The organism is Paenarthrobacter ilicis, assembly GCF_016907545.1.
Lineage (GTDB): Bacteria > Actinomycetota > Actinomycetes > Actinomycetales > Micrococcaceae > Arthrobacter > Arthrobacter ilicis.
The window spans coordinates 913,090-970,437 of record NZ_JAFBCD010000001.1 but is presented as its reverse complement, the minus strand read 5'-3'; the positions used below and the strand labels follow the sequence as shown (position 1 = coordinate 970,437).

The following is a 57,348-nucleotide window of genomic DNA, read 5'->3' as shown; positions in this document are numbered from 1 at the left end:
GGCTTCGCTGGTGGAATCCAGGGCGGCGGTGGCCTCATCCAGGATCACCACCCGCGGCTGCTTGATGAGCAACCGGGCAATGGTGAGCCGCTGGCGTTCACCACCTGAGAGCCGGTAGCCGCGCTCGCCCACCACGGTTTCCAGGCCGTCCGGCAAGGACCTGATCATTGGTTCCAGCCGTGCACGCCGGAGCACGTCCCACATGTCCTCTTCGGTGGCGTCCGGCCGGGCCAGGCGCAGGTTGGAGGAGATGGTCTCGTGGAACAGGTGCCCGTCCTGGGTGACCATGCCCAGGGTGTCCCGGAGGGAGTCGAACGTGATGTCACGGACGTCCACTCCGGCACCGGAGTGGTCGCCGCCCAGCCGGACCGCGCCGGAATCGACGTCATAAAGGCGGGACAGCAACTGGGCCACAGTGGACTTGCCCGCACCGGAGGAGCCCACCAGGGCCACCGTCTGGCCGGGCTCCACGCGGAAGCTGACGCCGTGCAGGACTTCTTCGCCGCCGCGGGTGTCCAACGTGGCCACCTCCTCAAGGGACGCCAGTGACACCTTGTCCGCCGAGGGGTAGGAGAAGCGGACGTCCTTGAACTCCACCGCAACCGGCCCGGAGGGGACTTCCACGGCGTCGGGCTTCTGGGTGATCAACGGCTTCAGGTCAAGGATTTCGAAGACCCGCTCAAAGCTCACAAGGGCGCTCATCACCTCCACCCGTGCGTTGGACAGCGCCGTCAACGGAGCATAGAGCCGCGTCAACAGGAGCGCCAGGACAACAACATCACCGGGCGCGAGCTGGCCGCCCAGTGCCAACCAGCCACCCAGCCCGTACACCAGGGCCAGTGCCAGGGCGGACACCAGGGTCAGTGCCGTCACGAAGGTGAACTGCAGCATGGCGGTGCGGATGCCAATATCGCGGACGCGTCCTGCCCTGGCGGCGAACTCACGCGATTCCTCGTCCGGCCGGCCGAAGAGCTTCACCAGGGTTGCGCCCGGAGCGGAGAAACGCTCGGTCATCTGGGTGCCCATGGCGGCGTTGTGGGCGGCGGCCTCGCGGCGGAGGTCAGCCAGCCTGGATCCCATGCGCCGTGCCGGGATGAGGAAGATCGGCAGCAACACCATGGCCAGCACCGTCACCAGCCATGAGGTGTTGAGCATCACGGCCAGGGTCAGGACCAGCGCCACCACGTTGCTGACAACACCGGACAATGTTCCCGCAAAGGCAGACTGTGCCCCAATGACGTCGTTGTTCAGGCGGCTCACCAACGCGCCGGTCCTGGTCCGGGTAAAGAAGGCAATGGGCATGCGCTGAACGTGGTCGAACACCCTGGTGCGCAGGTCCACAATGACGCCCTCACCGATGGTGGAGGACAACCACCTGGTCAGAAGCCCCACGCCCGCTTCGCCCACGGCCACCACTGCGATCAGGATGGCCAACCGGATCACGGTGTCCACCCCGGTGTTGGCGATGATCGCATCAACGACCTGCCCGGCCAGCACCGGCGTGGCCACGGCCAGGAAGGCACCTGCAATGGACGCGATCACAAAGGCGATGAGTTTGCCCTTATGGGGTGCGGCGAAGGCCAGGACGCGCTTCAGCGTTTCCTTGGAGAACGGCTTGGAGCCGCTCTTGGCGGTGGTGATGTTGTACAGCGAGCTCCAGGCCACGCGGTCCATGCTCATGCGTTACTTCTCCTGGTTTGGGGTGTGGTGCAGTTCCTGGACCTGGCCGTTGTCCAGGTGCCAGCGTGAATCGAGGCGGACGTTTTCCAGCAGCCTTCGGTCGTGAGTGACCAGAAGGAGCGCGCCGTCGTAGCTTTCCAGCGCTTCTTCCAACTGCTCAATGGCAGGGAGGTCCAAGTGGTTGGTGGGTTCGTCCAGCACCAGCAGGTTCACTCCGCGCGCCTGCAGCAGTGCCAGTGCAGCACGGGTCCGCTCGCCCGGGGACAGGGAGTCCACCGGACGCGAGGTATGGTCCGCCTTCAGCCCAAACTTCGCCAAAAGCGTCCGGACATCCGCCGCTGTCCAGTCCGCCAACACGGCCTCGACAGCATCGCCGAGGTTCCGGACGCCGTCGAGCAGTCCACGCGCCTGGTCAATTTCGCCGATGGCCACGGAGGCACCCATGGAGGCCTCGCCGTCGTCGGGTGCCTGCGTACCCAGCAGGAGCCGCAACAGCGTGGACTTGCCGGCCCCGTTGGGGCCCGTGATGCCGATGCGTTCCCCGCCGTTGAGCTGCAAGCTGACCGGTCCCAGCGTGAAGTCGCCCTGGCGGGCCACCACGTTCCGCAAGGTGGCGACGACGGCACTCGAGCGGGGCGCCTGGCCAATGCTGAACTGGAGCTGCCACTCCTTGCGCGGCTCCTCCACCTCGGTAAGCCGTGCGATGCGCGACTCCATCTGCCGGACCTTCTGCGCCTGCTTTTCCGAAGACTCGGCACTGGCGGCACGGCGGATCTTGTCATTGTCCGGGTTCTTCTTCATCGCATTCCTCACGCCCTGGGAGCTCCACTCCCGCTGGGTCCGGGCACGCGAGACCAGGTCCGCCTTGCTGTTGGCGTATTCCTCGTACCGTTCGCGGGCGTGGCGTTTGGCCACCGAGCGTTCCTCCAGGAAGGACTCGTAACCGCCGTCGTACACGGCCACGGAGTTCTGGGCCAGATCCAGTTCCACCACGGTGGTGACACAGCGGGCCAGGAATTCACGGTCGTGCGAAACCAGCACCACTCCCCCGCGCAGGCCCTGCACGAACGCTTCCAAGCGGGCCAGTCCGTCAAGATCCAGGTCATTGGTGGGCTCGTCCAGCAGGACAACGTCGAACCGGCTCAGCAGCAACGCCCCCAAAGCAACCCGGGCCGCCTGGCCGCCGGAGAGCCCGGTCATCAGGGCATCCGTACCCAGTTCCAGGCCGAGGTCCGCCAGCACAGCCGGAATGCGGTCCTCAAGATCCGCAGCGCCGGACGCCATCCAACGATCGAAGGCCAGCGAATAGGCGTCATCTGCGCCGGGAGCACCCGAGCCCAGTGCCTCAGCCGTGGTTTCCATCTCCAGGGTGGCTTTGGCGCACCCGGTGCGCCGAGCAATGTAGGCGGCTATGGTTTCGCCGTCCACGCGCTCGTGTTCTTGCGGAAGCCATCCCACAAAAGCGTCGGACGGCGCCAGGCTGACGTTGCCTTCCTGCGGCTGGTCCACACCGCCAAGCAGGCGCAGCAACGTGGACTTGCCGGCGCCGTTGGCGCCCACAACACCCACCACATCGCCGGGGGCCACGGTCAGGGACAACTTTGAGAAAAGGGTGCGGTGGCCATGACCACCGGCAAGATCCTTGGCTACCAAGGTTGCAGTCATTGTTAATCCTCCAGCAAGGAAACGCGGGAATTCTGGCTGCGATTCCCGCAGGCATGGAAAAACCCGTTGGTCCGGACTTGGGGGGTGTACGGACCAACGGGTTCAGTCATCAAGCATAATTCAAGAGGGCGTCTGCGTAAAATCGTTGGGTACTCCCACTTCCGGCGTCCGGCTCAGCGCAGCCCGGACCACCATGCAACAAGCACTGAAAGTCCCACATGCCCTTACCGTCCAAGGCGTTCCAGCGCTGGCTTCATGGCGTTGCGCCCCACGCCAGTACTGCAGACGTTTGCAGGATTGCCGGGATCAAACGGACAACCCTGGCCCAACAGCTGGTGCGCGGCAAGGTGGCTGAATCCACGCTGGTTGCCATCAGCCGCGGATTCGCCGTCAATCCACTGCATGCCCTGGCCTCCTTTGACCTCTATGCCGGGCTGCGTGGCGATCCTGTCCCGCCCACGCCCTGCGAACTGGTGAGCCAGGTGGCCACCATTGATTTGTTGCGGGCTGTGGTGGAGCGCAGCGAACCGGGCTCCTCCCATCCCCTGCCCCTCTCCGAACCACCCCACCCCACCTCGGTGCGGAACTGGGTGGACGCAATCGACGACGGCGAGTTGCGGCACCGGGTCAGCGACGCCACCGGGATCGCTCCCCAGAACTTCTCTGCCCATCTCACCGCCAACAGGCTCCCGCCGGAACTGGCCATCGCGACATCGCGGGCGGCAGGGGTGGGACCGGCGGGTGGCTTGGTGGCCGGGGGGCTGCTCACCGAAGCCGAGGCCGGCTGGCCACCAGAGGCGCGCCGCAAGGCACTTGACGCCATGACGCAGAGCTCATTGGTCACCCTGGCCGGCGAGCGGTTGCTGGCCCTCGGTAAGACCCTGCGCCGGCAGGAACAAGACCACGAACGTACTGAACGAATTTGGGAGAACCTCGGATGACCGCTGCCCTGCCCTGGATCACCCTGGCTGTGTGTGTCGCAGTCACCTTGGCCCGGATCCCCAGTGCACTGCGTGGACAGAACCGCTCCGTGTTCTACATTTTCCTCCTGATCTCCCTGAGCATCTTCATCAGCATTGAAGCTCCCTACTTGGTGATCGACGGCTGGCTGGGCGGCATCAATGTCTGCAACCTGGTACTCCGGTTCCTGCTCTACGCCACGTTCTTCCTGATGGGAGTCAAGGTCGCCACGGCCTTTGGCTCGGACTCGGCCGTCCGTGCCATCAGGGGACCCTGGGGCCTGGCGGTGGCCGCGTTGGTGGCGATTCTGACCATCGTGTTCTTTGTCATCACGGAAACCGAGGGCTCCTCTGCGGGCATGTCCGGCCTCACCTGGGGCCCGTCGCTGGAGGCCTACGCCTTCCTTGGACGCTTCTATCCGGGATTCGTGGCGGCGTGCTTGGTTCCGGCCATTTGGCGGACAGTCACCAGCTCCGCACCGGTACCACTCCGGACTGCGTCAGCGTTGTTGTTGCTGGGCCTGTCCCTGCTGCTCCTGTCACAACTCTTCCCGCTGGTTCCGCACTCCGCAGCCTGGCTCATGGTCCTGATCAACTACTCGGCGGCCCTCTTAACATGCATTGGGCTCACGGGCATCTGGTTTTCCAAGGCTTACGCCAAGAGAAAACAAAGACGCATGGCGTAAGACTTTCACAAAACCATTAGATCGTGGCACAATCATGAATGTGTGAACATGGTTGCAGCCTGACGTCGGAATCAGAGAACGGGTTTCCGGTGGATGTGGCGCCCAAGTGAACACAATTGGGGGGATGAGTGGTGGCGGGCTGTTGGGGACCGCCCCCACTCAGCCTTTTTAACGGCCCCTGTTACTTCCGGCAAAGCTGCGCCCACACAGCGCCCCGCCGGTGGCTAAGATGACTCCATGACAAGCCTCCGCACCCGCCGCTCCGTCCTTGCAGCTACCTTGGCCTCGGCCGCCCTGGCACTCTCCGCCTGCAGCGGCGGCACGGCTCCTGCCCAGTCCGGCGCCGATACGTCGCTTTCCGACGTCAAGTCCAAGGGCGAGCTGGTCATTGCCACCGAGGGCACGTACCGTCCGTTCAGCTTCCACGCCGACGGCGCCGGCGCGCTGACGGGCTTTGACGTGGAGATCGCCCAGGCCGTGGCAGACAAGCTGGGCGTCAAGGCCACGTTCCAGGAAACGCAGTTCGATGGCATCTTCGCCGGCCTCGAAGCCAAGCGTTTCGACACCATCGCCAACCAGATCTCCATCAACGATGAACGCAAGGCCAAGTACGAGTTCTCCTCCCCGTACACCGTGTCCACAGGCGTGGTAGTCACCAAGTCGGACAACAGCAGCATCAACAGCTTTGCCGATCTCAAGGGCAAGACCACCGCGCAGTCCCTCACCAGCAACTTCTACAAGTTGGCAGTTGAGGTCGGCGCCAACGTCCAGTCCGTCGAGGGATGGGCCCAATCCGCCACGCTGGTCCAGCAGGGACGCGTGGACGCCACCGTCAACGACAAGCTCACCTACCTGGACTACGCCAAGACCACTCCTGATTCCGGTTTGAAAGTGGCAGCAGAGGCTCCGGACAAGACCGAGAGCGCGTTGGTCTTCCGGAAGGGCTCAACCGAGCTCACCTCGGCCGTGGACAAAGCGCTCACGGATCTCCGTGCTGATGGCACCCTGGCCAAGATCTCCGAGAAGTACTTCGGCGCGGACGTCACCAAATAAATGAACTGGGACCTCATCTGGAGCTCCTTCGGCCCCATCATCACCGGCGCCGTGACGGGAACCATTCCGCTCACGTTGGCCTCGTTCGCCTTTGGCCTGGTCCTTGCGCTCGTGGTGGCCCTGCTTCGGTTGAGCCCCAATATTTTCCTATCGGGCATTGGCCGGTTCTACGTCTCGGTCATCCGCGGAACCCCGTTGCTGGTGCAGCTCTTCGTGATCTTTTATGGGCTGCCCAGCATCGGAGTGAAGCTGGACCCCTGGCCCAGCGCCATCATCGCCTTCTCCCTGAACGTTGGCGGCTACGCGGCTGAGATCATCCGCGCCGCCATCCTCTCCGTGCCCAAGGGCCAGTGGGAAGCCGGCCACACCATCGGCATGTCGCGGCCGCAGACCCTTCTGCGCATCATCCTCCCGCAGGCGGCCCGGGTGTCTGTGCCTCCGTTGTCCAACACCTTCATCTCGCTGGTGAAGGACACCTCCCTGGCCTCACTGATCCTGGTCACCGAGTTGTTCCGCAACGCCCAGCAAATCGCTGCCTTCAGCCAGGAGTTCATGGCCCTGTACCTTCAGGCTGCCTTGGTCTACTGGGTCATTTGCCTGGTCCTTTCCACCGCGCAGTCTGCCGTGGAGAGGAGATTGGACCGCTATGTCGCCCACTAACAGCCCTGACGCATCCAGCCCTGACGCATCGCCGGAACCGCAGGCGCCTGCCGTCCTGACCGCGCGGAACCTGGCCAAGGCCTTCGGCAGCAACAAGGTACTGCGGGACATCGACATCGATATTCGCCGGGGCCAGGTGGTGGCACTGATCGGCCCTTCCGGTTCGGGCAAAACCACGGTGCTCCGTTCCCTGAACGGTCTTGAAATTCCCGACGCCGGTACCGTTACCTTTGGTTCCAGCGCCGCCAACGGAACCCCGCCGGGGGACCTGTCCCTGGACTTCGGCGCCAAGGTGGGAAAGAAGGACATCGCTGCACTCCGTGACCGCAGCGCCATGGTCTTCCAGCACTACAACCTCTTCCCGCACATGACGGTCCTGAAAAATATCACCGAGGGCCCCGTCCAGGTCCAGAAACGCCCCAAAGCCGAGGCTGTTGCCGATGCAGAGCGACTGCTGGAGCGGGTGGGCCTCGCGGACAAGCGGGATGCCTACCCCTTCGAACTCTCGGGCGGCCAGCAGCAACGTGTGGGTATTGTCCGTGCGCTGGCATTGAAGCCCCAACTGCTGCTCTTTGATGAGCCCACCTCCGCACTGGACCCGGAACTCGTGGGCGATGTCCTGGGCGTCATCAAGGAACTGGCGGAAGAAGGATGGACCATGGTGATCGTCACCCACGAGCTGGCATTTGCCAAGCAGGTAGCGGACGAGGTCATCTTCATGGACGGTGGCGTGGTGGTGGAACGTGGCCCGGCTGCCGAAGTCCTGAGCGCGCCCACCCAGGAGCGCACCAAGCTCTTTGTCAAACGGCTACAGCACGATCTCTGATTGCGCGTACTCTAAGAGACACATCATTTGGGGGAAACATTGGCAGAGACACTCAGCGAGCCCGCCCGTCAACGCTCCGGCCGTACCGCACTCATCATTGTGATTGTGGTCCTGGCCCTGGTTGGTGCAGGAGTCGGCGTCTGGCTGACCACGTCCCGCTCCTCCGGCCCCAACAAAGCCGATGTTGTGCGGTTGGACAAGGAACGCACCATCGTGGACACCTCCATGAATTTGTACGATCCCCTGGTCCAGCAATTCACGGCACGCTACACCAATGCGGTGTCCGAGGACGCCGAAAAGCCTGAAATCGAGCAGGTCCTCAGCAAGGAAGGCGAGGTCCTGCAACGTGAGTCCAGGGCCAACCTGGACAGGCTGGAGCACATGACCACATCGCCGGCGCTGCAGGCCAAGGACGTCGCTGATGCCTTCGGAGCCTTCAAAGAGCACTACGGCGCAGTCATCGCCTACCAGGACCAGCAAGTCATCAACACCGTGAACATCACCCGGTCCGTGGGTGGACCCTGCGCTCCCCTGCACACCGAGCTCAACGTTGCCAGTGAGACGTATCCCGAGGACTACGTCAAAACCGCCGATGCCTGCCTGGCTGCCCTGGCCGGCGCCAAGGACAAAGCCGACGCCGAGACGGTTCAACTCCTCACTGACATCGAAAAGGTCATCAAGGAACAACGGGACAAGCAACAAAAAGCTGTGGAAGCCAAGAGCGAGTTTGAGCGGTTGGCACTGAAGACAACAGCCGCGGTGGGCCTCCTGGACATCAACCAGGCCTTCGCCAAGGCCCGGACCACCTACGAAACAACGGTCAAGGCGAAGCAAACCAAGCTCGTGGAAGATGCCAACAACTCCAACAAGGCACTTGAAACTGCCCTGAAGAAAAGCCTGGAAAGCTACAGCGCAGCCTCCGGAGGCGGGAACTAGGCCATGACCACCGAACATATCGACGCCCAGCCAGCACCGGCACCTGCACCTGCACCGAAGAAGCGGCGCTCCCTGTTGGTGGTTGCCATCATCGCCGTGGTGGTGTTGGCCATCGGAACCACTGCAGCATTCGCCGTCAACCACTTCTCAGCCCAACAGCGCAAGGAAACCCTGGCTGCCATGAAGGACGATCGCCTGGCGGTGCTCAGCGACGCCAGAAGCAAGATCCAGCCCGCCGTCAACGCCTACTTGGCGGCCTACAAGAAGGCCCGGAACGCTCCGGCTTCCCGAGACGACGCGGTCAAGGCCAGCACCACGGAGCAGGAAGAGTTCCGGAAGGCACTGGAGGCCGGCCGTGCGGCGTTGGCGGACCTCGGCGCCGGCCCTGGTGCCGAACCGGATGCCGTCCCGGTGGCAACCCGCCAGCTGAAGGAATCCAATGAAGCGTACTTCACGTACATGGAGGGGCTGGTGGAGTCCTACCCGCAGTTCGAAGGCCTCTTCCGCAAGGATGACGCTGCGGGCTGCGACGGCCTCTTTGTCGGTTCCAAAGCCACCACACTGCGGGAACGCAAGACCCTGCTGACGCAGGCCGCTACGCCGTGCCGGCAAGCCGCGGGCGAGCTCAAGAAGTCCACGAATGTGGCCTACGTGGAGTTCGCGCGTACTTTCGAGAACCAAGTGGAACAGCTGGAGGCCTACGCCGAAGTCACAGCCAAGGGCGAGGAAAGCTACAACGAATTCGTCAAGCTCAAGGATGACTTCGTCCAGAAAGCGGCCGACGCCAAAACCCGGAACGCTCCTACCGAGGAAGTTCTGAAGATCGCGGACGATGCCAAGGCACTCAACACCAAGATCCGCAACAACCGGAACGATTTCGACTACGCGGCCAAACGCTACCTGGCCGGCGTGAAGGAAATGCCCGACCTCGTGGAGAAGGTCTTCGCCGAAGACGTCGCCGCCGCCATCAAACATTTTGGGTCCGTCATCCCGCTCCGGGAGCAGATACTGAAGGACAGCATCGACATGGAGCTGGCGGAGTAGCGGTCCCGCCTCCGCCGGCTCCTGTCAGCGGGTGAAACGCAACGTCACCAGCTGGAACGGCCGCAGCACCAGCCGGACCTCCTGATGATCATTCAGTGATACACCCGGCGCCTCCACCCCACGCTCCAATAAATCGGTGGCGTACGCGCCCCGTGCCTCGAAGCCGGCTGTCACCACGGCCGATGACCGTTGGCCCAAGGACTCGTAAAGCCGCACGATCACATCCCCCGAGCCATCCTCGGCAAGCTTGACGGCCTCCACCACCACAGCCGGATTGGAGACTGCCAGCAGCGGCGCCACCGGGGAAGCACCCGTGACAAAACGCGGCTTCAGGTTGGTCCGGTAGCCTTCCTCCACAGCATCCGCGATTGTCGCTGCAGGCCTGATGGACAGCTCCAGCGTGTGCTCGCCCCGGTCCGCGTCCGGATCAGGGAAACGGGCTGACCGCAGCAGCGAGGTGCGGACCGTCGTCGTCGTTCCACCATCGGTGCGGACGGCCCTGGTGACGTCGTGTCCGTAACTGGAGGAGTTGGTGACGGCCACGCCATAGCCGGGTTCGGCCACCTGGATCCAGCGGTGGGCGCAGATTTCGAACTTGGCTGTTTCCCAGGACGTGTTGGTGTGGGTGGGACGGAAGACGTGGCCGAACTGTGTTTCGGACGCCGAGTGGTTCGCACGGACGTCCAGCGGAAAGGCAATTTTCAACATCTTCTCGCGTTCCTGCCAGTCCACGCTGGTGGAAATCCCCAGCGAGGCCGCACCGGCGTCGAGGCTGATGCGCTGCACCATGGTGGACGAGCCCACCGAACGCCTGACCACCACAACCACGCCGTGATCCGTGCGCTCCAGGTGGATCGCATCCGCGTCCGTCAGGGGCGTGACGTTGCGCCGGTAAAATTCTTCGATGTCCCAGGCATCCCACTCATTGGGGGTGTCCCTGAAGAGCTCCAACAGGTTGCCGGGCTGACCCGGAGCGATTGCCTCGCGCCCGCTGCTGTAGTCCACCAGGGAGGTCAACAGGCCGCCGGCATCCAGGACCGCCCGGAGAATGCCGTTGTCCAGGACATAACCGCCCCCTGCTTCCTCCGCCTGCACCGTATTTCCCGCACTGCCGGCTTCAGCGATGGACAACGCTGCAACACCGGATCTGGCGTGGGGGGTGGCGTTCAGCAGCAGCTTCTTTTCACCTTGTCCCACCAAGGCTTGCGCCGCATTGGCGATGATCGCTTCCAGGTCCCTGCCGATGGCCTCGTAATTCCGTTCGGCATCCTGGTGCACCCAGGCAATGGAGCTGCCCGGAAGGATGTCGTGGAATTGCTGGAGCAGGACCAGTTGCCACAGTCGCTTCAACTCGGCCTGCGGGTAGGTGTAGTCCCCACCCAGGCGTACTGCCGCCGTGGAGCACCAGAGCTCGGCTTCCCGCAGGAGATGCTCACTGCGGCGGTTGCCACGCTTGGTTTTGGCCTGGCTGGTGTAGGTGCCCCGATGCATCTCCAGGTACATCTCCCCCACCCAGACAGGAAGGTTGCTGTACTCAGCCTCGGCCGCCGTGAAGAACTCCCGGGCGGATCCCATGCGGACCTTCGGCGAGCCTTCCAGATCAGCCGTGCGGTGCGCTGCAGCTACCATTTCACGGGTGGGACCGCCACCGCCGTCGCCGTATCCGAACGGCACCAGGGACATGGTGCCCCGGCCGTGGTCGCGGTAATTCCGCTCAGCGTGCGCCAGCTCGCGTCCGTGCAGTTCGGCATTGTAGGTATCAACCGGCGGGAAGTGCGTGAACAAGCGGGTCCCGTCGATGCCCTCCCATGTGAAGGTGTGGTGGGGCATCCGGTTGACCTTGTTCCAGGAAATCTTCTGGGTAAGGAACCAGCGTGAACCTGCCGCTTTGACGATCTGCGGGATGGCGCCCGAGTAGCCAAACGAATCAGGCAGCCACGCTTCCTGGCATTCGACGTCGAATTCCTTCAGGAAGAAGCTCTTACCCTCAACAAACTGGCGGGCCATGGCTTCGCCGCCGGGCATGTTGGTGTCCGATTCCACCCACATACCGCCGACGGGGATGAACTGCCCCGCTTTGACTTTCTCCCGGATCCTGACAAAAAGCTCGGGGAAGAACTCCTTCATCCACGCCATCTGCTGCGCGGAGGAACAGGAAAACACAAAATCCGGGTCCTCGTCCATCAGGGCTACCACATTGGAGAACGTCCGTGCGCATTTCCGGATGGTTTCACGGACCGGCCACAACCACGCCGAATCGATGTGCGCGTGGCCGGTGGCCAGGAGTTTGTGCGCGGAGGCGTAGGCCGGACGGGACAGAACTTCCTTGAGGGCCTCGCGTCCAGCCGCTGCCGTTCCGGCAACGTCGTCCGGGTCCATGACGTCCAGCATGCGCTCCAGCGCCCGCAGGATCTCGTTGCGCCGGGGCAACTCCGGGGGCAACTCGTGCATGAGGCTGCTCAGGGTCCAGACGTCCTGGTTGAGTTCCCACACCGTTTCGTTCAGTTCGGCCATGGCAATCCGGCCAAAGCGGTACCGGGGCTCGTCACCGGATGTGGCCTTGTCCCCCAACGGTGTGGGAGCAAAGGACCAGCCCTGGGCAACGTCCGGGTTGGCTGCGGCTTCAACGTAGAAGTCCACGGAATGCCCGCCACCCAGCAGTTTCAGGGGGACGTGGTAGTTCCTGGGTGAGATCGCCTTAATGATGCTGCCATCTGCCCGCCAGGCAGTTCCCTCGCACTGGAACCCGGGGACATCGCTGTTGAAGCCAAGGTCAACAATGATCTCCACGGCCGTGCCATCAGCCATTCCCCAGTCCTCGGGTACCTCGCCCTGCAGCCGCAGCCACTTGGTGCTCCAGGCGCTGCCCCATGCCGCGCCGTGCTCCTGCGGGGTGAAGAGTTGACGCATCGCCTCGGCCGCCGGCACAGGTTCTCCGGGGGCATCCCAGCTGCTCATCTCCAAGGGGATGGCCCTGCCGTAGATGCCCGGAAGGATGCGTTCCCGGACAAACCGATCCAGGCGCTGTTCGGTGATCCGGCGATCGTCGTGCAACTATTTCCCCTTTTGGACTAGCCCGTGGTTCCATTCGATGGATAAAATCTACGTTGTTCCAGACCAATAGCCAAGCGCGCCGGCGGGTGGGCGAATCACTGCCCGCCTACGAGGGGGGATGCGTCAAGTATCCTGTCACGTCCCGCATAAACGTTCAGGCTCGCGCCGCGGCTGAACCCCACCAAAGTGACTCCGGATTCCTCTGCCAGCTCCACGGCCAGGCTGGAAGGAGCGCTGACGGCCGCCAGGACCGGAATACCCGCCATGGCGGCTTTCTGGACAAGTTCGAAGGAAGCCCTGCCGGATACCTGGAGAACCGTGCCCTTCATGGGCAGCAGGCCGGAGCGCAGGCCCCACCCCACCACTTTGTCCACTGCGTTATGCCGGCCCACGTCCTCGCGCAGGCACAGCAACTCGGTGGTTCCGTCGTCGTGGATCCTGAAGAGTCCAGCGGCGTGGACGCCACCGGTCTTGTCGAACACCGCCTGCGCCTCGCGCAGTTTGTCCGGCAGGGCGGCGAGCGCCCGGACCGGCACGGTGACATCGTCCCCGCGCGGACTGTGGTGGGATGCTTTGCGGACCGCTTCGATCGAGTCGGTCCCGCAAATCCCGCAGGAGCTGGAGGTGTAGACGTTACGGCCGGTGTCGGGGCGCACCACGTCCGGACGGAGCTGCGCGTCCACCACATTGAAAGTCTGGACGCCGTTTTCGTCCTCCCCGGAACAGAAGCGTTCCGAGACCAGCTGCCCGGGCTCCCAGATCACGCCTTCGGAAACCAGGAAGCCCGCCACCAGGTCAAAATCATCACCGGGGGTGCGCATGGTTACCGAGAAGGACATCTCCCCCAGCCGGATTTCCAGTGGTTCCTCCACGGCCAGGACGTCTTCCTTGATCCGGACCGGGTAGTCCAGCGCCTGCTGGGAGCCGTCCAGCACGAACTTGTGGATCTTGCGGCGCTGCGTGACACGTCCCATGTCAGCCTCCGTTACTCTCATGCCGGACAAAGCGTACTGTCATGGCTTTGTATCCGGGCGTGTTGGATTCCCTGGCCACAAGCTCCCGGTGGACCAGCGCATTGGCTTCCGGGAAGTAGGCGGCAGCACACCCCTTGGCCGTGGGGTAGGCGATGAGCCTGAACTTGTTGGCACGCCGCTCGGTTCCCGCGAAGGTGGAGATGACGTCCACCAGGTCCCGGTCCTTGAAGCCCAGTTCTGTCAGGTCCTCGGCATGGACCAGAATGACACGGCGGCCATCTGACACTCCGCGGTAGCGGTCATCCAGCCCGTAGAAGGTGGTGTTGTATTGGTCGTGGCTGCGCACCGTCTGCAGGATGAGGTGCCCAGGGGGCGCTTCCAGGTACTCCAGCGGCCGCACGGAGAACCTGCCCTTGCCACTGTCCGTGGCGAAAGTACGGGTGTCCCGGGGCGGGTTGGGGAGGACAAATCCGTTTTTGGTGCGGACCCTGGCGTTGTAGTTCTCAAAGCCCGGAATGACCCGGGAGATGTGGTCACGGATGACATCGTAATTCTCCGCCATGGCCCGCCAGTCCACACTGTGGTCATCGCCCAGGGTTGCCTGGGCCATGCGGGCCACAATCACCGGCTCGCTGAGGAGGTGCTCGGAGACGGGAGCCAGCCGTCCCTGGGTCTTGTGGATCACGGACATGGAGTCTTCCACAGAGAGGAATTGTTTGCCTGTGGGGTGGTGCTGGTCCATGTCGGTCCTGCCCAACGTGGGGAGGATCAGGGACGTTTCGCCGTGGACCACGTGGGCACGGTTTGGCTTGGTGGAGATGTGCACAGTGAGCCCGGCCCGTTTCAGCCCGGCCTCCAGGGCAACTGTGTCGGAGCCCGCGGCAGCAAAGTTTCCGCCCATGGACACAAAGACGTCCACCTCTCCCTTTTCCAAGGCGTGCTGGGTCTCCACAGAGTCATAGCCGTGTTCACGCGGCATACTGAAGCCGAACTCCCTGTCCAGGCCCGCCAGGAAGGATTCCTTGGGCTTCTCCCAGATACCCATGGTCCGGTCGCCCTGGACGTTCGAGTGGCCACGGACGGGGCAGGCGCCCGCCCCGGGTTTACCGAAGTTGCCTTGGAGCAGCAGCAGGTTGATGATCTCGCGCAGGGTATCCACCGAGTGCGGCTGCTGGGTCAGGCCCAGGGCCCAGCAGATCACGGTGCCCTTGGACGCAGCCATCATGCGGGCTGCCGTGGTGATCTCGTCCCGGGTGAGGCCGGTGGCCCGCTCCGTGACGTCCCAGTCCAGTACCGAGCGTGCTTCTTTGTAGGCCTCGAAGCCCTCGGTTTGTTCCTGGATGAAGGAATGGTCGACGACGGTCCCCGGGTTGCGTCGCTCTTCCTCCAGGAGGAGGTGGCCCAGCGCCTGGAACAGGGCGAGGTCTCCGCCCACCTTGATCTGCAGGAACTCATCGGCAATGGGCGTGCCACCGCCGATGACGCCGTTAATGGACTGGGGGTCCTTGAAATTCAGCAGCCCCGCTTCCGGGAGCGGGTTGACGGCAATGATCTTTCCGCCATTATTCTTGCAGTCCCTCAGGGCGGACAGCATGCGGGGGTGGTTGGTGCCCGGGTTCTGGCCAACCACCAGGACCAGCTGGGCGTGGTGGATGTCTTCCAGTGACACGGTCCCCTTGCCGATTCCGATGGTGGGGTTCAGTGCGCTGCCTGAGGACTCGTGGCACATATTTGAACAGTCGGGAAGGTTGTTGGTGCCGAGGCTCCTGGCAAACAGCTGGTACATGAAGGCGGTCTCGTTGGCCGTTCGCCCGGAGGTGTAGAACACGCAACGGTCAGGGGTGGTTGCGTTGATGTGCTCACCGATCAACGCAAAGGCGTCACCCCAGCTGATGGGCTGGTAGTGGGTTCCGCCCGGCTTGATGACCACCGGTTCGGAGATCCGCCCTTGGCTCCCCAACCAGTACTCGGTCTTCTCTTCCAGGTCCGCAAGGGAATGCTCCGCCCAGAAGGAGGCATCCACCGTCCGGGTGGTGCTTTCCTCGGCGATTGCCTTGGCTCCGTTTTCGCAGAACTCCGCGGGGCTGCGGCGCCCGGTGATGGATTCGGGCCAGGCGCAGCCCGGGCAGTCGAATCCGTCATGCTGGTTGACCCTGAGCATGGACCGGACGGTGCGGGAAACCCCGGCCTGGGCGTAGCCACGTTCCAGGGCCACTGTGACGGCCTTGACTCCGGCTGCGGCTCGTTTGGGCGGATGGATCTGCAGGTCATCTTCGTTGATGTCCTGTTGGGGAGCATGCCTGTTCATAGCTCCATCATTGCACTTTGCGGGGCCCGGCACGCTCCCCCTTGAGGACGCTCAGGAATCCAGTGCGCTCCAGTCCACAGGCCCCGCCGGGGCCTTCTTCGCCGTCCGGACCGGCGGCTTGCGCGCCTTCTCACCGGCCGGTTTTGGCAGTGGCAGGGGCTTGCCCCACGGCAACGCAAAAGCCTGGACCAGCTCCCCCATCTGGACGCCGTGGGGCGGTACCACCATCACACCGTCCGCGGCAGCCAAACCGCGCATCATTCCAGGGCCCGCATGCTGCGTGGGCGACGCCAGTCCGTACATCAACCTGAACGGCATCAAGCGGGTGCGCCCGGGCTCGGCGTCGAGCATGGTCCCGCAGGGGACACTTCCGATCTCTTCCGGCTTCTGGTGGCCCAAAGCCGCCAACAGCGGCGCCCCCACTGTGAACATGGCCATCATGGCCGCCAAAGGATTTCCCGGCAAACCAAGAATGAACCTGCCATCGGGCAACTCCGCCAACACTGCGGGGTGGCCGGGACGCATGGCGATGCCATTGATCAGCAACCGCCCACCCAGTTCGGCAACGGCCCGCCTGAAATGGTCGGTTCCGGAGAGGCCCGTCCCACCAGTGGTAATTACGACGTCGGCCGGAGGCTCCATGCCAGCGTCCGCTCCGTCCGCGTCGGGTTCGTCCGCGTCGGGTTCGTCTGCGTCCGATCCGTCTGCGACGGGCTCGTCATCCCGGAGCGCTTCCAGCCAGTCCTCGTAGGAGTCCCCCACCCGGAGTTTCTCCCCTGCAATTCCGCCCAGCATTTCCACCACAGTTCCCAGCTGCGGCCCGAAAGTGTCACGGACCTTGCCCGGCTGGGGCCTGCCCTTCCCCACTACCTCGGCCCCCGTCAGGAGGAACCTCACCAGCGGCTTGCCCAGCACCTGGAGGGTGTCCAGGCCTGCCAGTGCGGCCAAAGCTATATGCGCAGGGTTCAGAACGGTACCGGCTTTCAGCAACACATCACCCTCGGCGGCTTCTTCGCCGGCCCTGCGGATATGCTGCCCATTGCGAGGCTCCCCCGGCTTGGCCGAGCCGCCCAGCGCCAGGACCGGCAGGCCGTCGTCGTCCATGGTGATCACTCCGCTTTCACGGCGGAGCACAGCCTTGGCGCCCGGGGGAATCAAACCCCCAGTGGCGATGGGGCTCGCCTGATGCGGGGCCAGTCGGCTGCCGGGATCACTGAGGATCCACGGCCCGCTTCCGTTGACAGCCCAACCATCCATGGCCGACGAAGCATAGTGCGGCATGTCCTGGGCGGCCAGGGCATCTTCCGCCAGCGTGCGTCCGATCGCCGAAGCCAGCGGAACACGGCCTGCAGGAATCGGCGCCACGTCAAAGGCGCGTTGGCGGGCTTCCTGCCAGGTGTGTGCCGCGTGGTGGCCCTCGCCGGGGGCCCCGGTCATTCGCTGTCAGCCCCGGATTCCGAGTACTCCTTGGCAACCCTGCGGGCCACGTCCAAGGCAGCGCTCATGGCAGTATCATCGCTTGCCTGCCCAATACCACGCGCCATTCCGGCAGCGTATCCGGCGATGAAGGTGGCCAGCGGCGCGGCCGGACGTACCACCGAGTGTGCGGCCACTCCTGCAACTGCCAATACCTCATTGACGTCCACGTCGACGCCCTCAAGCTCAAATGCCTGCAGCAATGCCCGGCACCACTCTTCAAGTGTTTCTTCCTGGCTCTTCACGTCCGCCTCCAACTCATGGTCAATGCCCAGCGCTGCGGCGTCCTCCCACGTGTCCACGTCGTCCGTGGATCCTTCGGGGACTTTGACGTCCAGCAGGTTCAGCCTAGCAAGCAGCCGGAACACCGGAGAGTCTGTTAAGCCCCCGCTCTGCCCGGCTGCAGCCACTTCCCGTTCAAGTGCGGCCGTGTTGTAGACACCAAGCAGGGGTTGCTTCCGGCCATCGGCTGAGACAGCCATGACACCTTCCAGTTCCTTGCTGTCCGTGCCGACCATCCTGCCGGCGTCCCCAAGGGCGTCCACTGCCGATGCCAAAGCCGGGAGTCCACGGCCGGCATGGGGCATGTCGCAGGCCAGGACCAATGTCCACGGCGCAGTATGGCCCGCCGCCTTCAGTGCCGCCAATCCAGCAGCCATGGCCGCCGCCGGTCCTGCGAACGCCGGTTGCTCCCGCGCCCGGAGAATCATCTGCGGCTCCCGAGGATCTGCACCAGTGCCTGCCCCGGTGTCTCCCCCAGGTTCTGTACCCCCCGGCCCCACCACCACCACAGCTTCAGCACCCCGGGCAGTCTGCAGGGCAAGCGAAAGGAGGGACGCGCCGTCGTACCTTAACAAGGGTTTGGGCACGCCACCGAGGCGGGTGGCCCGGCCACCCGCCAGGATCACGGCATTGAACTCCATCCGCCCAGATTACCGGGACGGGTGGAGGTCAGCAGAAATCGATCAGGCAGCGGATTCCGGCAGCAGGAACGGGTCCCAGTCCGGCGCAGGTTTCTCGAGTTCCTTGATCTGCCACATGGTTCCCTGGGGCACACCTGGTTTGAAACGGAGCTTCCACCCCATCTCGGCGAGGGTGTGATCGCTTTTGGCGTTGTTGCATTTCAAGCACGCCGCAACCAGGTTTTCCCAGGAATCCGCGCCGCCCCTGGATTTGGGGTGGACGTGGTCTATGGTGTGGGCTGTTTTGCCGCAATAGGCGCACCGGTGACCGTCGCGGCGGAGAACCCCGCGGCGGCTCACGGCGGTGACCTTGTTGTACTTGGGACGGATGTAGCGGTTAAGGAGGATCACGGACGGGCGTCCAAGAATCTCCTGTGGCCCGACGACAGGCTCGTCGCCTTCGGCCACCACGCTTGCTTTCCCAGTCAGCACAAGGACCAGCGCCCGGCGGAATGTCACAACCGCCAGCGGTTCATATCCAGCATTCAGAACGAGTGTGCGCATGCACGTACCTCTTCACGGCCGCACCCGTCAGGGGCACGAGGGCCGGCTGCCCTCTGCATGTACGGGCTGTGGATCGACAAGATAAGGGTAAGCACTCATATGCCGTATCAACGAATTATTCTTGCGTTTCCGCGGGCGGGTCGCTGAATGTTCATGCGTGGTTCATTAAGTGTGGCTGAATCCGGGCGTCCGGAGTTGCGTGCCGTCGCCACCTACTTTGAAACCGGAACCCCTGCGCCGCGCCGATATTCCGGGGGTGTCGCAGGGTCTTGAGTAGCAATGTGGGTGGTGGCGGCACGGCCTGACAAGGGCATTGAACCCGGGCTGCGGGGGCTATGCCAGGCAAAGGGCTGTTAAAAGCAGGACACCCCGCCGGCCTGGGCCTGCGGGGTGTCCTGAAGAAAAGTTGTTATCAGCCGTTGACGCGGATGAAGACCGGGCCGGAGCCCACGTTGACGCTGAACAGCGCCGTGGTGGAGCCGTTCCAGCCGCCGTGAACAGCCATGCCGTTGCCGACATAAACGGCGATGTGCGCCTGTCCGGCCAGACCGCCATTGGCGTAGTAGGCGAGGTCGCCCGGCTGGGCTTCAGCAGCGCTGACCGTGCGGCCCAAAGAAAGGTAGCCTGCGGGCCAATCGTGGAAGTGGATGCCCACTGCAGCCAACGAGTTGGTGACCAGCATGGTGCAGTCCTGGGTTACACCCAACTGGGCGTAGGCTGCGGCAGCAATTGCTGCACCGATGCCGCTGGAGGCTGCAGGTGCCTTGGCAGCAGCAGGTGCTGCGCTGCTCACGGCAACGTTGGCAGTGCTGGTGGAAGCGGTGGTGGTGGCCGTTGCCTTGGTCTCAGCCTTGGCTTCTGCCGCCGGAGCCTTCTTCTCCACGGGAGGCGGTGCCTGAACCGTGGTGACCACGGGACGCTCGTAGGAGATGTCCACGGTGGAGTCAGCGGCGATGGTGGACTGGACCACGGCCTGGACGTCCAACGTGGAAGTGGAGGTGGACTCGCGGTCAACCTTGGTGTCTGCTGCGTTGGCAGCGATACCGCTGGTCAGGACCAAGCCGGAAGCTGCAGCGATGACTGCAGCCTGGCGGCCAACAGTACCTGCGTTGCCGCTGACAGCCTTGGCAATCATGGCAAGCGAGCTGGTCTTGGGGGCCTCGGCTCGATGCCGTGCAATGTTCTGTGCACTGGTCATGATTTTCTCTTTTCGTGTCCACGGGCAGGTGGGGTTGCACGCGGGTATTGGGTGCGCCAGCACTTGGGGGCATGCTGGCTCACCCCGAACCGGATATTTTCTAGCGGAGGGTAAAGAAGGAGGAGGTGCCTGTGGAGGCTGCCGAGTGCAGGAGCGTTCCCTGGCCCGGGTTCAAGGCGCTGATCATCATGCCGTTGCCAACGTAGATGCCAACGTGTGCGCCGCCGTTCTGCATGACCAAGTCACCAGGCTGGGGGTTGCTGGTGGGCTTCATGGCAGTCCATGCGTTGACGCGGGGGATGCTGATGCCGGCCTGGGCGTAGACCCACTGGGTGAACCCGGAGCAGTCCCAGCCGTTGGGGGTGGTGCCGCCCCATACGTAGGGGTGGCCGATTCCGGTGTACGCAATGGCGGCGAGACCCGAAGCAGATGCACTGGAAGCTGAAGACGGAGCGTCGGCGGATTTGGCCGTGACGTCACCGGCGGTTGCCTGGGTGTCGTTGGAGGCTGCGCGCTGGGTGGTGGTCTGCGCTGCGCGCTGGACAACCTTGGGAGCCTCTTTGGTAACCACTACGGGGCTTTCGAAGGCAACCGTGGCGGTGGGCTCGGCGGTGACGACGGCGGTGGCCACCAGTTGCTGGGTGCTGGAAGCTTCTGCTTTGGAGACGTCGGTGTCGGCAGCAGTGGCCGGGAGGCCAACGCTGAGGACGAGGCCTGATGCTGCTGCCAGGACTACGGCCTGACGGCCAACGGAACCGGCATTTGACGAAACAGCCTTGGAAAGAGTGTTCAAGGGGTTCGTGCGAACCGTTTCAGCGCGATGGCGCGCAGGGGTAGTGCGTGATGACACGTAGGTAGCCTCTCCCAATGCCTGCGAGGTGAGCTGTCGGATTCGGATGGGAGTCATCCGGCCGCGCTGCTTCGAAGAAGCTTTGCGACTTAACCCCAAGGCCTCCTGATGAAGGCCATAAGTGGTTCCCCCGCCCCTGCCAGACGATTTATGCGAACGGATCCCGAGTAGTGGCAGAGCTAGGCAATCCACTCGAGTGCACCGGCCCCCTAAACAGCCGATGCGCTTTGAACGGTACAACAGTTGAACGCGAATGTCACATTCAGGTCACGGTGTGTCTCCAAATTCGAGAGACAACCATCAACTGGCTTAGAGCCAGCCCATGGGGTCTACAACTTCGCCATTGACCTGAACCTCGAAGTGGAGGTGGCAGCCAGTGGATGCGCCCGTGGTTCCGCTGAGCGCAACGGTATCGCCGCGCGTCACGGTGTCCCCCACCTTGACGGTGAAGGAAGACAAGTGGTTGTACGTGGTTTCGAGGCCGTTGCCGTGATCGATGACCACGCGGTTGCCTCCCCCGTACTCGTGCCAGCCGGCGAAGGTGACCTTGCCGGTGGCAGCAGCGTGGACAGCCGTGCCGCACTGGGCAACGAAGTCCTGGCCGCGGTGGAAGTCACCCGTGCCGCCCGTGAGGGGGCTGACGCGGTAGCCGAAGGGCGATGCCGTAGTCAGGGTGTCCAGGGGGCTGGCCATGGTGCCTACCGACGAGGCGCGCTGGATGCTGCCGGCGGACTGGGCGCTCAGCAACTGCTTGAGCTTGCCGTCCGGGTCAGCGGCCGTAGCGACGGCTGCGCGGCTGAAATCGATCTTGGCTGATGCTGCGGCGGAAACCTCGGGCTGGCTGCCGGCGGCGGCAACAGCCAGCGCAGACTCCGTCTGGCCTGATTCCGACGTCGCCATGACCGGGCTGGTCGCTGGCAGACCGACAGTCAGGGCAAGGCCGGTAGCGGCAAGCGCTACTCCGGCTTTCTGCCCGACGCCACTGGCTGCAGCGAAGTCGGCAACCTGGCGCAATGGGCTCTTACGGCGGCGGACTTGGCGCTCGGTGTCGCGGGGCCGGATCTCCATTGTGGCGCGGGCTGGCCGCAGCTCAACAGCGGGGCCGGACGCGCGGCGGCGGCCCCTGACGTTCTGCGATGTCAAACTCTGTTCCTCTCTGAAAAGCCTACGAAGTTAGCTGTCGGATTCGGGTCAGAGAGTTCAAAGACCCGGTCCGCACGAAGCGCTCACGGCACAGGGGTATCCCAGGAAGGGACCTGCGTCAGTGGGTACTTCTGCTGCGGACTTCACCCCAAGGCTGCTTCTTTAGACAGCCGCTTGTGGTTCCCCCGCCTCTGCCAGTGCTGGATGACACACCTCATCCGCTGGCAGAGCTCGGCTCCGGATAAGGTAACGCTTTGGTATCAGCGCTAGTAGTTAACTATAGGGGATTAAGTCCCGTAGTAATAAATTCGTTATCAACAGGAATCGCCGTGATCGAGGGGCCGCTGTATCACCTATCCCGGAAAACCGCAGGTCACGGACGTGGGCGCGGAGAAAAAGTGAAACCGCACACGGCTCTCAGGGGCGCGTGGTTACTTCCGGTTAAGGGTGTCCCTCAGTTGAGCGAGACGAAGACGTGCGCAGCTACCTCGGGGGGCAGTTCCAGCGCACCTTCGATCCCGGGAACCCGCACGGAGATGTACTCCCCAACCCGGGCCAACGACACGGCAGCCCCCGGGCGGATTCCGCCTTCGTCCAGCTGGGTCAGGAGCTCGGGCTCCACCTGGATGGGTTCAGCGAGGCGGCTGACAACCACGCGGGAATCAGAGCCGTATCCATCCATGGCCTGGAGAAGGTTGACATCAGGCCGCGGGAAAGGCTGCGCAGGCAATCCACCCAGTGCTTCCAGCCCCGGAATCGGGTTGCCGTAGGGAGACTCTGTGGGATGCTCCAGAAGTTCATACAGGCGGCGCTCCACACGCTCACTCATGACGTGTTCCCAGCGGCAGGCCTCATCGTGGACGTAAGCCCAATCCAGGCCGATGACATCCGCCAAAAGGCGCTCGGCCAGCCGGTGCTTCCGCATGACCTCGGTGGCACGCTTCCGTCCGGCCTCGGTCAGCTCCAAGTGGCGGTCGTTGGAAACAATCACCAGGCCATCGCGTTCCATGCGGCCGATGGTTTGAGAGACAGTGGGACCGGAGTGGCGCAACCGCTCCGCGATGCGTGCCCTGAGCGCCACAATGTTCTCTTCTTCAAGTTCCAAAATGGTCCGAAGATACATCTCAGTGGTATCGATCAGATCCGTCATCCAGCTCAGCTCTCCTCGAACGCAGTTCCTTGCGTAATCTCCACCGTACAGCGTCATCCGCCGGGGCGGCCTGTGCGCGCCCCCGGCCCTTGAACACCGACCTCCAGCCTAGCTTATTTGGAATTACTCTGGATAATTCCGGTCGCATTGTGTTGATGCGCATTCCACGTACCGGACTATGACGGACGCAGGTTCCTGCTCAAGCCCCCCTTCAGGCAGAATTGGGATGTCGATGGGGCAGTCCATGCCGCCTGCCACCTCCCCTCTCTAGTCGATACCCATTGGAGCCACACGTGAGCGACAACAGCATCACCATTCCCGCCGGGCTGCTGCCCAAAGACGGACGATTCGGCGCTGGGCCGTCCAAAGTCCGCCCCGAACAGATCGAGGCGTTGTCAGCGGCATCGTCAACCATCCTGGGCACGTCCCACCGGCAAGCTCCCGTCAAGAACCTGGTGGGCTCAGTCCGCGAGGGGCTCAGCGGGTTCTTCCGCGCACCCGAGGGCTATGAGGTTGTCCTTGGCGTGGGAGGCTCCACCGCGTTTTGGGATGTGGCTGCGTTTGGGCTCGTAGAGAAGAAGGCCCAGCACCTTTCTTTCGGTGAGTTCGGTTCCAAGTTCGCCGCCGCCACCAACAAGGCGCCGTTCCTTGAAGCTTCCTCCATCATCAAGGCTGATCCCGGTACCCGTCCGGTAGCCGCAGCCGAGGCTGGAGTGGACGTTTACGCGTGGCCCCAGAACGAGACGTCCACGGGCGTCGCTGCCCCCGTGAAGCGCGTCGAAGGCACGGACGAGGGCGCCTTGGTCCTGGTGGATGCCACCTCGGCCGCCGGCGGCCTTGACGTGGATGTTTCCGAATCGGACGTCTACTACTTCGCCCCGCAGAAGAACTTTGCATCCGACGGCGGTCTCTGGCTCGGCCTCTTCTCCCCCGCCGCCCTTGACCGGGCTGCCCGGGTGAAAGCCTCGGGACGTTGGATCCCTGACTTCCTTGACCTGCAGACGGCGATCGACAATTCAAGGCTCAACCAGACGTACAACACGCCGTCGCTCTCCACGCTGGTGACTTTGGACGCCCAGGTGCAGTGGCTGAACAGCAACGGTGGTTTGGACTTCGCCAGCAAGCGCACCGCCGATTCCGCCAACCGCATCTACAGCTGGGCCGAGGCCTCGGAGTACGCCACGCCGTTCGTTGCCAAGGCGGAAGACCGCTCCAACGTCATCGCCACCATCGACTTCGACGATTCGATCGACGCTGCCGCCATCGCCAAGGTGCTGCGGGCCAACGGCATCGTGGATACCGAGCCGTACCGCAAGCTGGGCCGCAACCAGCTGCGTATCGCCACCTTCGTTGCGATCGAGCCGGATGACGTGTCCGCGCTCCTGGCCAGCATCGACTACGTTGTGGGCGAACTGAAGAAGTAGGGAAAAGCCAAGGATCGGCGTCGTTCGGAAAACCGGACGGCGCCGGCGGCTTTTAAGCCCCGCGCCCGCTTGACGTGCCGCCGTCGTCGTCGCCTTCAACCGGACCCGCCAGCAGCGACTCCACCCGGAAGTGCCGCAGACCGCGGGCACGCCGGTCAAAGCGCAGGCGCAACTGTTTGGCGCGGATGATCCAGACCAAACCCACGACGGCGGTGCTGACGCCGGCTACGGCGGCGACGCCGACGGACCATCGAGGCCCGCCAATATTGGCCACCCAGCCCACCAAGGGTGCACCAATGGGCGTGCCACCCATGAAGATTGCCATGTACAAGGACATGACCCGTCCGCGCATCACGGCCTCGGTGGTGGACTGGACATAGCCATTGGCGCTGGTGATCAGGGTCAGGGCAAATAAGCCGCAGGGAATCAGAGCCAGGCCAAAGAGGGTGACGTTGGGGGCCAAGGCTGCCAAGGTGCTGGCCACTCCGAACCCACCGGCTGCCAGGAAGATCAGCCTCAGGCGCGGCCTGCCGCGCCGGGCGGCCAGCAGCGCACCCGCCACGGAACCGATCGCCATCACCGAATTGAGCACACCGAACGCCCCGGCATCGAGGCCGAACTCCGTACCCACCATGGCGGCAATGAAGAGCGGGAAATTCAGGCCGAACGTTCCAACAATGAAAATCGCCACCAGGACAATCTGTATATCCGGGCGGTTGCGGACGTACCTGAGCCCTTCACGGATCCGGCCCTTGCCGGCGGCTGCCCGCGGCTGGGCCCGGAGTGAGGCGGCCGGAATGAGGAGGAGCGCCCACACCATGGCAACAAAGGACACGGTGTTGATGAGGAAGACCCACCCCGGCCCCACCACCACTGTCAGGACGCCGGACACCGCCGGGCCTATCATCCGGGCAACATTGAACGATGCGCTGTTGAGGGCCACGGCATTGGGGAGGTAATCGTCCGTGACGAGCTCGGAGACAAACGTTTGGCGGACCGGGGCATCCAACGCTGTGACAATGCCCAGCAGCAGCGCGAAGATGTACACGTGCCAGAGCTCGGCGGCGCCGGAGAGCACCAGCAGGCCCAGGCCCGTACTGAGCGCGGCCATGGCTGTGAGCGTGAGGAAAAGGAGCTTGCGCCTGCTGTACCGGTCGGCGAGCAATCCGGCCCACGGGGCCAGGAACAGCTGCGGACCGAGTTGCAGGGCCAAGGTGATGCCCATGGCGCCGGCGTCGTGGTCAGTCAGGTGGTCGAAGACCAACCAGTCCTGGGCGGTGCGCTGCATCCATGTGCCGATGTTGGAAATCAGGGCACCGAAGAACCAGATGCGGTAGTTGAGGATTCCCAGCGATTTAAAGGTGGACATCGTTGTCCACCTTTACGCGTAGCACCCCAGGGTTTCGCAAAGCCTATTCAGCCCCGGCTTCGTCCGCCTCGCCAGCGTCTTCTGACCAGCCGTCGTTTTCAGCTGATCCGTCGCCGCCCCCGGCACCTGTGGCTTCGTCCTCGGCCGCCTGGACGGACTCTTCAGTAACGTCCCCTTCGGTTTCCTCGACCAACGGCTTTTCGTCCTCGGGACGCACCCGCTTGGCCCACGGCACCCATTCGGGGGCAAGGATGGAATCCTCCGAGGGCAGCAGCCCAAGCTCGCTCACAGTCACAATCTTGGAGCGTGAATTGCGGGTCACCACGGCGTACCACTGCCACCCGCCGTAGCCGGCGAGCTTGGATTCGAACAAGTGCGTAACAATGCGGTCGCCTTCGGACTTTGCAGCCAAATGCGCGCCCACTTCACCGGGTCCGGCGATGCCTTCCACAGCCGTGCGGGCTGTATCGACGGCGGCGGCCAGGAACGCGTCCGGACGGCCGGTGCGCCATGTTGGCAAACCCGCCCGCGGCTTTTCCGCCGCCGGCTTCCGCGCAGGAGCTTCCCCTGTGGCAGGAGCCGTGGCGGCGTCGGACGAGGCGGCAGGTTGTACCCGGGCATCCCCTCCGGCCGTTGTGTCCTGTGCGGATTCCGTTGTCATGTTCTTAGGCTTCCAGCTCGTCGGCAACCTTGCGCAGCGCCAGGCTGATGGCCTTCGCCTTGTTGCCGTCCGGGTACTTGCCGGAGGAGAGGGAGCCGGACAGGTTGTCCAGCACGGTCACCAGGTCCTGCACCATCGGTGCGAGGTCCCTGGCGTTCATGCGCTTGGCCTTGGCGATGGACGGTGTCTTTTCCAGGACACGGAGTCCCAGCGCCTGCGCGCCGCGGCGGCCATCGGCGACGCCAAATTCCACCCGGGTTCCGGCTTTCAGCTCCGTGACGCCCGCGGGCAGGGAGGTTTTGGGCAGGAATACTTCCTGGCCGTCTTCGGCCGCGAGGAATCCGAAGCCTTTTTCCTTGTCATACCACTTGACCTTGCCGGTAGGCACGTAATCAACCTTCTTCGTTTTCTTGCTGTGGGAGACACGTCGGGCCGATCACCGCATCCGCAGGGTTCTGCGGGATCGAGGGTGACAGCCCGGTCCGTGTTGGTCTGTTCCTTCAAGGTTATCCTGCCGCGCCTGCTATTCACGCTTTGGACGCCGTGGTGGCCTCCTCGAAACAGCCGGGACCGGTGGCCGCTCCTGCCGTTGCGGGCCTGCTGCTAGCGTTGGTGTCATGACTTCCCCGGGGTACCGACGCCCTTTTACTGTCGCCGCCGCCGTCATAGCTGTCCTGTCCTTGGCGGCTGTTGGCGTCGTGATTGCCATTTCCTCCTCGGGTGCCACGCCGCCCACGTGGGTCACCTCAGTGGCGCTTTATGGCCTGCCTCTGGCGTTTGTGCTGGCTGCGGTCCCCGTTCTGGATGCGATTCGCCAGCGCCGCAGGCAATAGGGGCACAGCGCCGCAAGCAGTAGGGGCACAGCGCCGCAGGCAATAGGGGTACAGCGCCGCAGGCCGTGACGGCTGTTCGGCTCCCCACCCGCAGATCCACACTTCTGCCGTGGGAGCGGTAACGTTGGATTGATGTCCCTTATACGCGCGCTCAGCAAGGAACTGGAGGCGCGCAGTGATGATTCACTGCGTGCTTTGTTCGCCGCGCGGCCGGACCTTATCTCCCCCATGGCCCCTGACTTCGCAGCCCTGGCTGCCCGGGCCAGTGCGCGGGTCAGCGTGCAGCGGGCTTTGGAACGGCTGAACAAGCCCGAAATGCAGGTGCTGGAAACGCTGCATCTGTCCACCAATGCAGATACCGGACACAGTGTTTCCGCCGCTGGGCTGAAGAAGGCAATCGCCGGTTCAACGTTGTCGGCGCTTGAGCCGATTCTTGCCACCTTGCAGGATCTCGCTCTGATCCATCGGGCCGATCCCCCTGCCGGCTCGCCTGCCACCACCTCCAGGCAGCGCTTTTACCTTCCTGTCGGCAGCCTCAAGGACGTGATCGGCATTTACCCCGCCGGCTTGGGGCGGAGCTACACCGAGCTTGTCCGGCTTCAGCCTGCTTTTGCCCAACGGGTGGTGCAGTTGGTTGCAGAGCTGCACGCCAGCGGGGCCGGCATTCATCCGGCCAGCACTCCCATGGATGCGGCCCTTGCACTCCAGCGGTGGACCTCCAGCCCGGCCGGGTTGCGCGCCATCCTGGCGTCCGCGCCGGAACGGACCATCGGGTTGCTGGACAGGTTCGGCAGTTGGGCCATGGGCGCAGTACCCCAGGCCCAGCGGCGGGCATCGGTCACCCACGAAAGTCACGACGTCGGACCCATCGATTGGCTGTTGGCCCGCGGACTGCTGGTGCCCTTGGACGCCGGCCACGTGGAACTACCGCACAGCGTGGGGCTGGCGCTTCGTGGAGGTGCCATCATCAGCGATTTCACCTTGGCGCCTCCGGTTCCGGAGCTTGGCCACACCAGTGCCGCCCTGCGCCGCAACGCGGCCATGGGTGCCATAGCCGAAACGCTGCGTCTCACCGGGGAGTTGTTGTTTGCCGTCCGCGAGCAGCCCCTGGCCACTCTGCGCAGCGGCGGGGTGGGAGTGCGTGAGCTCCGGCGTTTGGCGGAATCGATCCGTTGCGGCGTTCAGGAGACTGCCCTTCTACTGGAGATCAGCGCCTTGGCTGGGTTGCTGCGGCTGGATGTGGACAGCTCCACATGGGTGCTACCGCCGTCGTTGGAGTGGCTGACCCTGCCCCGCCAGGAGCAGTGGTTGTGGCTGGTCAACGCCTGGTTGGCCAGCGAACGCGCACCTTCCTTGGTGGGGCAACCGCTGACGGGTCCGCAGTCGGCTTCCTCGCATCAGGGTCCGGCCGCCTCCACCATCAATGCCCTGTCCGCCGAGGCGCAGCGCCCGGACGCCCCCGTGGTCCGGCGGCGGGTGCTGGAGATCCTGAAGGACCTGACGGTGGAAGCCGCTGCGCCGGACGGCAAAGCCCCCGTCCTGGATGCCGGCGCCGTCCTGCAGCGTGCCGAGTGGGCGCAACCCCGGATGTCCCGGCGATTCAGTTCCCTGGTGCGGGGCATCCTGGAAGAGGCAACCCTGCTGGGCCTGATGGGCTCGGGCGCCCTGACCCAGTTGGGCTCCGCGGTGGCGGATGCCCAGCCGGAACAGGCCATGACCATCCTTGGCGAGCACTTGCCCGCCGCGGTAAACCACATCCTGCTGCAGGCCGATCTGACGGCAGTGGCACCGGGCTACCTGGCTCCGGAGCTGAGCGAAACGCTGCTGTTGATGGCCGACGCCGAGGGGCAGGGTCCCGCGTCCATCTATCGGTTTTCCGCCACTACCATCCGGAGGGCGCTCGACGCCGGTCAGGATGCGGAATCGCTGCTGGCTTTCCTCACGGAGCACTCGGCAACGGAAGTGCCCCAACCTTTGGCCTATCTGGTCCAGGACACGGCATCGCGGCATGGCCGTTTGCGGGTAGGGACCAGCGCCAGCTTTATTCAGAGCGATGACGAAGCCGCCATTACGGACCTCCTCCGTGAGGCCAGGACGTCGGCATTGAACCTGGCGCGGATAGCGCCCACAGTCCTCACGTCCTCGGCCAGCCCACGGGAAACCGCACGGGTGCTGCGCGAGCTGGGACTGTCACCTGCGCTGCAGGAGGCCGAGCCCGCCGTCGTACGCTTCAAGCGGACCACGGCCGTTCCCGGCAGTGCGCGCCCTGTGTACACGGCGCCCCGCACGGCTCCGCCGGAAGATGAGATGGACGTACAGCTTTCGGTGCTTCGGCAGCATCGCGGGGTGCCGTCCGGTCCGGGCGGGGAGGCTTCCACGCAGCTGGGCTTGGAGACCCTGCAGCGTGCCATCCGGCTGAAGCAGGCTGTGATCATGAACGTGGTGGACAGCCTGGGGAATGCCAATACGGAGAAAGTTGTTCCTGTATCCGTCTCCGGGGGGAGGGTCCGGGTTTTCGATCCCGCCAAGGAAACGGAACGGGTGCTGTCCATTCACCGGATCATTGATGTGGAGCCGGCTAAATAGCTGCGCCAACCACACTGCAAGTGTTCACCAAACTGCGAGTGAGGAATCAACAGTGACCGACGGTCCGCTGATCGTTCAGAGCGACAAAACCATTCTGTTGGAAGTGGACCACGAACTCGCCACAGAGGCACGGCACGCGATCGCCGCCTTCGCCGAACTTGAGCGCGCGCCGGAACATATGCACAGCTACCGGTTGACGCCGCTGGGGCTGTGGAACGCCCGCGCCGCCGGGTTGGATGCCGAGCAGGTGCTGGACACGCTGCTGAAGTATTCGCGTTTTCCGGTTCCGCATTCGCTGCTGATCGACATTGAAGAGACCATGTCCCGCTATGGCAGGCTGCGGTTGGAGAAGGACTCCCAGCATGGACTGGTGATGCGGACGGACGACTACCCCGTGTTGGAGGAAGTAATCCGTGCCAAAAAAATTGCACCGCTTCTGGGGCCGCGTATCGATGGCGAGACTGTGGTGGTGCATTCCTCGCAGCGGGGCCAGCTGAAACAGCTGCTCCTCAAGTTGGGCTGGCCCGCGGAGGATCTGGCGGGCTACGTTGATGGCCAGCCGCACCTGATCATGCTGGACCAGAGCGGTTGGGAGTTGCGCCCGTATCAAAAAGTAGCCACGGAGAACTTCTGGGCCGGCGGCAGCGGAGTGGTGGTGCTTCCGTGTGGCGCAGGCAAGACGTTGGTGGGCGCGGCCGCCATGGCAACCTCCTCCACCACCACCCTGATTCTGGTGACCAACACAGTGTCCGCACGGCAGTGGAAGGACGAGCTCCTCAAACGCACCTCCCTGACGGAAGATGAGATCGGTGAATACTCGGGGTCCGTCAAGGAAGTCCGGCCCGTCACCATCGCCACCTACCAGGTGCTCACCACCAAGCGCGGTGGGCTGTACCCGCATCTGGAGTTGGTGGACGGCCACGACTGGGGCCTGATCATTTACGACGAAGTCCACTTGTTGCCTGCCCCGATCTTCCGGATGACCGCTGATCTGCAGGCACGGCGCCGGTTGGGCCTGACGGCAACATTGGTCCGCGAGGACGGCCGCGAAGGCGAGGTCTTCAGCCTGATCGGCCCCAAGCGGTACGACGCTCCGTGGAAGGACATCGAGGCACAGGGGTATATAGCGCCGGCGGACTGCGTGGAAGTGCGCGTCGACCTCCCCCGCGATGAGCGCGTGGCCTACGCCATGGCCGATGACGCCGACAAGTACCGGCTTTGTGCCACCTCCGAAACGAAGACCCAGGTGGTGGAGCAACTGGTGGAGGCCCACAAGGGCGAGCAATTGCTGGTGATTGGCCAGTACATTGATCAACTTGACGAGATCGCCGAGCGGTTGGACGCTCCGTTGATCAAGGGTGAAACCAGCGTCAAAGCACGGCAAAAACTGTTCGATGCTTTCCGCAGGGGCGAGGTGCACACGCTGGTGGTCTCCAAGGTGGCCAACTTCTCCATCGACCTCCCCGAGGCCTCGGTAGCCATCCAGGTGTCCGGTTCCTTTGGCTCCCGGCAGGAAGAGGCGCAACGTCTTGGCAGGCTCCTGCGGCCCAAGCAGGATGGCCGTGCTGCGCGCTTCTACTCCCTGGTGGCGCGCGACACCTTGGACCAGGACTTCGCGGCCAAGCGCCAACGGTTCCTGGCCGAACAGGGCTACGCCTACAGGATCATGGACGCCAAGGACATCGGCAAGGACGTGGGCCAGGAGCAGTAGGGCTTGCGGCCTTAAGCCACCATGCGGCTGGTGACTGCGATCTTGACGTGGTCCACCACTGCCCAGGACTCTTCGTCCCGGAGCTGTGCACTGGCGAAGCGTTCTGCCGCAGCAAGGTCCTGGAAATCTTCACGGCGCACACGCCCGGTATCGGTGTCCAGGTAGGTCACGTGGAATTCCACGTCCTCGCTGTCCAGGTGCCGTGTGATGCTGGTGGGTGCTGTTGTCTTTGCCATGGTTAAAGTGTGGAACCAGGCACTGACATTATTGGACGCCTCGGCGGGCGTGTCCGGTTTTAGGGGTCAAACCGGTCTTGGGATTTAATCCGCTGGCCTCAAGTACTCCGCTGAGACCTCCCGGACGGCCCGGCTGAGCGCATCCAGCGCCGTGGACGCCGTACGCCACCGTTGCCAGTACAGCGGGACGTCCAAGGGCCGGTCCGGGGCCAACTCGACGAGGCGCCCAGCAGCGATATCCGGACCGCACTGGGCTTCGGGCAACAACCCCCACCCCAGGCCCAGCCGGATCGCGTCGCCGAAGTCCTGGGACGCCGGAACGTAATGCCGTGGCCCTTTCCGCCCGGGAGCCGGTTCCCCCGCAGTGGGCCATGACTGCACGAAAGCCCACTGGTAAGTATCTTTGCGATCAAAGTCCACGGTGGGGACCGCATTCAGGGCTCCCCCATCGACACCTTCCGGGAAATGGGGAAACCATCGGGCGAGGTAGTCCGGCGACGCCACCGGCACGTAGCGCATCACGCCCAGGCTCTCCACCCGGCACCCTTGGACCGGCTCGGGAGTGGCAGTGACAGCTGCCATGACCGTCCCTGACCGCAGAAGTGACGTGGAGTGCTGTTCGTCGTCCCTGTGCAGATCGAAGGTGACGTGGAGATCGCCCGGTAGCTGCACCAGCGCCTGCAGGAACCAGACGGCCAGGGAGTCGGCATTGACCACGATGGGGAGGGCAAGGTGGTCCCCTCCTGCCCCGAGGCCGAGCTCCCGTCCGGCGTCGGCCTCCAATTGCGCCATCTGGCGGGCCAACCGCAGCACAATCTCCCCAGCCTCGGTGGGCTGGGCGGGGTTGCTCCGGCGCAGCAGCACGCGACCAGCGGCATGTTCCAGGGCCTTGAGTCGTTGGGATACTGCCGACGGCGTGATGTGCAGTTGGCGCGCGGCGGCATCCAAGGTGCCCTCGGACAGTACTGCGGCGAAAGTGAGCAGCTGCTCGGCGGGAAACTTCGACATTAGCTGATCTTATGCCATCTAAGAATATTTAGCTAGTCTAATGCTTCCTGGGATCATAGGTTCAAAGGGTGACTTTTACAGATTTCTCCCAAGCAGCAGGCCTGGGCCTGGCCACCGGCCTGGCCCTCATCGTCGCGATCGGCGCGCAGAACGCCTTCGTCCTGCGGCAGGGCATACGCGGCGAGCACATTGTTCCCATCGTCGCGGTCTGCGCGCTCTCCGATGCCGTCCTGATCGCCGCCGGCGTGGCAGGCATCGGTGCGCTGACGACGGCGGCCCCCACCGCCGTCGTGATTCTCCGCTACATCGGGGCGGCCTTCCTGGTGACCTATGGCCTGATGGCCGCCAAACGTGCTCTACGCCCGAAGGCTTTGACCGCCGCGGACGGATCCAGAAAAAGCGGAGCACGGAGCAGCATCGCCGCCGCGATCGCCACCGTCCTGGCCCTCACCTGGCTCAACCCGCACGTGTACCTGGACATCGCCCTGATCGGCTCGCTGGCCAGCGCCCAAGGCGTGGGGTTGCAGTGGTGGTTCGGGGCCGGCGCCATGCTGGCCAGCATCCTCTGGTTCTGCTCCTTGGGCTTCGGGGCGCGGCTGCTCCGGGGATTCTTCGCCAATCCCGCCTCCTGGCGCTGGCTGGACGGCGGCATCGCAGTGACCATGACCGCGTTGGGAGTAGGACTGGCGCTGGGTTCTTAGGGGCCGTGGGCTCGTCAATGTGCCAACCGGACACGGAGACCGCTCACATGGTGCTTCCAGAAAACTCCCAGTTACTGGGAGGATCATGGGCGTCATGAAAAAGAACGGTCCCGAAGCCAAGCTTCTTGTGGTTGATGATGAACCCAACATTCGCGAGCTGCTCTCCACGTCGCTGCGTTTTGCAGGCTTCGAGGTAGTGGCCGCGTCCAATGGTCGCGAGGCACTGGCCGCCGCAGACCTCCACGCCCCGGACCTGGCCGTACTGGACGTCATGCTGCCCGACATGGACGGCTTCACCGTCACCCGGCGTCTCCGCGCGGCAGGCAAGCACTTCCCGGTGCTGTTCCTCACCGCGAAGGACGACACCGAAGACAAGGTCACCGGCCTCACCGTCGGCGGAGATGATTACGTCACCAAGCCCTTCAGCCTGGACGAGGTTGTTGCCCGCATCCGGGCAGTGTTGCGCCGCACCCAGCCGCTGGAAGACGACGACGCGGTTTTGCGTGTGGATGATCTTGAGCTCGACGACGACGCCCACGAGGTCCGCCGCGGCGGCACCGTCATTGAGCTCTCGCCTACCGAGTTCAAGCTCCTGCGCTACCTCATGCTCAATCCCAACCGTGTCCTGTCCAAGGCCCAGATCCTGGACCACGTGTGGGAGTACGACTTCAACGGAGATGCCTCCATTGTTGAGTCCTACATCTCTTACCTGCGGCGCAAAGTGGACATCGATCCCGACGCCGCAGCACTCATCCAGACCAAACGCGGCGTGGGCTATGTGCTCCGGACGGCAGAGAAGCGCTGACCCTTGGTACAACGCTGGAAATCGGCATCCCTGAGGTCCCAACTCGTCGCCATCATCATGGGACTGCTGTTGCTTGCCCTCGCGGCAACCGGAGCAGGGACGCTGACGCTGGTCAAGAGCTACCTCCAAGGGCAGGTTGATGACAAGCTCAAAGGCGCAGTGGCGTTGGCCCAGGACCGCAACTCCTTCAATCCGCTGTCCGAGCCTGACACCGCTGTCCCCACGGACTACTCCCTGACCCTTTATGTGCCTGGGACTGATCCCTACCAGTTCGGCGGGAGCGAACAGGACCGTCCCGCCATTGCGAACATCACCCCGGCGGAAGCCAAGCAGCGGGCCAATGCGCCGTTTCAGGTCAAGGGCACCGCAGGTACCAACTGGCGGGTGGTTGCTGTTGGTGTGATCGCCAATGGCCAGAATGGCGTGGTGATCATCGGTCTCCCGCTGACCCCGGTGGATAAGGTCATGGAACATGCCGTCCTGGTGGTTGTGGGTGTCGGGCTGCTGACCATTGTGCTGGCGTTCTTCATAGCAACGTGGACGGTGGCCCGCTCCTTCAGGCCGTTGGCAAAGGTGGAGAAAACTGCTGCGGCCATTGCTGCCGGAGACCTCTCCCGGCGCGTGGAAATCGACAACCCTCATACGGAAGTGGGCCGCTTGGGCGGGTCACTGAACGCCATGCTGGCTCATATCGAGTCCTCCTTCGCAGCCCGGGCAGCATCGGAGGGACGGATGCGGCGTTTCGCAGCCGATGCCTCGCACGAGCTCCGCACTCCCTTGGTGACCATCCGCGGTTTCTCCGAGCTGTACCGGCACGGGGCACTCACCACCCCGGAGGATGTGGCCATGGCCATGGGCAGGATCGAGAGCGAAGCCAAGCGGATGGGTTCCATGGTGGAGGACCTCCTGCTGCTGGCCCGGCTGGACGAACAACGGCCCCTCCAGCACAAGCCCGTGGACCTGCATTTGCTGGCCCACGATGCCATGGTGGACACCAAGGCGTCCTCCGGCGACCGGACCATCACCATGACAGGGCTGGATGGCGCCTCCCCCAGCGCGGCTCCGGTTCAGGGTGACGAGGCGAAGCTACGCCAAGTGATCGGCAACCTCGTGGGAAACGCCCTCCGCTATACCCCGGAGGGAAGCCCGATCGAACTCGCCGTTGGCACCCGGAGCACGCCCAAGGGCCAGGAGTCCGTGATCGAAATCCGCGATCACGGTCCCGGAATTCCGGAGACGGAAACCAACAAGATCTTTGAGCGCTTCTACCGGGCAGATACTTCCCGCACCCGCGAAACCGGTGGCAGCGGCCTGGGCCTCGCCATCGTAGCGGCGATCGTGGGCTCCCATGATGGTTCAGTGCGGGTCAAGGAGACCGACGGCGGCGGCGCAACTTTGGTGGTTGTCCTCCCCTACCACGAGGCACCCGCCGAGGTCTCGGCGCCTTAGCTTTTCGCGCGTTCCCCGGACGCTTTTTCCACATAGCGAAGACCACCCGTTCCGCGGTGGAAGACGGCTGCCTAGGCTCAATGGTGTGGCCCACTCTTCCACCGCACTATGCGGAACATCTTCGTCGAAAGGCACTGCCCATGAGCGTCATCTCCGTCGACACCGAGTTGCTGCAACTCAAGTCAGCCAACGTCAAAGGAACTGTTGACCGCATCAGTTCGGACGTTCACACCATGCGGCGCGGCCTGGAAGAACTGCAGGGAACCTGGAAGGGATCTGCAGCCAACAACTTCCAGGCGCTGATCCTGGAATGGTCCCTGACGCAAAGCAAGGTAGAGGCGTCCCTGGCCTCCATCACCACCGCACTGTCCTCGGCCGCCACCAGCTACTCCGAGGTGGAACATGGGAACACCCAGCGCTTCACTTACTAGCAGCGAGGCCCCGCAACCTGCGCTGCGCCACTGAACTCCTGCGGGGACGGGCGCCTTCCCCCTGTTCTCCCGTCCCCGCAGGTCCCAGCGTCGTCTTAGGCCTGGGGCTCAGGCGTCCCCTGGTGGAAGCGGAGGCGCCACTGGCCCCGGTCCAGCATCCAGACAGAACTGCGCAGGGCTGAGCCGGACTGGGCGGCTGATGGGGTGGGGCCGTCGTGTGATGCCCCAGCGCGAGCAGCACCCGTATGCGCGAAGCTGCGGTAGTTCAGAAGAATGGTGGTCTCACTCAGCCGATCGGCGGTGAGAAGTTCCAGCTCGGTATGGACGCCGGGATCTTCTTCCAGGGCCATCAACATTGCATCCCTGGTCCAGTACCGGCCCGAACTCCCGATTTCGGCAAAGTCCGGATGCAACAGAACACCCACCCTGCCAATATCTGCGCGTACTTCCGGGCGCAGCAGTTCGCGTTCCAAGGAGAGGACAGTTTCCTCGGGTGAGAGTTCCTGCACTCCGGCACTGTCCTCGAGCTCACTGAAGAGATCCAGCTGCCCAAAAAGGCCCGACTCTCCGAACAGTGCGGGTTCGAAGTGCTGGGACACGGCCCGGTCAACCTTGGGCTGGGTAGCTAGCTCGACGACGTTACGCTGCCCGGCAGCGGCGTGGGCGGCTGGAGCGGCGGATACGGGAGCGCCAGCGGCTTTGGTGTCGTCGGCGGCAGCGGCCGCATCTGGGGCCTCGGTAATGGCGGCACCCGGGAATCCAGGGCCAACGCGGGCTGCAACGCCTTGCTGGTAGGCCGTGGCGACTGCCCTGGCACGCTCGTCAGCGGCCTCGTTGAGGGGGTGTCCGGCGTGGCCTTTGACCCACTCAAACTTGTACTTGCGGCCTGCCACGGCTTGATCGATGTCCTTAAGCAAATCGACGTTGAGCACAGCCTTGCCGTCCGCCTTGCGCCAGCCCTTGCGTTTCCACCCGGACATCCACTTGGTGATGCAGTTGATGACGTATTGGCTGTCGCACAGGATCAGCAAGTCTTCATCGGCTACGTGCGCCGTGGACCGGAACAGGTCCAACACGGCCATCAGCTCGCCCTGGTTGTTGGTGCCGTGGGGCCAACCTCCCGCTCGCCAGCAGGAATCGTCAACGTACCAGGCCCAACCGGCCGGCCCAGGATTACCGAGGGCGGACCCATCGGCGGCAGCAATAATCGTCATGCCTTTAATCCTGCCAGAAGCCACCGACACTCTTTCGCCGACGTCGCGGGAAGCGTGCCAAAACGCCGGACCGGGGCGACTGATTCGCAGCGTTCCCGCGATTTCGTGGCCGCGAGAGGGCGCTCATGCAAACGGCGGCCCCCACCGTGAGGTGGGGACCGCCGTCGTGTGCTCTGAAACGCCAGGTTCAGCAGAAGGTGGCTTAGAAGCCGCCCATGCCGCCCATGTCGTCGCCGCCCGGAGCCGGAGCGTTCTTCTCAGGCTTGTCAGCAACTACGGCCTCGGTGGTCAGGAACAGACCAGCGATGGAAGCAGCGTTCTGGAGAGCCGAGCGGGTGACCTTTACGGGGTCGTTGACGCCGGCAGCCAGCAGGTCTTCGTACTCGCCCGTGGCAGCGTTCAAGCCGTGGCCGGCAGGCAAGCCGCGGACCTTGTCCACAACAACGCCCGGTTCGAGGCCGGCGTTGAAAGCGATCTGCTTGAGCGGAGCGTCAATGGCTACCTTGACGATGTTGGCACCGGTTGCCTCGTCACCCTGGAGGGTGAGGTTGGCGAATGCCTTGGCGCCGGCCTGGATGAGGGCTACGCCACCACCGGCAACGATGCCCTCTTCAACTGCAGCCTTGGCGTTGCGGACTGCGTCCTCAATGCGGTGCTTGCGTTCCTTGAGCTCAACTTCGGTAGCGGCACCGGCCTTGATGACTGCAACGCCGCCGGCCAGCTTGGCCAGACGTTCCTGCAGCTTCTCGCGGTCGTAGTCGGAATCGGAGTTCTCGATCTCGGCGCGGATCTGGGCTACGCGACCAGCGATGGCGTCGGCGTCGCCGGCACCTTCAACAATGGTGGTCTCGTCCTTGGTGACAACAACCTTGCGGGCGGTGCCAAGGAGCTCCAGTCCGGCGTTTTCGAGCTTGAGGCCAACTTCTTCGGAGATGACCTGGCCACCGGTGAGGATGGCAATGTCGGCAAGCTGTGCCTTGCGGCGGTCGCCGAAGCCCGGAGCCTTGACGGCAACGGACTTGAAGGTGCCGCGGATCTTGTTGACGATCAGGGTGGCCAGAGCCTCGCCCTCGATGTCTTCAGCGATGATCAGCAGCGGCTTGTTGGACTGCATGACCTTCTCCAGAACCGTGACGAGTTCCTTCACGTTGGAGATCTTGGAGTTGACGATCAGGATGTACGGATCTTCAAGAACCGTTTCCTGGCGCTCTGCATCGGTAACGAAGTAAGCGGAGATGTAGCCCTTGTCGAAGCGCATGCCTTCGGTGAGCTCGAGCTCCAGGCCGAAGGTGTTGGACTCCTCGACCGTGATGACGCCTTCCTTGCCAACCTTGTCCAGGGCTTCGGCGATGAGGCTGCCGATTTCCGGGTCACCAGCGGAGATGGACGCCGTAGCGGCGATCTGCTCTTTGGTTTCGATTTCCTTGGCAGAGCTCAGCAGTTCGCTGATGACTGCCTCAACAGCCTTCTCGATGCCGCGCTTGAGGGACAGCGGGTCGGCGCCGGCGGCAACGTTGCGCAGGCCTTCCTTGACCAGTGCCTGGGCGAGAACCGTTGCGGTGGTGGTACCGTCGCCAGCGACGTCATCCGTCTTCTTGGCAACTTCCTTGACCAGCTCAGCGCCGATCTTCTCGTAAGGATCGTCCAGCTCGATCTCCTTGGCGATGGAAACGCCATCGTTGGTGATCGTGGGGGCGCCCCACTTCTTTTCGAGGACGACGTTGCGTCCACGCGGGCCGAGGGTGACCTTGACGGCGTCTGCGAGGATGTTCAAACCCCGCTCGAGGCCGCGGCGTGCCTCTTCATCAAATGCAATGATCTTGGCCATAACGGCGGTAGTCCTTTCGGGACAGTCGTTAAGAAGGTACCTGGCGGTGCGGTGCCCGCGACGGACGGCCCGTAGCCCGCGGCCTATGTACGCCCCGCGCTCCGAACCTCACCACACCAAGGTTTTTCTTGATCCTCCATGAGCCCAACCAACCAAGCGGTCCAGCGAGTGCCGGGCCGGACTTAGCAGTCGAACCGTAGGAGTGCTAAATCAATAATTAGCACTCACCCGTGGAGAGTGCAAGCAGGAATGCCTCTTCAGGAGACAAAACAAGGGGGTTTCAGCCAATAGCTGAGAGCAACCTTCCGGGGCCTGGCAGTTCAGGCTGCGCGGACGCCTTCGGCCTGCGGCCCCTTCTGGCCCTCGCCCACTTCGAATTCAACCCGCTGCCCTTCTTCGAGGGCCCGGAAGCCGTCCATCTGAATGGCGGACCAGTGTACAAAAACGTCGTCGCCGGATTCATCCACAGTGATGAAGCCGTAGCCCTTTTCGGCGTTGAACCATTTGACGGTTCCCAATGCCATGATGTCCACACTTTCGCAGTAGAAAAACCGGTAGCCGGGATCGCCGTACCGGAATCAATCCACTGTAACCACAGTCACTCTGCCAGTGGTGGCCGAAGAGCGGGATTGCATGACTTTGTTATTGAGGCTTAACCCAGTTGGGTCCGGGCCTGGGCTGAAAGAGTTACTGGTACCCCGGGCCTGCCACGACAACCAGCGGCTGCTGGATGTCGGTGGACTCAACGATTGTCTGGATGCGGAGCAAGGTTCCCAGGGCTTCTGCGTTGGCCTTCTGGGCAGGTGCATTGTAGAAAATCACGGATGTCTGCTGCGGCAATCCGCCCCAGTTTCCCACCGTGCTCAGCGTCCAGCCGTCACCCTGGACCAATCCGGCAACCCTGCCGGCCAGGCCGGCAGTACCGGCACCGTTGTAGACGGCCACGGGTGTTGCTTTGTCCACGTTGGCGGCCGAGGGGGTCGCGGACGGAACATCCGACGGCGACGTGCCCGGCGTCGGTTCGCCTGAAGCGACCGGCGGCGTCCCGGTATCGGTGGGCTGCGCTGATGGTGCCGTTTCCGTCTGCTGGGGTGCCGGCGTCGAGGTTTGTGTTGAGGCGCTGGGCCCCACCACACCGAGGTTCGGCAGGACCAGGAAGGCTACCAACCCGAGCACCAGTGCCACGGCGCCAACGGTCAGGACCGGCCACAAAGTTGGGCGGGCGGTTTCCTGGGCATCGCGGTGTACGCCCTGACGGGAGGTGTTCTGTGGGACTTGGTCGAACTCGTCCCGGGCAAATTTGGTCATGGTGAAGCGATGTCCTTGCTGGTTGCTGCTGACAGATCAGCCTTGCGATTTACGCGTCGGACCCCAAGCGACGTGCCGTCCGCGCACGCTGGCGGGACGTACGTAGTCTACGCAATCTCTTGACGAGCATGGGATCGTGGGCCAATGCGTCCTCGGTGTCGATCAACGCGTTCAGTATTTGGTAGTAGTGCGTGGCGGAGAGATCGAACAGTTCGCGGATAGCCTGTTCCTTGGCTCCGGCGTACTTCCACCACTGCCGTTCCAAGGCGAGGATCTGCTGGTCGCGTTCGCTGAGCGGCGAGTCGCTGCGGGTTTCCGCTGCGAGGTCCGCCAGGGCAAAGCCCGGGGCCTGCGCCGCCATCGGATCCGTTGCTGGTTCTGCCACGGCACACTCCTTCGACGCTTGTTGGGAAAAATGTCCTACTCCCATGTTACGGGCGAATAACAACGGTGTCATTCGCCCCGGCACCCAGAGGCAAGGCACAATGACGTGATGACAGGCGAGGAAGCACTTTTTGACCTTGAACCCGCAACCACCAACGATTCCGGTTTTTCGGAACTTGGCCACCGGCCCCTCGGCGATCTTGTGGCTCCCGATTGGGCCGCGGCACTTGAACCGGTTGAAGGACAGCTCCGGGACGCCTTGCGCTTCGTGGCGGAACAAGCGGCCAGCGGGGCCCAGGTACTGCCGAGGGCGGATCACCTTCTGCGCGCATTCCAGCAGCCGCTGGCTGACGTCAAAGTACTCATCCTGGGGCAGGACCCGTATCCCACGCCGGGACACGCCGTCGGGCTGTCCTTCGCCGTCTCGCCCCGGACCCGCCCTATCCCCCGCAGCCTCACCAACATCTACCGGGAACTCCACGACGACCTGGGTCTTCCGCCGCGCGTCCACGGTGACCTCAGCGCCTGGACAGGCCAAGGCGTCCTGCTGTTGAACAGGGTGCTCAGCGTGGAAGCAGGGAAGGCCGGCTCGCATCGACGCAAGGGATGGGAAGAGATCACGACGGCGGCAGTCACCGCAGTGGCCAAGCGGACCGACGCCGCCGGGAACCGCCGCCCCCTGGTGGCCATCCTGTGGGGCAAGGATGCCGAGGGGGTGGAGCCGCTGCTGGAGGGTGCGCCGTCGATTGTGTCCGCGCACCCGAGTCCCCTGTCTGCTTCCCGCGGTTTCTTCGGCTCCAAACCCTTCAGCAGGACCAACGACTTGTTGCGCGAACAAGGGGCAGATCCGGTGGACTGGGAACTGCCGGTCCTCTGACCCACCCCACCGCCCCTCTCTCACATCCCACCCCCAAAAGCCCATCCCTCATTCACATCCCACCGATGCGGGACGTGAGAGAGGAACGGTCAGAACGCGACGGGACGTGAGAGAGGAACTGCCAGAACGCGACGGGACGTGAGAGAGCGACTGTAATGTGCGACTCATACCCAGCCTGCTCGGAGCTCATTAGCTTAGGCTTGCCTATATGTCAGCACTCCCCGTTACGTCGTCCGCTACCCGCAAGAGCCGCCCGCAAGTCAACCTGACGGTGCTGCGGCGCGAGCAACTTTCCCCCCACATGGTGCGCATTGTGGCCGGCGGCCCGGGCTTCAGCGACTACGCCAACAACGAGTACGTGGACCGTTACGTCAAGATCGTCTTCCCGCAGCCTGGCGTTGATTACCAGCTTCCCCTGGACCTTTGGGCCATCCGGGAGACCATGCCACGGGAGCAATGGCCCCACACCAGGACGTACACCATCCGATGGGTGGACCTGGAGGCGCAGGAGTTGGCCATCGACTTCGTGGTCCACGGCGACGAAGGCCTGGCAGGTCCGTGGGCTGCCAGCGCGGAGCCCGGGGATTCGTTGGTCTTCACTGGACCAGGTGGCGCCTACAACCCGGCCCCGGGTGCCGACTGGTACCTCTTTGCCGGAGACGACGCTGCGATCCCCGCCATTGCAGCCTCGATCGAAGCACTGGCCTCCGATGCCCGTGGCATCGCCGTCATGGAAGTGGACAGCGAAGCCGACATCCTGCCCATCAGCGCCCCTCCCGGGGTAGAACTGCAGTGGCTGTTCCGCAGGGGTGCGCCCGCAGGGTCCAGTGATCTTCTCCTGGAGGCCCTGGGGAACACGGAATGGCTGCCCGGACGCGTGGACGTCTTTGCCCATGGCGAGCGTGGCTACATGAAGGGGCTCCGCGAGATCTTCTTCGTCCAGCGCGGCCTGGAGCGATCACAGGTCTCACTGTCCGGCTACTGGGCCCAGGGCCGTGTGGAGGAAGTCTTCCAAGCCGAAAAGAAGCTCCCCGTCGGCCAGATCTGAGGCACAGGCCAGATCTGAGGCACTGCCCAGATCTGGCAGCACTGCAAAGAAGGGCGCCACCGAACGGTGGCGCCCTTCTTCATCACGTCATTACCGCCTGCGGACCCGGCGGCGCTCGTTGCTGGAGAGCCCCTTGGTCAGCGGCCGTGCGAGGTTGTCGCCCAGCACGATTCCTGCGGCCACTCCCAGCACAATGGCACCGGCATTGAGCATGCCGCCAGCCCCTGCCAGGAAGTCGCCACCTTCAACGGTGAGCGTGTACATGGAGCGGAAGATCGTGAGGCCAGGCAGCAGGATCAGCGCGGCCGGAACCGCAACCACCAGCTGCGGAGCGCCCAGCTTCAGCGCGACCACGCGGGCCAGCAGACCGATCACCACAGCGGCCACCGCCGGCGTCAGGCGGTCCCCCAGACCGGACTCGCCCACGCCCCACAAAACGCAGAAGCCCACCAAGCCGACTGCCGCGGTCGGAAGCAAAAGCCGCATCTGGGTCTGCTCGGTGACGCCAATGGCCACCACAGCTATGGCGATGAGGATGGCCCGGCCCCACAGCGGATAGGCATCGGGGAAGGTTTGGGTGACGTCAAGGAGCGCGCTTCCCAGCATGGTTCCTGCCACCACAGCTATGCCGATCCCGGCCACGATCGCGCCGAAGGTCAGCAAGGTGGAGAGGAAACGGCCAGCCGCGGTGACGGGGAAGCCGTTGATGGCGTCTTGTACGGATGACACCAACCGACCGGTGGGCAACAGCAGCAGAATGCCGCCGGCAACCACAATGGACGGAGCGATGTCCGCACCCGCCCATCGCAGCATCAGCGCAATGAACGTGACCAGGAAGGAGCTGGCCATGGTCACAAAGAAGTCGGGTGTGCGCCAACGGATCAATTGCCGCGCCAGCAGGCTGATGAGCATGTTGGATGCGAAGGCCAGCGCGGAAGCCCCGGGACCGCCACCCAGAACGCCCACAAAGACCGCGGCAAAGACACCAAAAGCCATGGTGACCATCCACCGCGGGAACGGCTTGGCGCTGCGGATGATCTCGTTCAAGCGCCGCACGGCCTCGTCACGGCCCACGCCGCCGGCCACAATGTCGGTGACCAACTGGTGGACCTGGGCCAGGCCTGCGTAGTTGTTGGTCCAGGAGCGCACCACTCGGAGGAGGGTGATGGGAGTCTGGTCCTTGGGTGCGTAGTTGATGGCCACCGACTGGTTGGTGATGTCCACTTCCACGTTCTTCAGGCCAAGGGCAGCGGTGACGGCAATCATGCTGGTCTCCACCTCCAACGCTCCGGCACCGTACCTGAACATGACCTCCGCCAGATGCAGGGCGAAGTCGATGGTCTTGCGCGCCGAGGCGTCAACGCCCACCACCTGGATGGTGGGGTTGGCGTACGGGCTGCCCGCAAGCCGGTCCACGATGTTCATGGGTGCGGTGGGCGGGCTGTCGCCCTGGACCAAACGCATCAGCATACGTTTGGCATTGACGTTCTGCCGCACTTGCGAGGGCCGCAGTGGTTGGGTCTTGGGCAAGCCGTCCGTATGCGGCTTGTTACCTGAGCCCTCAGGCCATTCAGTCACGCAGCGATCCTCCCTCTGGCTATTGTGATCAGCGGTTCCTTCGGATTTTTCCTACAACCGGCAATTTCTCAAGAGGCAATCGTTCCAGTACTGTCTGGGCGGTTCCTGCGAGCTTCTTGGCTACCCGGAAGGCGTTGAAGACCAGCGGATTGACCGGAGCCACAAAGTCGCCCACCAGCTGGACCACTTCGCCGCCAAAGCCCTTCTTGAATTCGTACCCGCCGTGGCCGGTCTCGTCCTGCCCCTGGATACCGAAAGTGCCGTAGAAGTTGTACCGCGAGTAGCCATTGTTGAGGGCGTGCAGCATCATGCCCCAGTACAGGGACGTTGCGCCGTTGAAGTAGATGTAGTCCTGCACCGTACCGCCGATGACGCACACCAGTTCATCCCCGGAACAGGCAAAGTGGATGGCAGCCACGGTGGCGACGCCAACGGAGTCCGGGAAGCGTTCAATGTCCTTCAGGCTCCGCTCGTAGCTGTCCACCAGGTCCTGGACAACTTTGACCCGGTTGGCCTTCTTCTTGCTGCCTGTTTCCTCCACCTCCCGCTTGAGGTCGTTCAGGACAGCAGTCTCGGCCTCCAGGCGCTCCGTGATGGAGGCCCGGTATTCAGGAATGTTGATCTTGGCCATCATGAGTTTGGTGAACTCACTGGAGGTGCTTTTGAGCAGGCTTTCGTAGTACCCGCGTTCGCGGTACGTAAAGCCTTTCTCGTCCCCGGCAGTGCTCAGCGCATTGTAGAACTCATCCAGTGTTTCCAGCGTGGCCTGCTCCAGGTAAACGCCGTTCTTCTCCGCTTTCCTGATGGCTTTGCGCGTGCGGTAGTTCATGCCCATGATGAGCTCTTCGGAATCGGCTATGCCGTCCAGTTGCTTGACGAACATCCAGTTGATGTTGGCGAAGTTCATGTCGAAGCCCTGGTGCTGGAAGCCCAGGCCCGCCAGTTCTTTGAGGAGCGGACGGTTGTCCTCCACCTCGGGGTGCTCCGCGCCGTCTTCGTCCCTGGCGATGTAGCGGACGTTGGGCGAGATCCGCAGTTCAGCGGCCTTCTTTGACGCCGCATGCTTCTTCAACTGCTCGACGACGAACCTCACCAGTGCGGGATCGCTGTAGTCCATGAGGGGTCCCTTGGCGCAGTCAGCGGTCTTGTAGCCAAAGCGGTTGGAGGTGTACACGATCTTGCCGGCGGCGATGAGGCTGCTGTCGCGCATGACTCCGAAAAGCTCCGTTTCCTGTCCGCGGGCGCGCTGGAACCGCGTCAGTTCCAAGGATTGGATGAAGCTTCCCTGCGGGTGTCCCTTGGCAAAGGCCTCGAAATCAGCGTCGCTGATCAGTACGAATTCCATGTCGGTTCCAGCCTCGATCGGAGTCAAAGAAATTACCTCACCTATAAGTAGATTTGCACCCGTTGGTGGCCGGGGCGGGCCTTGCCTGCAGCCCACAGCGGGCCGTGCTTGATGGAACTGGTTTTAGTAGAACTGTCCGCCGGTGCGCATGGTCTCCAGCCTCCGGAAAACCTTCTCTGCTCCTTCGAGCCACAGCTTGTAGCGGAGCGGGCCCACCACATGGTCGTAGCAACCCACGAAGTCCGTGACGGTCTTGGTGAAGCTGGTCTTGAAGGATCCCAGGCCGTAGAGCGGGTGGTTCTTGTCCTTGATGCTGGCCGCCGGTGGTGTGCCGCAGAAGTCGTATTCCACGCAACCGAGCTCCTGCATCCGCCGGATGGCCGTCCACTGCACCAAGTGGGAGTCCCCGTACTGCTGGCGGTTCTGTGTGGAGCCGCCGTCTTTGTAGGTGGCCTTGGAACCGTAGTTGATGACGAACGCGCCAACACTGGGCGCCCCGTCCTCATGGACAAAGAAGAAGTGCCCTTGCCCCCGGCTGCAGAATTCACCCCAGAACGTGGCGTAGTACTCGTAGCTGCGCAGCGGCATGGCGCCCTTGGCGTTGACCGTGTTCTGCATCAGGGCGTACAGCTTGCGGTAGCTGTCCTCGCCCGGCTCGGCAGAAACCACCTCGCAGCCTTCGCGTTCTGCCCTGCGGACGGCATTCCTGGCCCGTGAAGAGATGCTTCGCAGGACCTCGTTGGCGGGGGCTGAGATGTCCAGAATGGCCGTATGGTCGTTGGACTGGATGTTCGGGGCCTTAACCAGGCCCATCGCCCGCAGTTGGGCAGCCACCTCGGGCGACTCAACGACGTCGGGCTCGATCTTGATGCTGAAGACGTTCAGCTTCTGTTCCGTGGCCAACCGGGCCACCGCAGCGAGCATGGGCTTGATGTCCTCAACCGACGCCGCGTCCGGACCTTTGATGAGGTACCAAAGGCGTCCAAGAACCGGAAACTTCTTTTCCAGAAGCAGGTTGTAGCTGGCGTACCCGGCGGTTTCCACCACCAAGCGGCGAACCAGCCAGCCGTTGCCGTCCTTGACTGCCGCATACGCTTCCGATTGCAGCATGTTGCCGCCGTTCGGGTTGGCAGTGACGTGCTTGTCCCAGTTATCGGTTTCCTCGGCGGTGGCAAAGCGGGCGGTAAATTCTCGCAAGGTGGCCGTGTCCAATCTCAGGGTTTCAGTGCAGTGTTCAAAGGCAAGCGGGCATGCAGCTTCAAGTCTATCGGGCCGGGAAAAATCGACAGTGCGTGCCAGTCCCGGTGTTTACCTAGAGGCGGATCTGGTCCATGCTTTCGAGTTTGATGGCTTTGGGTTGCTTGCCGAGTTCCCGCTGCCCGCTGACCAGGCGGTCGGCGGTGGCGAGCCGGCTGAGGCTGAGCCCCGTGAGGTCCGCGATCTCTCCAATGGGCACCTGGAAGGTGCGGAAGGGACCCAAGGGAGGCGGCTCCCCTTCCAGCAGGCGTTGGTCGATGGCTCGTTTAAGGTCCACTTTGCCGAGCAGGGGTGACTGGTCCAGGACAAACCCGGCGGCTGCCAGCTTCGCGTCGTTGGTCCACGCCGCGATCTTCCAGAATTTCCGTGGAACCTGGACTCCCCGGTAGGGAAGGTCGTCGTCCAGGAGCACGGGTCCGGTGAAGACACTGAGCTTCGCGTCATGCGCATCGGCGTGCTGGAGCACATGGTCCTCCAGCCCCACCCACAGTTCCTTGCCCTGATTGAAGTCATCGACCTGCGGGGCGGCATTGGTGAACACGAAGGTGTCCTGGTTGGCCTTTTTGGCGGTGGCAGCATCTCCCCACACCGGGTCCAGACGCCGCACCAGATGTCCGCGATCAAACGCGTTGTTCTTGTAGACGTCCGGACCTGCCTGCTGTTCCCTGGGTACCCTGTCATCAAAATGCCAGGTGCCCTCCCGGGCCAGAGGATTCAACTCCGCACCGCTGATGTTGACGCCCACCACCGCCGCGAGCTTCCGGGATGCCCTGAAACGCACGGAGAAGTGGGTGTAGTCCAAAAGAATCGTCGTTACTGACGGACTGGGCAGCTCCAGGCGTGCCCGCAAGAAATCCCTGTCATATCCCCCGCTCATGTGTACAGCATGGCACTAGGGACCGACAGTAAACAGCCTCAGCACTCCACCACGTTGACGGCCAGGCCGCCCATGGCCGTTTCCTTGTATTTGTGGGACATGTCCTTGCCGGTTTCACGCATGGTGACAATGACCTCATCCAGGGAGACCCGGTGGGTGCCATCGCCCCACAAGGCCATCTTCGCTGCGTTGATGGCCTTGGCCGCGGCGATCGCGTTGCGCTCGATGCACGGAATCTGCACCAGTCCGCCGATCGGATCACACGTCAATCCAAGGTTGTGCTCCATGGCGATCTCGGCCGCGTTTTCCACCTGGCCGGGCGTGCCACCCATCACTTCAGCCAGTCCGGCAGCGGCCATGGACGACGCCGAACCGACCTCACCCTGGCACCCCACCTCAGCACCGGAAATGGATGCCTGTTCCTTGTACAGAACACCCACGGCACCGGCGGCCAGCAGGAACTTCACCACAACATCGTCCCGGTCCTGCTGGGTGGCTTTGTCCATGCCGGGGGCGTAGTTCAGCGCGTAGTACAGCACTGCGGGGATGATGCCCGCTGCGCCGTTGGTGGGGGCTGTTACCACCCGGCCACCGGATGCGTTCTCCTCATTGACCGCCAGCGCGATCAGGTTGACCCACTCCTGCCAATACTTGGGATCGTTGCGGTCCTTGTCCTCTTTCAGGAGCCGCTCCAGCCAGTCGGGAGAACGACGGCGGACCTTCAGTCCGCCGGGAAGGACACCTTCGCGCTGCAGGGACGTTTCAACACAGGCTTCCATCACGGCCCAGATGTGCAGGAGGCCTTCGCGGATCTCCTCCTCGGTGCGGGACGCACGCTCGTTGATGAACATGATGTCGGAGATCCCCAGCCCCTTGGACGAGCACCGTCCCATCAGCTCGGCCGCCGTCCTGAACGGCAGCGGCAATTCCTTCTTGGATTCTTCCAATTCGGCCTGCGCTGCGGATTCCTCGCCCTCGCGCACAATGAACCCACCGCCCACCGAGAAGAACGTTGCTTCTTTCAGCACGTTGCCCTCTGCATCGGACACGGCGAACTTCATCCCGTTGGTGTGCCGCGGCAGCACGGTCAAAGGGTGCAGGATCATGTCTTCCACGGCGTAGTCCAACTCGACGCCACCGGCCAGGTTGAGCTTTCCCGTCTCCGCCATCAAGGCCAGGCGTTCCTCCACTTCATCGGGAAGGATCAGCTCGGGCTCGTAGCCTTCAAGGCCCAGCATCGTTGCCGTGAACGTGCCGTGTCCCCGACCCGTCGCTGCCAGGGAGCCATACAAATCAACGCGCAAAGAGGCTACCTTGCCAAGGACATCAGCGTCCTTCAGCTCGGAAGCGAAGACCGCTCCGGCCCGCATCGGACCCACGGTGTGGGAGCTTGAGGGGCCAATTCCCACGGTGAACAAATCGAAAACACCAACAGCCATAGCCGTGATTCCTTTTTAAAGCTTGAAATGTTCCGGCAGATGATCCTGCCGGAGGGCCGAGCACGTTCCCCGATTCGGGGGTTCGCTGCCACATGTGCCGTGCGCACGGCATGATGGGCAGCGATCCCCCGAAGTGGAGCAAGGGAACGTCAGGCCAGGTCGCCACCGTTCTTGGAGGCGTATTCCTCGGCCGAGAGCAGCGGACCGTCAGACTCGGCAGCAACCTTGAAGAGCCAGCCGGCGCCGTAGGGATCGTTGTTGATCAGGGCGGGATCGGAAACAACGGCGTCGTTGATTTCCGTGACCTCACCGGTGACGGGCGAGTACAGGTCCGAGACCGACTTGGTGGATTCCACTTCGCCACAGGTTTCTCCTGCAGTTACTGAAGAACCAACCTCGGGCAGGTCCACGTACACAATGTCACCCAGGGCGTCGGTGGCAACCTCGGAAATGCCAACGGACACCGAGTTCCCTTCGCCGCGGGAGACCCACTCGTGCTCGTCGGAGTACTGAAGCTGGGCAGCTACTTTGGGCATTCTGTTTCCTTTACGGGTGGAGGCTAAAGCCTGTGGTTACTTTTGGCGCTTGTAGAACGGCAGGGCTACAACTTCGAACGGCTCGCTCTTGCCGCGCAGGTCGATGTCCAGCGCGGTGCCAAGCTCTGAGTGTTCGACGTCGACATACGCCAACGCTACCGGGTATCCCAACGTGGGGCTGGGCTGGCCGGACGTCACTTCTCCCACCACGGCACCATCCTTAAGGACCGGGTAGTGTCCACGGCCTGCCCGGCGTCCCAGGCCCTTGAGTCCAACCAGCTTGCGTCCGCTGGTGCTCCCTGCGCCATCGGCTTTCAGGGCAGCGAGTGCTTCCTTGCCAACAAAGTCGCCTTCCTTGGAGAGCGCAACAACCGGCCCAAGGCCTGCAGCAAAGGGGTTGCCTTCACGGGAAAGCTCGTTGCCGTAGAGGGGCATGCCGGCTTCCAAGCGCAGGGAGTCGCGCGATGCCAGCCCGGCCGGGATCAGCTCACCTTCATTAGCGGCAGCCGCAATGGCCTGCCACAGCGCGGCAGCTGATTCGTTGGCCACGAAGATCTCGAACCCGTCTTCGCCGGTGTACCCGGTGCGGGCCAACAGCAGGTCCTGGGTGCCGCCGTCGAACGTGAACGGGACATCAACCGCCGCGTAGTACTTCAGTTCGGTGACCAGCGCGTGCTGCTCCCCGGGGACGAGGCGAAGGAGGATCGCTTCGGCAAGGGGCCCCTGGACAGCGATCAGCGACGTCCCGGCAGAGGCGTCCTGAACCACGACGTCAAAACCGGCGGCGCGCTCCAGCAGCGCGGCAGCCACAACCGCAGCGTTGCCTGCGTTCGGGACCACCAGGAACTTGTCCGAGCCTTCTTCGGTAGAGGCACGGCGGTAGACGATCAGGTCATCAATGATGCCGCCGTCTTCCTGGCAGATCAGGGAGTACTTGGCTTTGCCCTGGGCCATGGCAGAGATCTTGCCTGCCAAGGCGTAGTCCAGGAACGCGGCCGCCTCGGGCCCGGTGACCCAGACTTCGCCCATGTGGGAGAGGTCGAACAGGCCTGCGGATTTGCGGACGGCGTGGTGCTCGGCCAGTTCGGACGAGTACTTGAGCGGCATTTGCCAGCCGCCGAAGTCCGTAAAGGAGGCGCCGAGCTTCTTGTGCTCTTCGTAGAGGGCTGTGTACTTCTCAGTCATTCTGCGGACCGTCCTAGTTCTCGAAGTCTTCGATCGGCGGGCAGGAGCAGACCAGATTACGGTCTCCGGCTGCGCCGTCAATGCGGCCAACGGGCGGGAAGTATTTGTCCTGCTTGAGGTGGTGGACCGGGAACGCGGCCTGCTCACGCGGGTAGGAACGGTCCCAATCGGAACTTACGACGGCGGCTGCCGTGTGGGGTGCGCGGCGGAGCGGGGAATCCTGCACGGAGAAGTCGCCGTGGGCAACCTGGTCGATTTCGGCACGGATGGCGATCATGGCTTCGATGAAGCGGTCGATCTCCGCAAGGTCCTCGGACTCGGTGGGCTCCACCATGAGCGTTCCCGCTACCGGGAAGGCCAGGGTGGGTGCGTGGAAGCCGAAGTCAATGAGGCGCTTGGCCACGTCCTCAGCGGTGACGCCGGTTTTGGCCGTCAGTTCGCGGAGGTCCAGGATGCACTCGTGCGCCACGAGGCCGCCTTCGCCCGTGTAGAGAACCGGGAAGTGATCGTTGAGGCGTGAAGCGATGTAGTTCGCAGCGAGCAGCGCGGACTTGGTGGCTTCGGTGAGGCCCTGGCCGCCCATGAGCTTCACGTAAGCCCAGGAGATCGGAAGGACACCGGCGGAACCGAAACGGGAGGCGGAAATCGGGACGTCGTTGCCTTCGGTCCAGGATGCTGCGTCACCGGGCATGAACGGCGCCAGGTGTGCCTTGGCTGCCACCGGGCCAACGCCCGGTCCGCCGCCGCCGTGCGGGATGCAGAAGGTCTTGTGCAGGTTCAGGTGGGACACGTCGCCGCCGAACTTGCCCGGCTGGGCGAGTCCGACGAGTGCGTTGAGGTTGGCGCCGTCAATGTACACCTGGCCGCCGGCCTCGTGGATGGCGTCGCAGACTTCGCGGACGTCGGCGTCGTACACACCGTGCGTGGACGGGTAGGTGATCATGATCGCGGAGAGGGCGTCGCGGTGGGCCTCGATCTTGGCCTTGAGGTCAACGTGATCGATGGTGCCGTCCGGCGCGGTGGCAACAACCACTACCTTCATGCCGGCCAGCACTGCGGAGGCCGCGTTGGTGCCGTGAGCCGATGCGGGGATAAGGCACACGTTGCGCTGCTCATCGCCGTTGGACAGGTGGTAGCCACGGATGGCCAGCAACCCGGCCAGCTCACCCTGCGAACCTGCGTTGGGCTGGATGGACACTTGGTCGTAGCCCGTGATCTCGGTCAGCTGTGCCTCGAGGTCGCCGATGAGCTCACGCCAGCCCTCGGTGTGGGAGTCCGGTGCGAACGGGTGGATGGAGGCGAATTCCGGCCAGGAGATGGCTTCCATCTCTGCCGTGGCGTTGAGCTTCATGGTGCAGGAGCCCAGCGGAATCATGGTGCGGTCCAGCGCAAGGTCGCGGTCAGAGAGCTTGCGGATGTAGCGCAGGAGCTGGGTTTCGGAGCGGTGCGTGTTGAACACCGGGTGCTGCATGAAATCGCTGGTGCGCTCCACGGAGGATTCCAGGGCGAAGCCATCCGCCGACTCAAGTACCGAAGCGCCGAAGACCGATGCAACGTCGGCGACAACCGCCGTCGTCGTGGTTTCATCAACAGACATACCCACGGTGTCAGCATCGATGCCCCGGAGGTTGATGCCCTTGGCCTCAGCGGCGGCCACGATCTCCGCAGCCTTGCCGGGAACGCGGACGGTGACGGTGTCGAAGAAGGAGCCATGGAGGACGTCGACGCCGGCCGCCTTCAGTGACGCTGCGAGCGTGCGGGCGTGGCTGTGGGCGGTTTCGGCGATCGCCTTCAAGCCCTCGGGACCGTGGTAGACGGCGTACATGGAGGCCACGATGGCCAGCAATGCCTGTGCCGTACAAATGTTGGAGGTGGCCTTCTCACGGCGGATGTGCTGCTCACGTGTCTGCAGCGCCAAGCGGTAAGCGGGGACGCCGGCGTCGTCCTTGGAGACGCCCACCAGGCGGCCGGGCATGGAACGCTCCAGCCCCTTCTGGACGGCCATGTAGGCCGCGTGCGGGCCGCCGAAGAACAGCGGAACACCCATGCGCTGCGCGGAACCAACAGCAATGTCGGCACCCTGCTCACCGGGAGGGGTGATGAGCGTCAGGGAAAGGAGATCGGCAGCCACAGTGACCAGTGCGCCGCGTTCCTTCGCCTCAGCGATGACGGCGGAGTGGTCGAACACGCGGCCGGAGACACCCGGCTGCTGCAGGACGACGCCGTTGATGGTGCCTTCGGGGAGGCCCAGGGACAGATCGGCCACCTCAACCTCAAAGCCAAGCGCTTCCGCGCGGCCCTTCACGATCGCGATGGTCTGCGGCAGGCAGTCGGCGTCCAGGACGGTCTTGCCATCCTGCGCGGCCTTGTTCTTGTTGGCACGGCGCATCATCAGCACGGCCTCGGCAACAGCGGTTGCTTCATCCAGAAGGGACGCATTGGCAATCGGCAGGCCAACAAGGTCCTGGACCATGGTCTGGAAGTTGAGGAGCGCTTCGAGGCGGCCCTGCGAAATTTCCGGCTGGTAGGGGGTGTAGGCGGTGTACCAGGCGGGCGATTCCAGGATGTTGCGGCGGATCACCGGCGGCGTCACGGTGTCGTAGTAGCCCTGGCCGATCATCTGCACGGCAGTTTTGTTCTTGGAGGCGAGCTTGCGGAGCTCGGCAAGAACCTCAACTTCGCTCAGGGCGTTTTGCAGGGTGAGCGCCACGTCCTGCCGGATGTCGTTGGGAACCGCGGTATCAACCAGCGCGTCAACGGTGCCGTAACCCACGGTCTTGAGCATGGTGTCAATATCGGCTTGGCGACGGGCACCGATGTGCCGATCGACGAAGGTGGTGGAGGCAGAACTAACCGTCACGAAGGAACTCCATAGGTTGGGCGGCATTTGGGTATGCCGCAGTGGCTCGGGTTCCTCCCCGCTCTGTATTGGACCTGAGAGTTTCCGCAGGCTGGTGTGCCTGCTTGCACCGTCGGTGAGCCCGGCTGAGCGGACTGCTTTCCAGAGTTGCCTTGCCGCGGCGGTGCGTGGGCCTGAGAGATTCCTGGGGAGGATTTGCTCCTACGGCGCCTGCATCACATGCTTGCAGGACTCTCCCGCCGCAGATCAAAGGCTTGTTCAGTTATACGCAGCGCCGTGTTGGCCGCGCCACATGACTAATTGTCCTATGTCACGGGCGCGGCGGCAAATGGATGAATCGCTACTTCCGCAGGCGCTCCACAACAGCCAGCAGGATTTCGACGTCGGCCTCCCGCCGATTGTTGCCCTCTTCCTGGCCACTTTCGAACATGGCGTTGAAGTACAGCCCATCCCCCATGTAGCTCACGGCCTTCGCCACTTCCGGACCAACGTCTTCGGCAAGGACGTCCAACCACTGCTTCTGGATACCGGCAAACCGGCGTCGGGTTTCTTCATGGGCCACCTCGGCCAGGCGGGTGGCGGCCACGAACGCCCGGTCCATGGGAGTTCCCGCCCACACGGAGGAACGGATGAAGTAGGCTGCCGCCCCGTCCTCGGCTGCTTTCATCTGCTCAATGTCCTCCTGGCCCAGGGCATCCAAACGTTCCAGCAGGGCACTGATCAGCGCTTCCTTATTGGGGAAGTGGTACAGCAAGCCTCCCTTGGAGACACCGGCCCTTTTGGCCACGGCGTCCAGGGTGGCTGCCCGCTCCCCCACGTCAATGAGCAGGGACTCGTATGCATCAAGGACTGCGTCCCTGGCGACTGGTTTCCGTGGCATGTAACCATCATTCCCTATAGCGTTTGTGCATTCCATTTGAAACTGTACCGTCTGGACGGTACAGTTGATGACATGCCTTCGCAGTCTGTCATCCACGCCTCCCAGTCCGCTCGTCCCGCCATGGGCCCGCGCGCTCCTTGGCGCGACTGGCTTGCCCTGGCACTCCTGATGTTCCCCGTCCTGCTGGTTGCGGTGGACAACACCGCATTGACCTTCGCCCTGCCGGAAATCGCCCGTTCGTTGAACGTCGGCGGGATCCAGCTCCTCTGGATCGTGGACGCCTACCCGCTGGTATTGGCCGCGCTGCTGGTGTCCATGGGCAACCTGGGTGACAGGATCGGACGACGCCGGCTGCTTCTGATCGGCAGCACAGGCTTCGCTGCGGTTTCGGCTGCTACGGCATTCGCGCCCACCGCGGAATGGCTCATCGCCGGGCGCGCCGGACTGGGTGTTTTTGGCGCCATGCTGATGCCCTCAACCCTCTCCCTGATCCGGAACATCTTTACTGACCCCAACCGCCGCCGCTTGGCGATCGCAGTGTGGGCGGCCGGGTTCTCCGGTGGCGCCGCCCTGGGCCCGATCTTCGGCGGGTGGCTGGTGGAGCACTTCTGGTGGGGCGCAGTGTTCCTGGTTGCGGCGTTCCTGCTGCTCCCGCTGCTGGCTTTCGGGCGGGTGCTGATTCCTGAGTCCAAGGATGCACATCCCGGGCGCGTTGATGTTCCCAGCATCGCGCTCTCCGTCTTCACCATGGCGCCGTTCGTTTACGGCATCAAGGAGCTGGCCGTCCACGGTTTTGGAGCCTCGGCCGCAGCCTTCATGATTTTCGGCCTGGTGATGGGCATCCTGTTCGTCCGCCGGCAACAGCGGATTGACTCCCCCATGCTGGACGTCACCCTCTTCAAGAACACGGTGTTCAGCACGGCAATCGTTGCCAACGTACTGTCCTTGTTCTCCATGACGGGCTTCATCTACTTCTTCGCCCAGCACCTGCAGCTGGTGGAAGGGCAGTCCCCCATGGAAGCCGGCATCGCCATGATCCCAGCGCTCCTTGCAACAGTCGTTGCCGGTTTGCTGGTGGTCCCGCTGGTCAAGCGCGTGCGGCCCGGGTTTGTGGTGGCCGGTGGCCTGACGCTCAGCGCCGTGGGCTATCTGGTGGCCATGGTGGGTGACCACGGCAACGGACCGTTGTTCCTGCTTTCGGCCCTGACTGTGCTGGCGGTAGGCGTTGGAGCGGCGGAAACCATCTCCAATGACCTCATCCTGGCCTCCGTCCCGGCCGATAAATCCGGCGCGGCCTCGGCCATTTCGGAAACCGGATACGAACTCGGTTCGCTGCTGGGCACGGCTGTCCTGGGGTCAATCCTCACCGCGTCCTACCAGCACAACCTCATCATCCCGGACGGCATCTCCACCGAAGTTGCCGCACAGTCCAAGGAAACGCTCGCAGGCGCCGTGGACGCAGCGTCCACGCTGTCCGCACCCCTGGGCGAAGCCTTGACCGCCGCGGCCACCATCGCTTTCGATTCCGGCGTCCACATCACGGCGGCGATCGGGTTGGTGCTGATGGCGGGCACGGCAGTGCTGGCGGCCATCCTGCTGCGCAACGTGCCCAAGGCGACCTAAGGCCCCAAAGGCAAACCAACGCTCAGCCGGACCTACACCGCGTTGTTGAGTGAGGCTCCCAGGCCCAGGCCACGGGTAATGCCCCCGGTGGTTGCCGTGGCCAATGCCGAGAGGTAATCGTTGCGACGGCGGGCTGTAATGCGCGACTCAGGTTCGAATGCCTGGCCTGGCGAGTCCGCATAGTGGGCCGCGAGGCCGTCACGCATCAGACGAATGCCTTCGGCCCGCTGCTGGGACACGGCGGCATGCGTAGAACCAAGTTCGTCCGCGAGGTCCTTCACCGACCGCCCCGCGAGGTAGATCTCCTGGATCACGAAACGCATTTTTTCCGGGAGGGCGTCGACGGCGGCGCGGAGGTACTTGATGCGCTCGTCGGCTAGGACAGAGTGTTCCGGGGAGTCGGTGGGCGACGCCACCGTGTCCGCCACGACGTCGTCCAAGGAAGTCAACGTCCGGGACGCGTCCACCAAGGCGGCCTCAACGTGGCTCCGCTCGACGCCCAGCGCTGATGCCATTTCGGCCACGCTGGGTCCCCGTCCCAACAAACTGGTCAGGGTTTCCTGGACAGCCAGGGTTTCCTTGATCCGTTTGCGGGCCGACCGCGTTGCCCAGTCACCCGCGCGCATCTCGTCCGCGAAGGCGCCCACGATCCTTCGCCGCGCAAAGGCGCCAAAAGGAACGCCAAGGTCCGGATCGAAGGAATCAGCAGACGTTATGAGGGCAACGGCACCGACAGAAGCGAAATCATCGCGCGACAAATGCGATGC

The 57,348-nt window shown here is 63.6% G+C and carries 50 protein-coding genes and 4 riboswitches (2 of these 54 cut by a window edge); of the genes, 18 read left to right on the top strand and 32 right to left on the bottom strand.

Going from position 1 to position 57,348, the window contains the following annotated elements; genetic code table 11:
- Both JOE60_RS04580 and JOE60_RS04575 read right to left on the bottom strand, forming a co-directional pair.
- Positions 1 to 1,680: the 5' portion of an ABC transporter ATP-binding protein gene (locus tag JOE60_RS04580; protein WP_167264472.1), read on the bottom strand. It extends 234 nt beyond the left edge of the window; the window shows 1,680 of its 1,914 coding nt (coding positions 1–1,680); the start codon lies at positions 1,678 to 1,680; its stop codon lies beyond the left edge, outside the window.
- A 3-nt stretch (positions 1,681 to 1,683) separates the two neighbouring features.
- Positions 1,684 to 3,345: an ABC-F family ATP-binding cassette domain-containing protein gene (locus JOE60_RS04575; protein ID WP_167264471.1), complete on the bottom strand. Its 1,662-nt coding sequence runs from the start codon at positions 3,343 to 3,345 to the stop codon at positions 1,684 to 1,686.
- 218 nt (positions 3,346 to 3,563) lie between these two features.
- Between JOE60_RS04575 and JOE60_RS04570 the strand changes: the two genes are divergently transcribed.
- From JOE60_RS04570 to JOE60_RS04540, 7 genes are all read left to right on the top strand, one after another.
- Entirely contained in the window at positions 3,564 to 4,286 is a 723-nt protein-coding gene (locus tag JOE60_RS04570; RefSeq protein ID WP_167264470.1) for a hypothetical protein, read from the top strand.
- Positions 4,283 to 4,990 carry a hypothetical protein gene (locus tag JOE60_RS04565; protein WP_167264469.1) on the top strand — a complete coding sequence of 236 codons (708 nt, stop codon included), beginning with the start codon at positions 4,283 to 4,285 and terminating at the stop codon, positions 4,988 to 4,990. Before JOE60_RS04570 ends, JOE60_RS04565 begins: the two co-directional genes overlap by 4 nt.
- A gap of 237 nt (positions 4,991 to 5,227) precedes the next feature.
- Positions 5,228 to 6,043, top strand: coding sequence for an amino acid ABC transporter substrate-binding protein (locus JOE60_RS04560; protein WP_167264468.1), 816 nt, complete (start codon positions 5,228 to 5,230; stop codon positions 6,041 to 6,043).
- Entirely contained in the window at positions 6,044 to 6,703 is a 660-nt protein-coding gene (locus JOE60_RS04555; RefSeq protein ID WP_167264467.1) for an amino acid ABC transporter permease, read from the top strand.
- On the top strand, positions 6,690 to 7,529 hold the full coding sequence (locus JOE60_RS04550) for an amino acid ABC transporter ATP-binding protein (protein ID WP_167264466.1): 840 nt from the start codon (positions 6,690 to 6,692) through the stop codon (positions 7,527 to 7,529). Before JOE60_RS04555 ends, JOE60_RS04550 begins: the two co-directional genes overlap by 14 nt.
- Positions 7,530 to 7,568: 39 nt before the next feature.
- A complete protein-coding gene (locus JOE60_RS04545; RefSeq protein ID WP_239528811.1) occupies positions 7,569 to 8,465 on the top strand; it encodes a hypothetical protein in 897 nt (298 codons plus the stop codon).
- 3 nt (positions 8,466 to 8,468) lie between these two features.
- Positions 8,469 to 9,509, top strand: coding sequence for a hypothetical protein (locus JOE60_RS04540; RefSeq protein ID WP_167264464.1), 1,041 nt, complete (start codon positions 8,469 to 8,471; stop codon positions 9,507 to 9,509).
- A 24-nt stretch (positions 9,510 to 9,533) separates the two neighbouring features.
- Here JOE60_RS04540 and JOE60_RS04535 read toward each other — a convergent pair whose 3' ends face one another.
- From JOE60_RS04535 to JOE60_RS04490, 10 genes are all read right to left on the bottom strand, one after another.
- Positions 9,534 to 12,563, bottom strand: coding sequence for an alpha-mannosidase (locus tag JOE60_RS04535; RefSeq protein WP_167264463.1), 3,030 nt, complete (start codon positions 12,561 to 12,563; stop codon positions 9,534 to 9,536).
- 95 nt (positions 12,564 to 12,658) lie between these two features.
- On the bottom strand, positions 12,659 to 13,537 hold the full coding sequence (gene fdhD, locus JOE60_RS04530; protein ID WP_167264462.1) for a formate dehydrogenase accessory sulfurtransferase FdhD: 879 nt from the start codon (positions 13,535 to 13,537) through the stop codon (positions 12,659 to 12,661).
- Between the two features lies 1 nt (position 13,538).
- A complete protein-coding gene (locus JOE60_RS04525; protein WP_167264461.1) occupies positions 13,539 to 15,845 on the bottom strand; it encodes an FdhF/YdeP family oxidoreductase in 2,307 nt (768 codons plus the stop codon).
- A 51-nt stretch (positions 15,846 to 15,896) separates the two neighbouring features.
- The gene (locus JOE60_RS04520; protein WP_167264460.1) at positions 15,897 to 17,282 is read right to left on the bottom strand and encodes a molybdopterin molybdotransferase MoeA; all 1,386 of its coding nucleotides are present in this window, start codon (positions 17,280 to 17,282) and stop codon (positions 15,897 to 15,899) included.
- Complete coding sequence (locus tag JOE60_RS04515) at positions 17,279 to 18,244, bottom strand: DUF6457 domain-containing protein (RefSeq protein ID WP_167264459.1); 966 nt, start codon at positions 18,242 to 18,244, stop codon at positions 17,279 to 17,281. Before JOE60_RS04515 ends, JOE60_RS04520 begins: the two co-directional genes overlap by 4 nt.
- A gap of 42 nt (positions 18,245 to 18,286) precedes the next feature.
- The gene (locus JOE60_RS04510; protein WP_167264458.1) at positions 18,287 to 18,787 is read right to left on the bottom strand and encodes an HNH endonuclease; all 501 of its coding nucleotides are present in this window, start codon (positions 18,785 to 18,787) and stop codon (positions 18,287 to 18,289) included.
- A 412-nt stretch (positions 18,788 to 19,199) separates the two neighbouring features.
- The gene (locus JOE60_RS04505) at positions 19,200 to 19,985 is read right to left on the bottom strand and encodes an NlpC/P60 family protein (RefSeq protein WP_167264457.1); all 786 of its coding nucleotides are present in this window, start codon (positions 19,983 to 19,985) and stop codon (positions 19,200 to 19,202) included.
- Between the two features lie 100 nt (positions 19,986 to 20,085).
- Positions 20,086 to 20,835: a C40 family peptidase gene (locus JOE60_RS04500; protein ID WP_338114741.1), complete on the bottom strand. Its 750-nt coding sequence runs from the start codon at positions 20,833 to 20,835 to the stop codon at positions 20,086 to 20,088.
- Between the two features lie 4 nt (positions 20,836 to 20,839).
- Positions 20,840 to 21,000, bottom strand: a riboswitch (cyclic di-AMP (ydaO/yuaA leader).
- A gap of 144 nt (positions 21,001 to 21,144) precedes the next feature.
- Entirely contained in the window at positions 21,145 to 21,978 is an 834-nt protein-coding gene (locus JOE60_RS04495; RefSeq protein ID WP_167264455.1) for a M23 family metallopeptidase, read from the bottom strand.
- A 4-nt stretch (positions 21,979 to 21,982) separates the two neighbouring features.
- Positions 21,983 to 22,225: riboswitch (cyclic di-AMP (ydaO/yuaA leader) on the bottom strand.
- A gap of 207 nt (positions 22,226 to 22,432) precedes the next feature.
- Complete coding sequence (locus tag JOE60_RS04490) at positions 22,433 to 23,128, bottom strand: iron-dependent transcriptional repressor DtxR (protein ID WP_167264454.1); 696 nt, start codon at positions 23,126 to 23,128, stop codon at positions 22,433 to 22,435.
- Positions 23,129 to 23,421: 293 nt separating this feature from the next.
- Between JOE60_RS04490 and serC the strand changes: the two genes are divergently transcribed.
- On the top strand, positions 23,422 to 24,552 hold the full coding sequence (gene serC, locus JOE60_RS04485) for a phosphoserine transaminase (protein ID WP_167264453.1): 1,131 nt from the start codon (positions 23,422 to 23,424) through the stop codon (positions 24,550 to 24,552).
- Positions 24,553 to 24,604: 52 nt separating this feature from the next.
- Here serC and JOE60_RS04480 read toward each other — a convergent pair whose 3' ends face one another.
- The 3 genes from JOE60_RS04480 to JOE60_RS04470 are packed head-to-tail and all read right to left on the bottom strand — an operon-like array spanning position 24,605 to position 26,970.
- Positions 24,605 to 25,921: an MFS transporter gene (locus tag JOE60_RS04480; RefSeq protein WP_167264452.1), complete on the bottom strand. Its 1,317-nt coding sequence runs from the start codon at positions 25,919 to 25,921 to the stop codon at positions 24,605 to 24,607.
- A 43-nt stretch (positions 25,922 to 25,964) separates the two neighbouring features.
- Positions 25,965 to 26,582, bottom strand: coding sequence for a DUF3027 domain-containing protein (locus JOE60_RS04475; protein ID WP_167264451.1), 618 nt, complete (start codon positions 26,580 to 26,582; stop codon positions 25,965 to 25,967).
- 4 nt (positions 26,583 to 26,586) lie between these two features.
- Entirely contained in the window at positions 26,587 to 26,970 is a 384-nt protein-coding gene (locus JOE60_RS04470) for a cold-shock protein (protein ID WP_141285898.1), read from the bottom strand.
- A 229-nt stretch (positions 26,971 to 27,199) separates the two neighbouring features.
- Here JOE60_RS04470 and JOE60_RS04465 point away from each other — a divergent pair, with 229 nt between their 5' ends.
- The 3 genes from JOE60_RS04465 to JOE60_RS04455 all read left to right on the top strand — a co-directional run bounded on the left by JOE60_RS04465 (position 27,200) and on the right by JOE60_RS04455 (position 31,712).
- Complete coding sequence (locus tag JOE60_RS04465; RefSeq protein ID WP_167264450.1) at positions 27,200 to 27,415, top strand: hypothetical protein; 216 nt, start codon at positions 27,200 to 27,202, stop codon at positions 27,413 to 27,415.
- 132 nt (positions 27,416 to 27,547) lie between these two features.
- Entirely contained in the window at positions 27,548 to 30,001 is a 2,454-nt protein-coding gene (locus JOE60_RS04460; RefSeq protein ID WP_167264449.1) for a helicase-associated domain-containing protein, read from the top strand.
- 52 nt (positions 30,002 to 30,053) lie between these two features.
- Positions 30,054 to 31,712, top strand: coding sequence for a DNA repair helicase XPB (locus JOE60_RS04455; protein ID WP_167264448.1), 1,659 nt, complete (start codon positions 30,054 to 30,056; stop codon positions 31,710 to 31,712).
- Positions 31,713 to 31,723: 11 nt separating this feature from the next.
- On the opposite strand, the gene JOE60_RS04450 is transcribed toward JOE60_RS04455, so the two are convergent.
- A complete protein-coding gene (locus tag JOE60_RS04450; protein WP_167264447.1) occupies positions 31,724 to 31,948 on the bottom strand; it encodes a hypothetical protein in 225 nt (74 codons plus the stop codon).
- Between the two features lie 84 nt (positions 31,949 to 32,032).
- Positions 32,033 to 32,956 carry a LysR family transcriptional regulator ArgP gene (locus tag JOE60_RS04445; protein WP_167264446.1) on the bottom strand — a complete coding sequence of 308 codons (924 nt, stop codon included), beginning with the start codon at positions 32,954 to 32,956 and terminating at the stop codon, positions 32,033 to 32,035.
- Positions 32,957 to 33,024: 68 nt separating this feature from the next.
- Between JOE60_RS04445 and JOE60_RS04440 the strand changes: the two genes are divergently transcribed.
- The 4 genes from JOE60_RS04440 (at position 33,025) to JOE60_RS04425 (ending at position 36,342) form a co-directional block, all read left to right on the top strand.
- Positions 33,025 to 33,657, top strand: a complete 633-nt coding sequence (locus JOE60_RS04440) for a LysE family transporter (RefSeq protein ID WP_167264445.1) — start codon at positions 33,025 to 33,027, stop codon at positions 33,655 to 33,657.
- 94 nt (positions 33,658 to 33,751) lie between these two features.
- Positions 33,752 to 34,462 carry a response regulator transcription factor gene (locus JOE60_RS04435; protein WP_167264444.1) on the top strand — a complete coding sequence of 237 codons (711 nt, stop codon included), beginning with the start codon at positions 33,752 to 33,754 and terminating at the stop codon, positions 34,460 to 34,462.
- 3 nt (positions 34,463 to 34,465) lie between these two features.
- Complete coding sequence (locus JOE60_RS04430; protein WP_167264443.1) at positions 34,466 to 35,911, top strand: sensor histidine kinase; 1,446 nt, start codon at positions 34,466 to 34,468, stop codon at positions 35,909 to 35,911.
- Between the two features lie 140 nt (positions 35,912 to 36,051).
- Entirely contained in the window at positions 36,052 to 36,342 is a 291-nt protein-coding gene (locus JOE60_RS04425) for a WXG100 family type VII secretion target (protein ID WP_167264442.1), read from the top strand.
- A 95-nt stretch (positions 36,343 to 36,437) separates the two neighbouring features.
- Here the strand turns inward: JOE60_RS04425 and JOE60_RS04420 are convergent, their stop codons facing one another.
- The 5 genes from JOE60_RS04420 to JOE60_RS04400 form a co-directional block, all read right to left on the bottom strand.
- Entirely contained in the window at positions 36,438 to 37,556 is a 1,119-nt protein-coding gene (locus JOE60_RS04420) for a ribonuclease HI family protein (protein WP_167264440.1), read from the bottom strand.
- Positions 37,557 to 37,758: 202 nt separating this feature from the next.
- The gene (groL, locus tag JOE60_RS04415) at positions 37,759 to 39,384 is read right to left on the bottom strand and encodes a chaperonin GroEL (protein WP_167264438.1); all 1,626 of its coding nucleotides are present in this window, start codon (positions 39,382 to 39,384) and stop codon (positions 37,759 to 37,761) included.
- A gap of 320 nt (positions 39,385 to 39,704) precedes the next feature.
- On the bottom strand, positions 39,705 to 39,908 hold the full coding sequence (locus JOE60_RS04410) for a cold-shock protein (protein WP_167264436.1): 204 nt from the start codon (positions 39,906 to 39,908) through the stop codon (positions 39,705 to 39,707).
- A 163-nt stretch (positions 39,909 to 40,071) separates the two neighbouring features.
- Complete coding sequence (locus JOE60_RS04405) at positions 40,072 to 40,692, bottom strand: LytR C-terminal domain-containing protein (RefSeq protein ID WP_167264435.1); 621 nt, start codon at positions 40,690 to 40,692, stop codon at positions 40,072 to 40,074.
- A 49-nt stretch (positions 40,693 to 40,741) separates the two neighbouring features.
- Complete coding sequence (locus JOE60_RS04400) at positions 40,742 to 41,077, bottom strand: DUF3263 domain-containing protein (RefSeq protein ID WP_167264433.1); 336 nt, start codon at positions 41,075 to 41,077, stop codon at positions 40,742 to 40,744.
- 108 nt (positions 41,078 to 41,185) lie between these two features.
- Between JOE60_RS04400 and JOE60_RS04395 the strand changes: the two genes are divergently transcribed.
- Positions 41,186 to 41,953, top strand: a complete 768-nt coding sequence (locus tag JOE60_RS04395; RefSeq protein WP_204814833.1) for a uracil-DNA glycosylase — start codon at positions 41,186 to 41,188, stop codon at positions 41,951 to 41,953.
- 208 nt (positions 41,954 to 42,161) lie between these two features.
- Complete coding sequence (locus tag JOE60_RS04390) at positions 42,162 to 43,001, top strand: siderophore-interacting protein (RefSeq protein WP_167264429.1); 840 nt, start codon at positions 42,162 to 42,164, stop codon at positions 42,999 to 43,001.
- Between the two features lie 90 nt (positions 43,002 to 43,091).
- Here the strand turns inward: JOE60_RS04390 and JOE60_RS04385 are convergent, their stop codons facing one another.
- The 9 genes from JOE60_RS04385 to JOE60_RS04345 all read right to left on the bottom strand — a co-directional run bounded on the left by JOE60_RS04385 (position 43,092) and on the right by JOE60_RS04345 (position 54,958).
- Positions 43,092 to 44,579 (bottom strand): threonine/serine exporter family protein, encoded by a 1,488-nt coding sequence (locus tag JOE60_RS04385; RefSeq protein ID WP_167264427.1) that lies wholly within the window; start codon positions 44,577 to 44,579, stop codon positions 43,092 to 43,094.
- Between the two features lie 28 nt (positions 44,580 to 44,607).
- Positions 44,608 to 45,924: a peptidoglycan bridge formation glycyltransferase FemA/FemB family protein gene (locus tag JOE60_RS04380; protein ID WP_167264425.1), complete on the bottom strand. Its 1,317-nt coding sequence runs from the start codon at positions 45,922 to 45,924 to the stop codon at positions 44,608 to 44,610.
- A gap of 123 nt (positions 45,925 to 46,047) precedes the next feature.
- A complete protein-coding gene (locus tag JOE60_RS04375) occupies positions 46,048 to 47,136 on the bottom strand; it encodes a lipid II:glycine glycyltransferase FemX (RefSeq protein WP_204814832.1) in 1,089 nt (362 codons plus the stop codon).
- A 100-nt stretch (positions 47,137 to 47,236) separates the two neighbouring features.
- The gene (locus tag JOE60_RS04370; protein ID WP_167264421.1) at positions 47,237 to 48,058 is read right to left on the bottom strand and encodes a DNA/RNA non-specific endonuclease; all 822 of its coding nucleotides are present in this window, start codon (positions 48,056 to 48,058) and stop codon (positions 47,237 to 47,239) included.
- 38 nt (positions 48,059 to 48,096) lie between these two features.
- Complete coding sequence (locus JOE60_RS04365) at positions 48,097 to 49,497, bottom strand: L-serine ammonia-lyase (RefSeq protein ID WP_167264419.1); 1,401 nt, start codon at positions 49,495 to 49,497, stop codon at positions 48,097 to 48,099.
- 149 nt (positions 49,498 to 49,646) lie between these two features.
- On the bottom strand, positions 49,647 to 50,033 hold the full coding sequence (gene gcvH / locus JOE60_RS04360; protein ID WP_167264417.1) for a glycine cleavage system protein GcvH: 387 nt from the start codon (positions 50,031 to 50,033) through the stop codon (positions 49,647 to 49,649).
- Between the two features lie 36 nt (positions 50,034 to 50,069).
- On the bottom strand, positions 50,070 to 51,218 hold the full coding sequence (gene gcvT / locus JOE60_RS04355) for a glycine cleavage system aminomethyltransferase GcvT (protein WP_167264415.1): 1,149 nt from the start codon (positions 51,216 to 51,218) through the stop codon (positions 50,070 to 50,072).
- Positions 51,219 to 51,231: 13 nt separating this feature from the next.
- Entirely contained in the window at positions 51,232 to 54,078 is a 2,847-nt protein-coding gene (gcvP, locus tag JOE60_RS04350) for an aminomethyl-transferring glycine dehydrogenase (RefSeq protein ID WP_167264413.1), read from the bottom strand.
- Between the two features lie 53 nt (positions 54,079 to 54,131).
- Positions 54,132 to 54,228: riboswitch (glycine riboswitch) on the bottom strand.
- Position 54,229: 1 nt separating this feature from the next.
- Positions 54,230 to 54,327: riboswitch (glycine riboswitch) on the bottom strand.
- A gap of 91 nt (positions 54,328 to 54,418) precedes the next feature.
- Positions 54,419 to 54,958 (bottom strand): TetR/AcrR family transcriptional regulator, encoded by a 540-nt coding sequence (locus JOE60_RS04345; RefSeq protein WP_167264411.1) that lies wholly within the window; start codon positions 54,956 to 54,958, stop codon positions 54,419 to 54,421.
- 72 nt (positions 54,959 to 55,030) lie between these two features.
- Between JOE60_RS04345 and JOE60_RS04340 the strand changes: the two genes are divergently transcribed.
- On the top strand, positions 55,031 to 56,581 hold the full coding sequence (locus tag JOE60_RS04340; RefSeq protein ID WP_167264409.1) for an MFS transporter: 1,551 nt from the start codon (positions 55,031 to 55,033) through the stop codon (positions 56,579 to 56,581).
- Positions 56,582 to 56,613: 32 nt separating this feature from the next.
- Here JOE60_RS04340 and JOE60_RS04335 read toward each other — a convergent pair whose 3' ends face one another.
- Positions 56,614 to 57,348, bottom strand: the 3' portion of a protein-coding gene (locus JOE60_RS04335) for a sigma-70 family RNA polymerase sigma factor (protein ID WP_167264407.1). 81 nt of this gene lie beyond the right edge of the window; only the last 735 of its 816 coding nucleotides appear in the window; its start codon lies off the right edge, out of view — the gene reads right to left on this strand; it ends in the stop codon at positions 56,614 to 56,616.

What these genes read in the sequence shown, in the direction of transcription:
- JOE60_RS04575 (WP_167264471.1), bottom strand. Translation starts at nt 3,345, where the DNA reads ATGACTGCAACCTTGGTAGCCAAGGATCTTGCCGGTGGTCATGGCCAC.
- JOE60_RS04570 (WP_167264470.1), top strand. Translation starts at nt 3,564, where the DNA reads ATGCCCTTACCGTCCAAGGCGTTCCAGCGCTGGCTTCATGGCGTTGCG.
- JOE60_RS04565 (WP_167264469.1), top strand. Translation starts at nt 4,283, where the DNA reads ATGACCGCTGCCCTGCCCTGGATCACCCTGGCTGTGTGTGTCGCAGTC.
- JOE60_RS04560 (WP_167264468.1), top strand. Translation starts at nt 5,228, where the DNA reads ATGACAAGCCTCCGCACCCGCCGCTCCGTCCTTGCAGCTACCTTGGCC.
- JOE60_RS04555 (WP_167264467.1), top strand. Translation starts at nt 6,044, where the DNA reads ATGAACTGGGACCTCATCTGGAGCTCCTTCGGCCCCATCATCACCGGC.
- JOE60_RS04550 (WP_167264466.1), top strand. Translation starts at nt 6,690, where the DNA reads ATGTCGCCCACTAACAGCCCTGACGCATCCAGCCCTGACGCATCGCCG.
- JOE60_RS04540 (WP_167264464.1), top strand. Translation starts at nt 8,469, where the DNA reads ATGACCACCGAACATATCGACGCCCAGCCAGCACCGGCACCTGCACCT.
- fdhD (WP_167264462.1), bottom strand. Translation starts at nt 13,537, where the DNA reads ATGGGACGTGTCACGCAGCGCCGCAAGATCCACAAGTTCGTGCTGGAC.
- JOE60_RS04525 (WP_167264461.1), bottom strand. Translation starts at nt 15,845, where the DNA reads ATGAACAGGCATGCTCCCCAACAGGACATCAACGAAGATGACCTGCAG.
- JOE60_RS04520 (WP_167264460.1), bottom strand. Translation starts at nt 17,282, where the DNA reads ATGACCGGGGCCCCCGGCGAGGGCCACCACGCGGCACACACCTGGCAG.
- JOE60_RS04515 (WP_167264459.1), bottom strand. Translation starts at nt 18,244, where the DNA reads ATGGAGTTCAATGCCGTGATCCTGGCGGGTGGCCGGGCCACCCGCCTC.
- JOE60_RS04510 (WP_167264458.1), bottom strand. Translation starts at nt 18,787, where the DNA reads ATGCGCACACTCGTTCTGAATGCTGGATATGAACCGCTGGCGGTTGTG.
- JOE60_RS04505 (WP_167264457.1), bottom strand. Translation starts at nt 19,985, where the DNA reads ATGACCAGTGCACAGAACATTGCACGGCATCGAGCCGAGGCCCCCAAG.
- JOE60_RS04490 (WP_167264454.1), bottom strand. Translation starts at nt 23,128, where the DNA reads ATGACGGATCTGATCGATACCACTGAGATGTATCTTCGGACCATTTTG.
- JOE60_RS04480 (WP_167264452.1), bottom strand. Translation starts at nt 25,921, where the DNA reads ATGTCCACCTTTAAATCGCTGGGAATCCTCAACTACCGCATCTGGTTC.
- JOE60_RS04475 (WP_167264451.1), bottom strand. Translation starts at nt 26,582, where the DNA reads ATGACAACGGAATCCGCACAGGACACAACGGCCGGAGGGGATGCCCGG.
- JOE60_RS04465 (WP_167264450.1), top strand. Translation starts at nt 27,200, where the DNA reads ATGACTTCCCCGGGGTACCGACGCCCTTTTACTGTCGCCGCCGCCGTC.
- JOE60_RS04460 (WP_167264449.1), top strand. Translation starts at nt 27,548, where the DNA reads ATGTCCCTTATACGCGCGCTCAGCAAGGAACTGGAGGCGCGCAGTGAT.
- JOE60_RS04450 (WP_167264447.1), bottom strand. Translation starts at nt 31,948, where the DNA reads ATGGCAAAGACAACAGCACCCACCAGCATCACACGGCACCTGGACAGC.
- JOE60_RS04445 (WP_167264446.1), bottom strand. Translation starts at nt 32,956, where the DNA reads ATGTCGAAGTTTCCCGCCGAGCAGCTGCTCACTTTCGCCGCAGTACTG.
- JOE60_RS04435 (WP_167264444.1), top strand. Translation starts at nt 33,752, where the DNA reads ATGAAAAAGAACGGTCCCGAAGCCAAGCTTCTTGTGGTTGATGATGAA.
- JOE60_RS04425 (WP_167264442.1), top strand. Translation starts at nt 36,052, where the DNA reads ATGAGCGTCATCTCCGTCGACACCGAGTTGCTGCAACTCAAGTCAGCC.
- JOE60_RS04420 (WP_167264440.1), bottom strand. Translation starts at nt 37,556, where the DNA reads ATGACGATTATTGCTGCCGCCGATGGGTCCGCCCTCGGTAATCCTGGG.
- groL (WP_167264438.1), bottom strand. Translation starts at nt 39,384, where the DNA reads ATGGCCAAGATCATTGCATTTGATGAAGAGGCACGCCGCGGCCTCGAG.
- JOE60_RS04410 (WP_167264436.1), bottom strand. Translation starts at nt 39,908, where the DNA reads ATGGCATTGGGAACCGTCAAATGGTTCAACGCCGAAAAGGGCTACGGC.
- JOE60_RS04405 (WP_167264435.1), bottom strand. Translation starts at nt 40,692, where the DNA reads ATGACCAAATTTGCCCGGGACGAGTTCGACCAAGTCCCACAGAACACC.
- JOE60_RS04395 (WP_204814833.1), top strand. Translation starts at nt 41,186, where the DNA reads ATGACAGGCGAGGAAGCACTTTTTGACCTTGAACCCGCAACCACCAAC.
- JOE60_RS04390 (WP_167264429.1), top strand. Translation starts at nt 42,162, where the DNA reads ATGTCAGCACTCCCCGTTACGTCGTCCGCTACCCGCAAGAGCCGCCCG.
- JOE60_RS04380 (WP_167264425.1), bottom strand. Translation starts at nt 45,924, where the DNA reads ATGGAATTCGTACTGATCAGCGACGCTGATTTCGAGGCCTTTGCCAAG.
- JOE60_RS04370 (WP_167264421.1), bottom strand. Translation starts at nt 48,058, where the DNA reads ATGAGCGGGGGATATGACAGGGATTTCTTGCGGGCACGCCTGGAGCTG.
- JOE60_RS04365 (WP_167264419.1), bottom strand. Translation starts at nt 49,497, where the DNA reads ATGGCTGTTGGTGTTTTCGATTTGTTCACCGTGGGAATTGGCCCCTCA.
- gcvH (WP_167264417.1), bottom strand. Translation starts at nt 50,033, where the DNA reads ATGCCCAAAGTAGCTGCCCAGCTTCAGTACTCCGACGAGCACGAGTGG.
- gcvT (WP_167264415.1), bottom strand. Translation starts at nt 51,218, where the DNA reads ATGACTGAGAAGTACACAGCCCTCTACGAAGAGCACAAGAAGCTCGGC.
- JOE60_RS04345 (WP_167264411.1), bottom strand. Translation starts at nt 54,958, where the DNA reads ATGCCACGGAAACCAGTCGCCAGGGACGCAGTCCTTGATGCATACGAG.
- JOE60_RS04340 (WP_167264409.1), top strand. Translation starts at nt 55,031, where the DNA reads ATGCCTTCGCAGTCTGTCATCCACGCCTCCCAGTCCGCTCGTCCCGCC.